Source organism: Paenisporosarcina sp., from assembly GCF_057785155.1.
The window spans coordinates 1-55,350 of the sequence record NZ_JBYNRN010000036.1 but is presented as its reverse complement, the minus strand read 5'-3'; the positions used below and the strand labels follow the sequence as shown (position 1 = coordinate 55,350).

Below are 55,350 nucleotides of genomic sequence, written 5' to 3'. Positions count from 1 at the left end.
TAGCTTAATTAACGGTTTTAATTAAAAAAGAGAAAACCTTCCAAAAAGGTTTTTGGAGGGCTGTTTGGCATGCTCAAAATAGTATAACATAGGGTTAATTAGAATTTTAGTGAAAAATATTGACATCCTATTAGCTGGTTTTAATGAAGAACAGAAGATCGTCCGAGACGGTCTTTTTTATTTGCCTAAAACCCAAGATAGATTGGATATTTATTCGGTGTCTCTGGTTTATGGAAAGCTCTTTTTAGAAAAAAATGACCTATTACAAACAGTCCTACCAAAAGGGCGTCAAATGGTGACGTTCCCAAATCTGATTGTATCGTGAAAGAAATTCCGAGGGTTAACAGTAAAATTCCTAATACATAAAAAGTATACTTCACATTAATCAACCTCTATATCGTTATTTTTATTGCAAATGCAACAAATATGTTTTAAATTGAATATAGACATTTATTATTGCATTTGCAACAAAGTTATTTACGGAGGAGTTATATATGAAGGAAATTTTGCGTGAAATCGGCATGATTGCTAGGGCATTGGATTCGATTAGCAATATAGAATTCAAAGAGTTTGAACTAACAAAAGGCCAGTACTTGTACCTGGTGCGAATATTTGAAAACCCGGGAATCATCCAGGAACAGTTAGTGGAGATGATTAAAGTAGACCGGTCCACAGCAACTCGTGCTATCCAAAAGCTAGAGTTGAACGGCTTTATTGAGAAGAAAGATGATCCGAACAACAAAAAGATCAAAAAACTCTATCCAACGGAGAAAGGGAATACGGTCTACCCTTTCATAAAAAGAGAAAATGAATACTCCAATATTGTTGCATTAGAAGGATTTTCTGAAAAAGAAGCGGAAACCACGTTCGATCATCTGCAGCGTATCAGAAAAAATATCGAAAAAGACTGGGAGTTTGTAAAAAAAGGAAACAAGAGAAACTACTGATCACCTAAAGGAGCTGCCTAATTTAATGACGATGACGATAACGATAAAAAAATGTATCCTTGAAGATTCACTTGACCTCCAAGCAATCAGTATGGAAACATTTACCGATACTTTTAAGGACCAGAATTCCCCTGAACACCTAAATGCCTATTTGGAAAGGGCATACAACGTGAACCAACTAGAACAAGAATTGGCAAATCAGTCTTCGCAATTCTTTTTTGTTTATTTTAATCAGGAAGTCGCTGGATACATGAAAATCAATACCGGTGATGCCCAATCGGAAGCAATGGGAAATGACTCACTTGAAGTCGAGCGGATTTATGTAAAGAAGAAGTTCCAGAAACACGGTCTTGGAAAACACCTGATGAACAAAGCGATGGAAATTGCGTTGCAGGAGAAGAAAAAGAAAATTTGGCTAGGCGTTTGGGAAGATAATGAAAACGCCATCGCATTTTATCAGAAAAAGGGATTTGTCCAAACAGATTCTCACTCCTTTTTTATGGGCGATGATGAACAAGTGGACCTGATCATGACCAAAACACTCCAATAATTTTTTAATGAAAGGAGGATTATCATGTATACACCAAAGTATTTCAAGGTCACCGATTTTGAAGAAATCCGGGAGTTTGTTCAAATGAACTCCTTTGGGACGCTTGTTACCACTAAAAAAGGAAAACCTATTGCGACCCACCTCCCCCTGCAATTAGTGAAAGAAGAAGATACCTACTATATAACTGGGCATATGGCTTACGGCAATCCGCAGTGGCGGACATTCGATACCTGTGAAGATGTACTCGTTATGTTTCAAGGACCGCACGCTTATATCTCTTCTTCCTGGTATGAACAGGAAAATGTCCCGACTTGGAACTACCAGGTTGTTCATGTATATGGAACTGCCACCATTTTAAACGAAGAAGCATTGAAACAGGATCTGACAAAGCTGTTGGAAAAATACGAGAAGCATCGTGAGAACCCTGTTCTATGGGATAAGCTTTCCCCTTCTTTATTGGAAAAAGAAATAAAGGGGATTGTTGGTTTCAAAATTATAGTACAGGAAATTCAGGCTGCCTATAAACTGAGTCAGAATCGTAATGAAAAGGACTATCAGAACATTATTGACGAACTTACTAAGGAGAAAGATTTAAATGCAAAGGCATTAGCCGAAATAATGAAAAACAGAGAATAATAAAGTTTACAAAGATAAATAGGAAAGAGTATTTCGACTATAAAAATTTTAAAGAGGGATTACTAAGGTAGTTTTCAATTTCTTATTGAACTAACGGCTGCTTTAGTTGAAGAAGACTTATGAATATTTGGTGCGAAAACTCAGTCTTTTGGGCTGGTTTTTTTTGAAGTTCAATATTTAATTTATAAGCTATCTAATATTTCAATTCGAGTAATTAGAGCCACCTGATACATAGCACTTTTAAAGATCACAATTCATGTTCGAAATGGGATCTTTTTTGTATGATTAACTTTTATTGTGTACCAGATAACTGGACGGGTATATAAGGGATGGTGAAGATAAGAGGGCTCTTCAGTTAAAAGTTGAAAGACAGTACAGAGGACTAGTTCACTTGATCAGCTGTTTGGTAGTAAGAAGGGGAAATCTAAATGAAGAAGATTCGAAGTGATGAGACAAGAAAAGAAATATTCAAGTTTTTCATGAGAACCTCGGCACCTCGATTAGCAGCAAAAGGGAAGTTGAAGCAATTGAAGAAAGAGGAAGGAGCAAAATGATCTCAACTGAAACGATGAAATCCTAATTACTTTATGAAGTAATGCTATCTCCTTCGTTAGTGGCCACCCTTGATTGGGTGGTCTTTTTTTGTACAAATCCGACAAATAGGCAAACCCCACTAAAAAGGCTATTTGCTGAAGGTGCTTTTTAGGGTGTGTGCAGGCAAATAACCTCTAACCTATATGTACCTTAGCTTCAAAGCAGGTTTAGAAGTGCAACTGCTGTATAAAGTGCGAATGTGCAAGTTAGTGTTATTTCGCTGTTTAATTTATAGGTAGTCAATCCCACATGTTTTACAGGTTCTAAATGGAGGTTTTTTTATATAAGGAGGGAAAGGATTTATTAACATTGTGTAGAATTATATGATATAAATGTAATTACAATTAGTTTATTGAAAGAGTGGTATGATTAATGAGATTAAAAGAAAATGATTTGATTTCTCTGGTTGATCTCATATTAAATATTAATACGATTCATCATGATTACTCAAATCAATGGTTAGGGAAATTAGAACAATCAATCAACTTGAAAAAAACTCAGGTTCGGAATGTTTGTGTTAGAAACACTATCGAAGAAATTGATAGTTTAGAAATAAATATGAATTTTATTAAATACACATTTGAAATTACAAAAAATGATCTTTTTTGTCTATGAAGAATTTCTGAAAATTACTGGGGTTAGATTATTTAATGATGAAATATATGCTTGGAAACACGGTCCAGTTGTCGAAAGTGTATATGATGTATTTAAAGTTCATAGATCGTCTCTAATTGATTATGAAGAAGATGACAATGTATTAATTTACTCTTCAGATTTAGCCATTTCTCCATCTTTTATGCGAATTATTTCAACAGAGCATGGTAAAGTAGCATTAGATACTATTCATGAAATAATAAAAAAATATATACACCTAGACGCTTGGGACCTTGTTGATATGACTCATCAAGAAGGAAAACCGTGGATAAAAGTATATAAATCTGGAATGAACAAATTAATAACTGATGAAATAATTTTATCTTATTCGTAAAAAAGCACCTCTAACCAGGTGTTTTTTTATTTGCCCAAATGTGGTTAAATGTCGAACGTTTAATAAAGGTTTATATCTTGTCTTGTCGAATATGTGTTGTAAGGATAAGGAAAGGATGATTAGAATATGCATTCACACAGGAAGTTGCAGAACTAATAGAAAAAGTTAAATGGAGTCATGAACTTAGTGTAAGAAGTAGTGTAATGGCAGAGGTTAAAAAATACTTTGGTGAAGAGAATGACTATTTAATTTATCCTATTGATCTTTATTTTGCTCATTCCGAAAATGGAGTATACCGATTCTACATATTCGCTGAAGACACTTTTACTGTGGTTACTCGTGATAACGGACATTTTATATTCCAAACTAATCTATATGACGTAATGGAAATGAATTACGATAAAGGAAACAACAGATTATTTAACCGTACTCTGAAGCTAACTTTCTCTATTGGAGAAAGTGTTACACTAGATAGTGTTGTCGATACAAGAGACCGCAACGTAGAGTTTTATGGAAATTTGATTGATGAAATTTATAAAACTTGTTAGCAAATCATTAATTGATGTATGTCTCGCAATGTTTATTGCATACTCGTTTGAGTGTGCTTTTTTTATTTCAAAATAATCTCAACCCATATTTTAACCCATATTATGAATTCATAAGAAAAAGCATCGCCTCCGAAGAGATGATGCTTTTTAGAGAAACCCTTGTTCCTAAAGGTTTCTTACGGGTTCTAGACCCAATGATCCCGACTGGGCTCGAACCAGCGACCTCCACCCTGTCAAGGTGGCGCTCTCCCAGCTGAGCTACAAGATCGTTTTTACTAGGACAAATTCTATTATATCGCTGTGGACTAAATAGTCAATGCCCTAGGATAGGTGTCATGCTGTCATGCATTACTAGCTTAAGAAGTGAGTCCATTCAGTTTGAGCTCGACCGTTGACGATGGTCCAACATTCGATGGCTACTGCTTTTCCATCCATCGGCTCAAATGCTAAGGCAGCACGTTGGAACAATGGTCCCCACATATTAAGTGCTGTGTTGTTTAATAAAGTAGCATGAGGTACCCATTTTCCTGGCAGGTAAGGGGATATCTCTGTTGTATGTAAATCGGCAATTAAATTATACAAATCTGTATGGAATTCTATTAATTCTTTCGTGATCACAGGAGCGGCAAAAAACGTGCCCTTTTGTTTAAAAAAGCCAAGTGAAGCGAGAGAGATAAGCAATTGTTTTTGCTTTTCACTCCACGGCTTAATGATTTCGCCAAGAATTCCAGGATGAACTTGTTCAAAAGTAAACAAACTCATATGAGGAGGAATTAACGTTTCTTTCCCACGAAGGGCAGCCCCTGCGAGATTACTTTGATCTTGTTCTAATTTAGTGGACAATTTATAGTCAAATCGAAGTACAAGTACTTGCATCTGATTCATTCCCTTCTTCATGATGCGGTTTTTGATATGTAAGGTATATTCTTTCGTTGAAAAGGAGTGAATTTCCTTTTCAAGTTGTTTGGAAATCGTGAATTTTTGAATGAAGCGGGTGAAATCTAGAATAGAGGGGTCGAATCCTAGAATGTGCCTAGCGAATTCTAGAATAGACCTAACGAATCCTAGAATACGCCCAGTCAATCCTAGAATACTCCTCATGAGATCGAGAATAACACCTCGTACGCTATGCTACTCAGCCACATATTTCTTCAAATCACACCATTTATCTGCCAGCTTTTCTAAAGCCAGCACTCATTGCTTCTTTCTCTGAACAGAACCATTCTTCTGGGTTTGTTTGGATATAGTGCTGGCTATCTGGTACGTGATAAATTTTGTCCCCATCACGATTAATATTTCCTTTAATTAAACAGTCACTATTTTGCTCAAATACAGCTTGATCAAAACCTCGATCCGTTGCATAGTTTTCGACTTCCCAAATGCCTTTTTTCGCATCTTTGGCAATTTCTTGAGCTTCCTCAAACTCATCTAAGTAACGAGTATTTGGAGGGAAGACATAGGCTACTCGTCCAAGCCCTTCAGATAACAGAATTTCTTGTACGGATTTTCCATCGATATACACATATGCAAGTAGTCTACCGTAGTCATCCATTCGATCACCGACATCAAATTCAATCGAAACTTGTCCAGTTTTCATAATCTCTTTGTGACGTGCACTCGCTTCTTCGCCACCGGGTTGTTTACCTAGCGTTTGATGTCTGACTTCCGGAGTATCTAAAAGTAAGTAGCGAATCGTTTCGGTCTTTCCGTTATACTTAACTTTAATGGTATCGCCGTCTATTACTTCGACTAATTCTACTGGAATTTGTTCGGTCGTGCCGGTCGTTGTTGTCGTTTTACTTGGTTGTTCTTCACATGCTGTTAATAAAAGAAGGATTGAACAACAGAGTAGCCATTTTTTCATTTTTCATCACCTGTACATATGGTATCATATTCTATTTTTTCATGTAGAAAGGGTTTTATTATGAAACGAATAATCGAATTAGATTTTGCCTACGATTTTGAGCGAGTATTGGATCGTCTTTCAATGGACCCTATTATTTCATTAAATAAAGAAAACAGAAGTGTTCATATTCCACTTAAAGAAGGAAAAATACTGACACTCCGTGCAACCGGAACTACAAATCAACCTGTATTTGAATTGGATAATGTTGAATCTGAAGAACAAATGAACTTCGTAAAAGAGATTTTTCACTTCGACCGTTCGTTAGATCCGATACATGAACATTTTGCGTCTACTAATTTATCGTCTGTTTTTGACGAACATAAGGGTACTCCGATTGTGCGTGAATTTTCACTTTACGCAACGTTAATGAAAAGTATTATTCATCAACAGTTAAACTTATCTTTTGCTCATACATTAACGACTCGATTTGTGCATACATATGGCCATGAAATCGATGGGGTATGGTTTTATCCAACACCAGAAAAGATTGCACAGATTCAAGTGGAGGAACTAAGAGAACTTCAATTTAGTACACGCAAAGCCGAATATGTGATTGGTGTATCTCAAGCGATAGCGAGTGGGGAATTAGATCTTGAAAAATTGGCACTTGAAGAAGATGATACGATTACACAAACTCTCATTAAATATAGAGGAATTGGACCTTGGACCGCACAAAGCTTTTTATTGTTTGGACTAGGGCGACCTAATTTATTCCCATTAGCGGACATCGGACTTCAAAATGCGTTGAAGAAATTGTGGGGAACCACTGAAAAACCGAAAGCTGAAGAAATGGCTTCACATTTCCCACAGTGGTCTCCATTTTTAAGTTATGCATCGCTTTATTTGTGGAGAAGTATTGAATAGGTTCGATTTAAAATGCGTATTTCTATCTCACAGGCTTTATTAGCAAAAAAGAAACTACAGAAAATCAATAGAAGCTATGAATACATGAATTATAAAAAATTAGAGAAACAGTTGTACTGCTTATTATTTCAACTTAACCTGAATAGGATTAGTGTTTTGAGCAAGTCATCTAGGGAGAAACAACATGAAGATTAAAGATTGGGATAAAAGTTTAAAAGCAAGATTAATCGGTGAAGCATTTATGAACATCACGTTTTGGATGTTCTTCCCGTTTCTTGCGATCTATTTTGCAGAGGAATTCGGGAAAACAACGGCTGGGTTTTTGCTTATTTTGTCTCAAGTATTCTCGGTCGCTGCAAATTTAGTTGGTGGATATTGCGCGGATCAATTTGGTCGCCGAACGATGATGGTCATTTCGTCATTTGGACAGGGAGCAGCATTTTTTTTATTTGCTTTCGCTAATTCACCATTCTTGGAATCGCCGGGATTAGGATTTATTGCTTTTACAATTGCTAGTGTTTTTGGTTCTTTATACTGGCCAGCGAGTCAAGCAATGGTCGCTGATGTCGTTCCAGAAGAGCATAGAGGGGAAGTCTTTGCAGTCTTCTATACATCTATCAATATTGCGGTCGTTGTTGGACCAATTTTAGGTGGGATTTTCTTCTTTAGTGCACGTTTTGGTTTAATGGTTGTTGCAGGCTTAGTGTGTTTATTATTAGCATGGATTTTAATTAAGTTCACGAAAGAAACATTACCAACGAATGTTGATAACCTGGCAACGGATACTCCTAAAGGGGCGATGCATGCCATTCGTATGCAGGTAAAGGATTACGGAGTGATTATGCAGGATAAGCTCTTCTTACTATTTATCATTGCAGGAGTTTTAAGTGCACAAACTTTTATGCAACTTGATTTGTTACTTCCTGTATATGTGAAGGAAGTGATTGCAAATCCTCAACTGATGTCTGTTTTTGGGTGGGATTTCAAGTTAACAGGCGAGTTGGCATTTAGTGTACTTATTTCAGAGAATGGTTTATTGGTTGCATTACTCACTGTAGCTGTTACACGTTATGTACTGAAATTCAGTGAAAAGAATGTCTTCTTTATATCTTCCATTTTATATACAATCGCGATGATGGTTTTCGCTTATTATGAATTGTTTTGGATTTTCGTATTAGCGATGGCGATTTTTACATTTGGCGAATTAATGATTGTCGGCTTATCTCAAAGCTTTATTTCCAAGTTGGCACCTGAACATATGAGGGGCCAATATTTTGCAGCAGCTAGTTTACGCTATACGGTCGGGCGAATGATTGCACCATTATCAATTCCAATGACGGTTTGGTTCGGGTTTTTCTGGACGTTCACCATCATTGCCATTCTTTCCTTACTAAGTGCCTTTGTGTATTATTTAATGTTTTATTTATATGAACAAAAAAAGACAGCTTCTCCTTTGAATTAAGGGGAAGCTGTTTATGTATGACATATTTGGTTATTTCTCTTCAAATTTATTGTTCCAATGTTTCGACTTCTTCAGTATCATCAAAGTAAATGAACGCTTCTTCCTCTAACTCGTTTAAGCGATCTTTATTAATCCCTAAGCTTAAGCTTCCTGAAAAGATGGGTTCCCACCAAGTTTCTGTTTTTAACATGTGTATTTCCTCCCTTATTTTTCTTAATTGTTTGACAGTTCTTTACCCGTAAAAGTTACAGTCTGAAACAAAGTTTTTAAAAAATGAAACAAATTTCCTAGAAGGAGTGTTGAATCACTTGAAGAAAACAACGTTTGCTCTAATCGGAACCGGCATTGTAGGAGAACGTATTATTAATCAGATTTTGGCGCATTCTACATGTGAAATCGTGGCAGTGTATGATGAAAATTCGACACGATTACAGGAAATAAAGTCAAAGTATCATTTACATAGTTTGAATTCTTTAGATGAGTTATGGGCTTTAAAACCTGACTGGGTGTATATTGGAACGCCTCCTAATCAACATGCTCCACTGACTGAGCTAGCTGCAAAACACGGCTGTCATATATTATCTGAAAAACCTCTTGCCCATGACGTAAGCGCAGGTGAACGGATGGTCGAAGTGACAAAGGAAATGAATGTCCATTCTGCCATGCATTTTCCGCTTATGTATAGTGATGCAGTCCAATCCATGATGGCTGCAGTAAATGATGGTTCACTCGGAAGCATCCAAAGAATCGAGCTTCAAACTTATTTTCCACATTGGCCGAGACTGTGGCAGCAAAATCCATGGATTGCATCACGCGAGCAAGGTGGCTTTATAAGAGAAGTATTTCCACATTACTTTCAAATCATGTATAGACTATTTAATCATTTTTCCATACAGGCATTTCAAACCAATTATCCTGAAAATATAGAATTGTGTGAAACTAGTACAATTGCATTTGGTAAGACGAATGAAGGAATTCCGATTCTAATAAATGGCCAGTCTGGTATAGCTCAAGAAGAAGTGTTGTCATTTAAAATTTATGGGTCAAAAAAAGTGATGACCTTAAAAAATTGGTCGGAGTTATGGGAAGCGGAAATGGATCAGGAAGCTAGAAGAATAGAGCCTACTGTCAAAGCCTCCACCTTGTTTGAAGAGTGTCATTCCATAATGCAAAATAAAGAAGCTTACCTCGTGACTTTTGAAGAAGGATTAATCGTCCAAAAATGGATTGATCAATTGCTAGTGTAGATTTTGAGCGAACAGTTACAGCCTCTTAATCTTTTGATTATTAACGTACGAAAGACTACTATTAGGCTATAAGAAATGGAGTGAGAAAATGAATTTTACAGCTCAAGATGTAGAACAAATGATCAATGTACAACATGATTTTTACTATAAAGGGATGACAAAGTCCGCTGAATTTCGTAAAGCACAATTAGTGAAATTAAAACAAGCAGTTCAGCATCACGAAGCGGAAATAATAGAAGCTTTGTACAAGGATTTAAGAAAAAGTGAATTCGAAGCATATGCAACAGAGGTTGGATTTGTTTTAGATAGCATTGGATTTATGTTGAAACATCTAGATGAATGGATGAAACCTGAACCAATAAAAACTTCGCTTCATTTAATGCCAGCGAAAAGTTTTATTTTACGTGAGCCTTATGGTTCTGTATTAATCGTTGGACCTTTCAATTATCCATTTCAACTGGTAATGGAACCATTAATCGGGGCCATTATTGGAGGGAATTGTGCAATTGTTAAACCATCTGAATCTGCTTATCACACGGCTCAAATTATACGTAAAATTATTGAAAGCACATTCGCTCCACATTATATTCGTGTAGTTGAAGGTGAGAAAGAAGAGACATCTGCTTTAATACATGCGCCATTTGATTATATCTTCTTTACTGGTAGCGTTGCGGTTGGAAAAGTAGTTATGAAAGCTGCTTCAGAAAGATTAACACCGATTACCTTAGAACTTGGTGGAAAAAGCCCGGCCATCATTGATCACACAGCAAATTTAGAAGTTGCCGCAAAAAGAATCGTTTGGGGTAAATTTGTCAATGCAGGGCAGACATGTGTCGCACCTGACTATTTACTCGTGCACAAAGATGTGAAAGATCGATTCATTCAATTATTATCGAAAACCATTACAGAATTTTTCGGAAAAAATCGTCAAAGCACTCCGGATTACGGCCGAATCATCAATGCTCGTCAATTTGATCGACTGGAACAATTACTCCAAAAGGAATCTTCTCAAATCGTATTCGGAGGAAAAGTGGATGCAAACGATTTATATATCGAACCGACTATTTTAGACGGCATTTCTTGGCAAAGTCCTTCGATGGAAGATGAAATATTTGGTCCGATTTTACCCGTGATGACCTACGATCGATTGGAAACTGCGATTCAACAAGTTCGCAAGTTACCAAAACCTTTAGCTGCTTATTTCTTTAGTGAAAATGAAAAAGCAACTTCTTATTTCTTAGAAGAATTACCATTCGGGGGCGGATGTATAAACGATACCATTTCGCACGTAGGAAGTGCCCATATGCCTTTCGGTGGTGTTGGACCTTCAGGTATGAATGCGTATCATGGGAAAGCAAGTTTTGAAGCATTTACACACGCTAAATCAATTTTAAAGAAAAGTACGAAGCTGCCAATCAATATCGTATTTCCGCCATATAAAAACAAAGTGAAGCTTGTGAAGTCGTTACTCCGTTAAGGAGAGCAGTGTTTCTTAGTATTGTTAGACTAAAAATTTGTAGGATAGTGGTCGGCTATTTCGTTCGCGGAAAGCGAAAGAACTACCCGACCACCTAATTTATCATTCAAGTTCAACACATCAGAAATCAAATTTTTATAATGTTATATAAAACCATTACTCTTTTATCTACAGTATGAAAAAATCAGCTCTTCCATTAGGAAGAACTGATTTTTTTTCGGTCTCGATAGGGAAGGGAAATGGACACCTCCGTACCGATTCCAACTTTACTACTAATTCGGATGGAACCTCCATGTTCTTTAATGATCTTTTCAGAAATCATCATGCCAAGACCAGTTCCAGATTGTTTCGTTGTAAAGAAAGGTTCGAAAATTTGCTGAACAACGTCTGGAGACATACCAGGCCCATTGTCCTTAAAGCTAATGGTAATTTCTCGATCATTCTTTACCTGAACCTCTGTAGATATATGCAATTGCCCATTTTCTCCTAATGCTTCAATGGCATTTTTAACGATGTTAATAAATACTTGTTTAATTTGATTGGGTTCCCCTAAAACAAAAGTCTTCGATGAATTGATTTGCTCTTTTAATTCGATTGCACGCAAATTTAATTCTGGTTTAAATAACATCACAACATCATTTAAAATATCTTCAACCATAAATTCCTTTGATGTAGTGACATGAGGTTTTGCTAATACCAAAAACTCACTAATGATTAAATTAATTCGCCCGAGTTCAGACTGAATGAGCTGTGTGTAAGAGTGATAAGGACTTTTAGTATCTTGATTCATCATTTGAATAAATCCAGAAATAACGGTCATTGGATTACGTATTTCATGAGCTACACCTGCAGCGATTTCACCCGCTAGTTTTAACTTTTCCGATTGCACCAGCATCCGCTCAGCTTCTTTTTTATAAGAAATATCACGAGAAATCACGGACATCGCTACTAATTCATTATCTCGATTATAAATGGGCGAGAGAGTAAGTTGTGCATCGAAATAGGTTCCATCTTTCCTCATGTCTTTTGTTTCAAGGAAATGAAATGTTTCACCTGATAATACTTTTTGAACTCTTTCAAGGGATGCCTCCATGTTTTCGGGAGGAATCAATGGGATTTGATTGCCAATGCATTCATCTCTAGTCCATCCGTACATTCGTTCAAATGCAGGGTTTACTTCGATTACTCGAGCTTCTAGGTCAAAAACAGCAATGCTGTCTTTTGCATTTTCAAAAAACAGGTGAAGATAGCCTTCTTTGGATTCCAGTGCACGTTCCATCGATGACTGGTTTTCTTCCATCCTTTTCCAAGCTTTTCGAATGAAAACTGAGTGAAAGATTGCAGTTAAACCTAATAAGAAAAATAGAAAAAGTAGTTCAAATAAATCCGCGTAATCGATTGTTTGTTTAAACGTGCTAAAAGATCGATTAAAAAAGTAGATGATTTCCATCAAAGTAATTGCTAAAAGAATGATATTAGGGATGACAGAATGGTATAATGAAGCGACAAATAGTGGATATATGAATAATAAAACATGGATATAATAAGGAGTATCGATATTAATTAACACGATGTATCCATTTAATCCAAACAGTAATAAAAATTGTATCCATTTTTCATTTACATCCATCTTTTGCAGCATGGATAAAAGAATCCAATAGACAATAGCTAGCAAAGGAATATGTATGGATAATTCAAAATGAACGAAAATGGATGAAAATGTATGTATGAATAATGCAACCGCAAATATGTTTAGAAATAATCGATTACGTTTTCGTAAGATAAATGTATTTTCCATGGTTCACCTCAATTAATAGGTAGTACCATTATCATACATGATTTGCCGGTGTCGTAAAATGCTGAATTTTGTTAAGATGTATATATATAGGGGGTTTTTTGAATGTATGGTTCATTTAACGAAAGAGAGACAATTGACATTCTTAAAAAATTAGTAGAAACACCAAGTCCTTCGGGCTACACAAGCGAAGTGATGAAGGTCATTTCTTCTTATCTAGATGAGTTAAACGTAGATTATGTAAAAACAAATAAAGGAGCCATTGTAGCAACTATATTAGGCGATAACAATTCTAGTCATAGATTATTAACAGCTCATACGGATACTTTAGGTGCAATGGTAAAAGAAGTTAAAAGTAACGGGAGAGTCAAACTTTCATTAATCGGCGGGTTTAGTTGGAATGCGATGGAAGGCGAATCATGTTTTATACATACTTCTTCAGGGAAAAAGGTTCGTGGAACAATTTTACTTCATCAATCGTCTGTTCACGTTTATAAAAACTCAGGCTCCATTGAACGAAATGCCGAGAATATGGAAATACGTATTGATGAAAAAGTATTTTCGAAAGAAGATACAAGTAAACTTGGGATAGATGTGGGAGATTTTGTTTCATTCGATCCACGATTTGAAGAAACTGAATCTGGTTTTATCAAATCAAGACATCTAGATGACAAAGCTAGTACTGCACTTTTATTACAATTAATGAAAAATATCAAATCATCGAATATCCAATTACCTTACACGACACATTTTTACATATCTAATAACGAAGAAATTGGATATGGTGGTAACTCAAACATACCAAGTGAAGTAGTAGAGTATATTGCAGTTGATATGGGAGCACTTGGAGATGGTCAAACTTCTGATGAGTATACTGTATCCATTTGTGCGAAAGATTCATCTGGTCCTTATCATTACGAGTTAACTCGTCACTTAGTCAACTTAGCTAAAGAGCATAATATCGGATATAAGTTAGACATTTACCCTTATTACGGCTCTGATGCATCTGCTGCAATTCGAGCTGGATATGATGTTAAACACGCACTGTTTGGCCCAGGAATCGAATCATCACATGCTTTTGAGCGAACTCATATTGATTCATTAAAACATTCTGCTTCACTCTTAGAAGCATATGTAAAATCTCCGATGGTTTTGGAATAGGAGGAACAAGTATGCGCGCAGCTGACTTAATCAGTTGTTTGCCAGTTAAACAAATTAAAGGAACTTTACCTAATGAAATAATGGATATTGCTGTAGACTCTAGAAGTGTTCAGCCAGACTGTGTGTTTATTTGTATAAAAGGATATACAGTGGATGGACATGACTTTGTGGAACAAGCAATAGCAAATGGTGCTCGAATCATTATCTCGGAAAAAGATCTTGAGATTGATTTTGAGCGTGTTGCACTTGTGATTGTCGATGATACGACACGTGCTGTTGGACTACTTGCTTCAAAGTTTTATCAATACCCTTCTAAATCTTTATCGATGATTGGGATTACAGGGACGAATGGTAAGACGAGTGTAAGTGGTATTCTACAAAGCATGCTACAAGGTTTACAGGTAAAGTCAGCATTAACTGGCACAATTGGATTTAATTTAAATGGAGTATTATATGATTCAGCCAATACAACAAGTGATGCGTTGAGCACGCAACAAATGATTCATCGTGCTAAAGTTGAAGGCTGCGAAACCATGATTATGGAAGTATCTTCACATGGTCTTGTTTTAGGTCGACTAGCTGGCGTGGAGTTCGATATCGCTATTTTTACTAACTTAACACATGATCATTTAGATTTTCATGGGACGATGGAACAATACGGTCAAGCTAAATCGTTATTGTTCTCACAACTTGGACAGGATTTAGAGCAGTCTAAACATGCCATTTTAAACATTGATGACCCTTGGTCTAATCGATTAAAAGAATTAACAAGTTTTCCTGTTTGGACGTATTCAATTAAACAACCTGCTCATTTTGAAGGATTGGATATTCAATTACATGCAGATTGCACACAATTTAATTTGAAATCTCCAGAAGGTACCTTCCCAGTTCGAATGAATTTATTAGGCGAATTCAATGTCTATAATGCATTAGCTGCGGTTGCTGCTCTGTATACTAAAGGCATTCCTTTAGACGCTATCCTAAAAGAACTTGAAAAAATTCCACCTGTAAAAGGAAGAATGGAAAAACTCGAGAGTGAGTTGCCTATTTCTATCTTTATTGATTATGCACATACACCTGATGCAATTGAAAAAGCCATTTCATCTGTTTTAGCATTTAAAAAGAAACGTTTAATATTCTTGGTTGGAACTGGTGGAAATCGAGACCGTTCTAAGCGTCCAATTATGGCAGAGAAGGCATCTATTGCTGATTATGTGATTTTAACGACAGACGACCCACGAAATGAGCCATACGATTCAATTTTATCGGACCTCGAAAAAGGCATGAAGCATGACCAATATGCATGTATTGGAGATCGTGAAGAAGCAGTTAAACATGCCATTTCAATTGCCGAACCAGGAGATATGATTATCTTTGCGGGTAAAGGCCACGAAGATTATCAAATTATCGGAAGTACGAAGTATCCTCATAGTGACGGGGATATTGCACTCGCTGCAGGAAAGCTCAAATTCCAAGATTCTACATCACGAACTTAAAGAAAGAACCGATCAGTTTCATGGTCGGTTCTTTCGATGTTCCTGCACTTGTATTTTTATGAATTTTTCCATATGATGAATAAGGTAAAAGAAGGAGAATCATTATATATGAATAACCAAATTCAAGACCAAATAGAATCCAGAAGAACCTTTGCAATTATTTCCCATCCCGATGCTGGGAAAACAACGATGACCGAAAAATTGTTGTTTTTTGGCGGCGCTATTCGTGATGCAGGAACTGTAAAAGCAAAGAAAACGGGTAAATTTGCTACGTCCGATTGGATGGAAATTGAAAAACAACGTGGGATCTCTGTAACCTCGTCTGTTATGCAATTCGACTACGATGATTGCCGAATCAATATTTTAGATACACCTGGTCACCAAGATTTCAGTGAAGATACGTACCGAACATTAATGGCTGTTGATAGTGCCGTGATGATCGTCGATGTTGCAAAAGGGATTGAAGCGCAAACGATTAAACTATTTAAAGTTTGTCGACTTCGTGGAATTCCAATCTTTACTTTTATTAATAAAATGGACCGACAAGGTAAAGAACCTTTGGAGTTAATGGAAGAGTTAGAAGAGGTTTTAGGTATCCAATCGTATGCGATGAATTGGCCAATCGGTATGGGGAAAGAATTTTTAGGGATATATGACCGCTACAACAACCGCATAGAGCAATTTAGAACAGAAGAAAAAGATCGCTTCTTACCTGTAAGCGAATCTGGAGAGCTTGCAGTTGATCATCCGATGAAGGAATCGACTTATTACAAACAAGCAATGGACGACATTATGTTGTTAAATGAAGCGGGTAACGATTTCGATGTTGAGAAAATTAAAAATGGTGAAATGACACCTGTATTCTTTGGTAGTGCGTTAACTAATTTTGGTGTCCAAACATTTTTAGAGACCTACTTACAATTTGCGCCAACTCCACAACCAAGAAAAACAGATAATGATGTAACAATCAATCCAGTATCTGATGAGTTTTCAGGTTTTATTTTCAAAATACAAGCAAACATGAATCCAGCCCATCGTGACCGCATTGCTTTTGTAAGAATTGTTTCTGGTAAATTTGAACGCGGCATGACGGTTACCTTGGCTCGAACTGGTAAAACATTTAAACTAACTCAATCGACTCAGTTTTTAGCAGATGATCGTGAAACGGTGAATGAAGCGGTCGCTGGCGACATTATTGGTCTTCACGATACAGGAAGTTATCAAATTGGGGATACAATCACTGGTGGCAAAAAATCATTCATGTATGAAAAGCTACCTCAATTTACACCTGAACTTTTTGTGCGTGTAACAGCTAAAAACGTTATGAAATCAAAGCATTTCCACAAAGGGATTATGCAACTCGTACAAGAAGGCGCTATACAATACTACAAAACATTGCACACAGAAGATGTTATTCTAGGTGCAGTTGGTCAACTTCAATTTGAAGTTTTTGAACACCGTATGAGAGCCGAATACAACGTCGAAGTTCGCATGGAGCCAATAGGTAACAAAATTGCTCGATGGATTATGAATGAAGAGATGGTTACTGAATCGATGTCTAGCCCAAGAAGTATGTTGGTGAAAGATCGATTCGAACGTTACGTTTTCTTATTCGAAAACGATTTCGCGATGAGATGGTTCCAAGATAAGAATGAAAGCATCGAACTGTACAGTTTACTTTAATAATATTGTTCCTAATTTAAAATGAATTCTTAGATGAGACGAAGTGTATTTGCTTCGTCTCGTTTTTTGTGTTTTTAAAGAAGCTTAGATTATCTATTTGTAAAAGAATCTTCTTTGAAATCAATTATCAGCTTAGACAATTACAACTGAGATGGTGATTATTCTAACTAAGAATGAGATTTTTCGAACTGAGAACGGCAAAATTCTAACTGAGATTGATAAACCTCTAACTGAGAGACCATTGGTCAAATTAAATTGTGGTAAAAAAGGCCTGTGATATAGAGGGCTTTTTGTATAAATAGTTTTCTTTTGTCTACTAATACGATAAAATTAGGATATATAAATAGATAGAATTGAGGAGAATTAGATGAATAGTTGCATCCACTGTGGTATTTCATTTGATTTTTATGAGAAAGGTTTTTTCTTTATAGAATCAAATACACCAAAACCAAATTTGCCTCAAAAGTATGAAATGATCAATGATTATTTAGGATACTTCATATATGATTCTTTACTTGAAATTGAGCAAGAATTGAATGAGTTAGATAATCAGGACGGCATTCGAATTGGATTATCGAGATCTAAGAGAGTCGAACGCTTAATAGATGTGAAAACTTTCAAATTGAGATATGAAGAAAAAGAAACCGTCAATTTCATTCAACATGGTGAAATGATGAGTCATTTACAACCAATTATTGATATTCAATCGAATGAGATTTTCGGATATGAATCTCTTTTGAGAGCATCAAGTCCTGACGTGTTTATGTCACCAGGGAAGTTATTTCAAGTGGCGTCACAAACAGGATTACATTCTCTTTTAGATCAACGTGCCCGAGAAGAAGCAATTAAAGCACGTAATGGGAAAATCTCTCCAGGTGTCAAAAGTTTTATTAACTTTTTACCTTCGACTATTTATAATCCTGATTTCTGTTTGCAACATACATTCCGTATTGTCGAAAAGTATAAAATTGATCCAGCTGATTTAATCTTTGAGGTAGTAGAGACCGAAAAAATTGAAGATGTGGACCATTTAAGATCTGTGTTAGATCGGTATAAAAAAGAAGGAATGAAAGTTGCGCTTGATGACGTCGGTGCAGGTTTCTCAACGGTTGATATGTTGGAATTGCTTCAACCAGATTATGTGAAAATTGATCGATCGTATATCAGTTTTTGTGATCAAGATATGGAGAAACAAAAGTTTTTAAAAGAAACAAACGAAAGAGCCCAAGCTTTAGGAATTAAAACTTTAGCTGAAGGAATAGAACGAATTGAAGAGTTTGAGTTATGTAAATCGCTAGGATACAACTTAGCACAGGGTTATCTTGTTGGAAAACCAGCCGCTCAACCCACACTAGATGCTAATTGGCTTGCTAGATCTTCATCAAGATAAATCATTGAAATCCCTTAAGTTCTTTATGAACAATTAAGGGGTTTTTATATTTTTCTTTATGCGAAGTCGAATAAAATAAGTAGTTGTTCATGATTCCTACACAACTGTTAAACATTTCTAATATTCATATTTGAACAAAGATACTGTAGAGCATATGATAGACATAGAAGCTTTTGTAGGAGAGGATTTACACACAATGAAAATTAGCGATTTTTCTATTAACCGCCCCGTATTTACGACTGTCATTATGTTTTTAGTATTAATTTTAGGAGCGGTTTCTTTCTTTAGAATTCCAGTTACCTTAATTCCAGAATTGAACCCTCCGATTGGCGTTGTCGTAACTAGTTATCCAGGTGCTAGTCCGACTGAAGTTAGCGAAAAGGTGACTAAGCCTCTTGAAACAAGTTTGTCGACACTGCCTGGAATAAAATCTTTGCAATCCTCTTCGCAAGAAGGCGCGAACTTTATTCTCATGCAATTCGATTGGACAACCAATATCGATGATGTCCAAAGTGATATTATGCAACGAATTGACCAAACTCCTGTACCGGATGAAGCACAAAAACCAAGGTTTTTAAAATTCGATCCAGCACAATTCCCAATTATTCAATTATCACTCCGTGCTCCAGAGAGTGGCGGAGATGTTAGAGTTATAGCGGAACAACTCGAAAAAGAACTTCGTCGAACGGACGGAGTTGCGAGTGTAAATGTATCCGGTGCATTAGTGGAAGAAGTTCAAATTTTACTTGACCCTAAAAAGTTAGAAGAAAAGGGACTTGCTCAATCTGATATTGTTCAACTAATACAGTCAAACAACATTTCATTCCCTGGAGATCCGATTGATACAGAGGATGGAAAAAAATTAACGACACGTATTATTAGTACATTGACTACAGTTGAGGACATTGAACAACTTGTCGTGACGGTAAATCCTTTAGATGGTTCATCAATTACGATCGCAGATGTCGCTTCAGTCTCACTTGGCGAACAAGAAGCATCTACTGAAACAACGGCTAATCAGGAACAAGCTGTTTTAATGTCTGTCCTTCAAGAGTCAGGTGCCAATACAGCTGATGTTTCAACAGCATTTAAAGAATCTTTGTCAGAATTATTAGCAGACAAGGATTACGAAGGTGTTGAAGCTGATATCCTATTTGACCAAGGGGATTATGTAAAATTAGCAATCGGCAATATCGGTTCGTCATTAGGCTATGGTGCTATATTTGCCATGCTAGTTCTATTTGTTTTCCTTAGAGGAATAAAAAGTCCGATTATTATCGGTATCGCTATCCCATATTCCGTGATTGTAACGTTTGTTCTTATGTATTTTGCGGACTTTGCTTTAAATATTATGACACTTGGTGCTCTGGCATTGGGAATTGGGATGTTAGTCGATAATGCCATCGTAGTTATTGAAAATATTGAACGTCATTTAGCAATGGGCAAAGATTCGAAAAGGGCAGCCATTGATGGAACGAAAGAAGTTTCTGGTGCTATTACCGCATCAACCTTAACGACGGTAGCCGTTTTCGTACCGGTTATCTTCATTACCGGATTGATCGGACAAATCTTTACTGAATTTGCCCTTACGATTTCCTTTAGTTTAATTGCCTCATTAGTCGTTGCTTTGACGGTAATTCCAATGCTAGGTAGTCGTATGTTAAAGAAACCCAAAGGAAATTCGGAAGCAAAAAGAAGACGTTCGAAGGCTTATAATAATTTTGAAAGATCTATAAAATGGGCTCTAGGTCACCGTACTGTGGTCATCATCGTAACTACGGTAATGCTTGGACTAAGTGCGCTAGGTTTATTCCAAGTAGGGACGGAATTTTTACCTGCTACTGATGAAGGATTTGTCAGTGTGAATGTGGATCTTGAAAATGGTTCTTCATTAGAGGCAACAAAAGAAGTAGTAAGCGAAATTGAATCCATTTTCAAAGAACAAGCTGAAGTGGATGTATATGTGAGTTTAATTGGCGGAACACAACAAGGGCAAGCTCAAGGATCATCTCAGGCAAACCGTGCTGAAATCTATGTGAAATTAGTTCCTTTAGATGATCGAGATCGCTCAATCTTTGAGTTTGTAGATGACGTTCAACCACTCGTACTAAAAGAAGTAGGAGAAGAAGTTGACGTACGTTTCAATTTACAAACGGCTGCAGGTTCTACTCCAAATTCACTATCGTTTACAGTTACTGATTCTGATAATCAACGATTACAAAGTGCGGTCAGTGACATACAAGATTCATTATCAAAATTAGATTCAGTTACAGAAATAACAAATGATCTTGAAGATACAGTTGATGAAATACAAATGACGATAAATAAAGAAGCTGCAACTGAGTTCGGTATGCCTCCAGCTCAAATTGCGCAAATCGTTAACAATGTTACTCGTGGTGTATTCGCCACACAAATTATTTCAGAAAACGATGATGTTTATGGCGTGTTTGTTCAATTCGATGAACAATATCGAAGTAGTATTGAACAATTAAAGTTATTGAAGTTAAGAACACCTTCTGGTCAATTTGTAGAATTGCAGGAACTTGCAACGATTGAAATTGCAGAAGGTCCAGTATCGATTAGACGTGTAAATCAAGCAAATTCTGTAGATTTTACAATTAAATATGCATCATCCCTTTCACTAGGAGAAATGTCTGATCAGGTGGATGAAGCAATTGCTGAATCGAACATACCTGAGGAAGTTGACATAACCTTTGGAGGAGATCGAGAGCTATTTGAAAGTGCAATCAATGATATGATGCTCGCTGTATTACTTGCAGTAGCCTTAGTTTATATCGTGATGGCAGCTCAGTTTGAATCCTTTAAATACCCATTTGTTATTATGTTCTCAGTTCCACTTATGATTATTGGGGTTGCTCTTGGATTGTTTGTTACTCAAACGCCAATTAGTATTACCGCAGTTATTGGTATTCTTGTTTTGGTAGGGATTGTTGTGAACAATGGGATTATGTTGGTTGATTTTATTAACCAACGTAAAGGGGAAGGTTTGAGTTCTTACGAAGCAATCGTTTCTTCGGCTCGAGATCGCGTGCGTCCAATTTTAATGACGGCTTTAACAACGATTCTAGGGCTAATGCCTTTAGCTATCGGAATAGGTGAAGGAACGGAAATTAATCAACCAATGGGAATTGTCGTGATTGGTGGTTTAATCAGCTCGACATTACTAACGTTATATTTAATCCCTGTACTTTATAGTTTGCTCGATAAAGAAACACGAAAAAGAGCAAAAGAACCAAAAGCATAAACAGATAAGAGACTGTCTTCTAAGTCAATTTGTGACTAGGAGATGGTCTCTTTTTTCATGCAATAATATCATTTTAAACGCTATTACATCTTTCGTGGCTAGCGTATTGATGCACTATAAATAGGTACAGGTAGTTTCCACCGATTTACTTCAATTCAGCACCATGATTGTGTTTTTATTGTATGTTTTTCTAACAAAACTTCTTAGTTGCAGTCTTGGATATAGTAATCGTCGGAAGTTTTATTATTGCAAGTAAAACTGGTTATTCATGTGCTTTTGTTGATTGGAATGGCGGCGGCGACTCCAGCGGAATCAGCAAGAACTGAAGACCCTGGACTGAGCTACGCGAGGGAAGCGGCTGAGGTCTTGCTCGCGGAAAGCGTCCGCCACAATGGAAATCAACATTATATATATTTTTATATGCTATAAAACGTCTCGTCATTTTAAAATATTACATTGTTATTTAGCTAGTATTTTTGTAAAATTCAATTAATACATATTTTGGAGGAATGAAGATGCAGGTTCCATTGTTCACAGGTTTTCCAGGTTTTATTGCCCAGCAAATAATGAATGAACTGATTGAACAAAGGAAAGTAAAAGAGATGTATGCTCTTGTTTTACCAAGTCAAATGGAACACGCTCAAACCCTAGCTAATTCGATGATGAGTCAGGTACAGGAATTGACCATCCATCTTGTTGAAGGTGACATTACGAAACCTCATTTAAATATTGAAGGTAATCTATTAGAAAAAATTCAACAGGACATCAATACTGTTTGGCACTTAGCTGCTATATACGATTTGGCAGTCCCAAAAGAAGCAGCAGTACGTGTAAATGTCCAAGGAACAGCTATGGTGAATGATTTTGTGAAAACTCTGCCCCATTTGCGTAAGTACATCTATTTTAGTACTGCCTACGTTGCTGGAACTAGAGAAGGCTTATTAAGAGAAGATGAATTAATTCGTCCTGAGTCATTTAAGAATTTCTATGAAGAAACTAAATTTGATGCTGAAGTGTTAGTTGAGGAATTAAAAGAAGATTTGCCCGTAACGATTATTCGACCTGGAATCGTACGAGGACATTCAAAAACAGGATCAACCATTAAATTTGATGGACCGTACTTCTTTATTAATATGATTGATCGATTAAAGTTTTTACCGTTCATTCCATTTGTCGGCAAATCAAAGGCTTATATTAATGTCGTACCAATTGATTATGTAGTCAAATCAGTGGTGTATTTAAGCGAGAAAGAAGAGGCGAATGGGAAAACGATTCATTTAACTGATCCGTCATCTCATCCGGTTGAAGAAGTTTATCGTCATATGGTTGCTCAAATAACCGGCAAGCAACCAAAAGGAAGAGTACCACTGACATTAGCGAAAGTAGGATTAAATTCAAAATTACTTAGGAAAACATTAGGTGTTGAAAAGGAAACTTTGGATTACTTAACTTGGTCTGCTCAATTTGATACGACCGTCGCGAATTCATTGCTAAAGGATAGTGAGATTCGGTGTGAAGATTTCATTGAAAGTCTTCCCACGATGTTGGCGTTCTATGAACTTCATAAAAAAGATAAACAATATCATGTCGTCATTGAATAGAATTTGTTTACAGTGAATTCGATTGTGGTATAATAACTAATGAAAACTTTATCTACTTTTGACTGTTGTCAAAGGGGAGTAGCTATAGGGAAACCTACTTCATAGTCGTCATTACATGGCTTTTGCCATCGGTTATGATAGCCATTTTATTAATGTGCTTAGCAAGACCTTTGCCTTTTTTAAAGGCAGGGGTCTTTTTGTTTTCAATACATGATTAAAGGAGATAATTATGGAAATTTTATCAGCAGAATTTTTTGTGGCCTTACTTTCAATTATTATGATTGATTTAGTATTAGCAGGAGACAATGCCATTGTTATTGGTATGTCTGCAAAAAACTTACCTCTTCATCACAGACGTAAAGCGATTATGTGGGGTACAGCTGGAGCAGTGGTAATTCGAGTTTTAGCAACATTAGCTATCGTATGGTTATTGAAGATCCCAGGTTTACAGTTAGTTGGGGGTATCATTTTAATTGGTATTGCTTACAAACTGTTAATTGAAGATGGAGATGCTGGTGATCATAAAAGTTCAACCACTCTTATGTCAGCGATTGGTACAATTATTGTAGCCGATACAATTATGGGTCTAGATAATGTTCTTGCTGTGGCAGGAGCTGCTCACGGAGATTTCTTATTAGTTGTGATTGGTTTAATTATTAGTATTCCGATTATGGTATGGGGAAGTACACTATTTGTTAAATTAATTGATCGTTATCCAATCATTATTTATATTGGTTCTGGTGTATTAGCATTTACAGCTGCACGTATGATTACGCATGAACGATTTTTAAAAGATTTCTTTGAATCTAATCCACTTATTACATGGTCAATGATTGCATTCATTACAGTAGCGGTACTTTTAGCAGGTAAGTACAAAAATCGTAAACTGATTGAGATTGCTGATGAAGTTGAAGAAGCTAACGAAATCGAAAACAAAGAAGATGTCGTAATTGAAAACGAAATCGAAAACAAAGAAGAAGTCGTAATTGAAAACGAAATCGAAAACAATGAAGAAGTAGTAATTGAAAACGATCTAGAAAATAAAAACGACAAAATTTAATGTACAAAAACTGGTAGCATCTAAAAGATGTTTCCAGTTTTTTTTTTATTACCCCCCAAAAATAATAGGGACTTAACGTATAGTATGTCGAGCATCAATTTTAAATGAAAGATGCTAATAATTTGACGGGGTGAAGTAAATGAAAAACTTAAAAACTTGGAAATCGATTAGTGCTACATTACTTGCAGCAACATTAGTAACATCAACATCTGCACAAGTATTGGCAAATGACACAGAAAAAGTTGACACGTCTTTTGAAACAGTAAACTTACAAGAAGCATTAGAAAATGTAAAAGAAGAAAATGTATCATCTGCAGATTTAGAAGTTATTTCATCAGTAGTACCAGTCGGATATTTAGCAAATAACATTTTTGCATTATCAATGAATTTAGAAAAAATTAGTAATCCTAGAGCGAAAGAAGCACTTCAAAAAAATATTGAACGTGCTATTGCAAGATGGGAAGCTAAACAAAAAGCAGAAGAAGTTCCAACAACTCCTGAAGAGGAAACAACTCCAACAGAAGAAGAAACTACAACACCTGAAGAAGAAGTAGTAACTGTGCCTGAGGATGTTGTAACAACACCTGAAACTGAAGAAGAAGAAGTAACAACTTCTGAAACGGAAGTTACAACACCAGTTGTTGAAGAAAAAGAAGAGTTGAAAGATGCTGAAAAGAAAGCTTTGAAAAAAGCTGAAATTGCAGCAAAAAAAGCTGAAAAATTAGCTGAAATTGCAGCTCATAAAGCAGCAGTAAAGGCAAAAGCTGAAGAGAAAAAAGCTGCTGCCCAAGCAAAAGCTGAAGAGAAAAAAGCTGCAGCTCAAGTAAAAACTGAAGAGAAAAAAGCAGCTGCACAAGCTAAAGCTGAAGCAAAAAAAGCTAAGCATGAAGATAAAGGTAAAAAAGACAAAGATTAATTGTTAGGTAACTGACATATAAAACTACTTTTCATTTTAATAAGAACCCGTTACAATCGATAAGAATTAGTCTATCGAGTGAACGGAAGGTGATTGCATATGCTACTAGCGTCAATACAAGGTTTATTTGTACGCAAAAGTAATAACTCAAATATTGAGCCGCTAGTGGCTAAAGCAAAGGATGGGGATGAAGAAGTTCTAAATGACCTTCTTCTTTCCTATGCACCTTATATGAAGAAAACAGCATCATTTGTTTGTAAAAGGTACATTCACGAACAAGACGACGAATACAGTATTGCATTATCAGCATTTCATGAAGCCATTCAACACTATGAAGTTTCTAAAAATGCTTCCTTTTTAACTTTTGCTCATCTGCTGATTCGGCGTAAACTGATCGATCATATTCGCAAAGAAGCTCGACGCAAAGATTCACCTGTTGGGTTAGGACTAGATAGTTCAGAAGATGAATTAGATGCATTTGGGACACTCGAATCCTCTCATTCATTCGAACAGTTTACAGCGGAGCAGCAAGCTGCAGAAAGAAGAGTACAGATTTTTGCATATGAACAGTTGCTAAAACCATACGGATTATCATTTCAAGAATTAGTGAAGGTCTCGCCTTCACATGAAGATACACGTCAAACGGCGTTTCAAATCGCTCAGATTATCGCAGAATCCGACGAATTCTATGAAACATTCTTACAAAAAAAACAACTTCCAATGAAAGAATTAGAAGAGTTAGTGATGGTTTCTCGTAAAACGATTGAGAGACAAAGGAAATATATTGTGGCCATTGTGATCTTATTAAAAAGTGATTTAGATTATTTAAAAGATTATTTAAAAGGACGGATGTAAAAATGAACAAACAAAAGGGAATCGTATTTGAAAATACGTCTTCATATAGTATTTTTTTAACAGATGATGGTCGATTCCTAAAAGGGATTCCTGACTCTGTGTCTGAAGTTGGGGAAGAAGTATTATTTCGTCCTTATGTAGAAATGGTTGCATTTAAAAAGCCAAAGAGAACGGCATACATGGCACCGCTTATTGCTGCAGTGGCAATCGTATTTATGTTTTTCTCTGTATTGTTACCGTCACAATCGAGGGTATCAGCGTATGTACAGATGGATTTCAATCCAAGTATTGAACTTGGAATTGATAGCCAAGGTGATGTACAAGTATTTAGAGGTTTAAATGAAGATGGAGTTGCCTTAAAAAGAGATATTTCCTTTTGGAAAGGTAAGTCGTTAACATGGGTTATGTCTAAAATCGTTAATGAATCCAATGTGTCATTTGAAGACGAGAGTCAATTTGGAATTACAACGATCATTTCAAACAACCAAAATCAAGTGGCACTCGAAAAAATTATTACAACAGCTGTAACGCAAACGACTATAAAAGTTGCTCCAGAAAAAATTAGAATTAACCAAGCCACTACTGAGGAACGTCTTCAAGCAAATGAAAAAGGCGTATCTGTTGAGACTTATAAAGAATCACAAGGAAAAGTGAATAAGAAAGAAAAACCTTTAGAAAATCAACCAGTTACACTTCCAAAAGAAAAGAAAGCTAAAGAAAAAGAGAATTCATCAAATCAAGGTAAGGCTAAACAAAACATAAATAAAGAACAACCAAAAAAAGAAAAGAAAAATAACGGTAAAAATAACGATAAAAACAATCAACGTAAAAATAAAGAACAAAAGATAAACAAAGATAAACAAAAAGAAAAAAATGACCAGAAAAACAACGGAAGACCAAACAATAAAATCAACAAAAACAAAGATAACAAAGTCAACAATGAAAAAGTGTCAAATTCTTCTCAATCAAAAAAGTCGGACCAAACAAGAAATAATGAAAGAAATCAGCACAAATCACATGATTCAAAACAAAAAAAGAATGACTTTAAAAAGCAATCAAATAATAAATCTCATAACAATCAAAAGGGTCAAAAAAACAAAAATGACCATCCATCAAAAAATTCTAACGGTAAAAAGAATGATCGATGAAAACTTTGCAAGCTTTTCATATGAAAAGCTTGTTTTTCTTTTGTTCTATTGATGTATGTGAATAAGTAGAAGGGAATCTGTTTATGAAAAGCATTGTGTGCGCGAATTAGATCGCACCATTTGGTTTTCTATATAAGTAATCCTTTCTTTTTCTAGTTTTTTTTCTTAGAATAGGAATATGACTCTCGTGTCTGTTGAAAGGACTTGACTGATTTATGAATCCATTTGTTCGACGAATACGAAGACTGACACCCGCACAAGCTATCGTTTCCTATTATTTTCTTGCGATTGCTTTTTCTGTCTTGTTATTAAGTTTACCGGGTGTCCATCAAGATGGCGTGAAAGTTCCTTTTTTAGACAGTGTTTTTACTGCTGTTAGTGCTGTTAGTGTTACTGGTCTTACAGTTATAGACGTATCACAAACCTACTCAACTTTTGGTATCTTTATGCTCATGCTTGTTCTTCAATTAGGTGGAATTGGCATTATGTCACTGGGTACTTTTATTTGGTTAATTGTTGGTAAAAAAATTGGTTTACGTGAACGTCAGTTGATTATGATGGATCATAACCAACACTCTCTATCTGGTGTCGTGAGTTTGATAATTGAAATCATAAAAATTTTATTATTAATTGAGGCTATTGGTGCACTAATCTTATCATTTTACTTCACTCAGTTTTATGAATCATTTTCACAAGCATTTATCCATGGACTATTCGCTGCCGTATCTGCAACTACCAATGGTGGTTTTGATATTACTGGACAGTCTTTAATGATGTATCATAACGATTATTTTGTTCAAATCATCAATATGATTCTCATTATTTTAGGCGCAATAGGATTTCCAGTATTAATTGAAGTAAAAGCGTTTTTGTCTAACAAAAATAAAAACTTCAGATTCTCTTTATTCACAAAGATTACAACTGTCACATTTGGTGTATTATTAGCCGTTGGGACTGTTGTGATATTAGCTTTAGAGATGTTTAATTCTTTTAAAGGCATGTCGTGGCACGAGGCATTATTCACAGCGATGTTTCACTCGGTATCATCCCGTTCAGGTGGCCTCGTCACTTTCGACGTTACTCAATTCAGCGAAGGAACAAACATCTTTATGAGCGCTTTGATGTTCATTGGGGCTTCCCCAAGTTCTGTTGGTGGGGGAATTCGTACCACAACGTTTGCGATTGCCATATTATTTTTAATTAACTTCGCTAGAGGTAAAAGTGAAATACAGATATTTAATCGAGAAATAGAATTAATCGACGTTTTTCGTTCTTATGCTGTCATCATTCTAGCCATTTTCATGGTTTTAGTTGCGACAATGGCATTATCGATATCTGAACCGAATTTACCGATAACAGCACTTGTCTTTGAAATAACCTCAGCATTCGGAACTTGTGGAATGTCTTTAGGTATAACGGATGATTTATCTAACTTTGGTAAAGTGTTAATTATGATTCTAATGTTTATCGGGCGAGTTGGATTGATCTCCTTTTTGTTCACAATAGGTGGACGAGCGACAAAAACTAAATATCAATTCCCAAAAGAACGCGTAATTATCGGGTGAAAAAAAGAGCAAATATCCTGTACTCAGGATATTTGCTCTTTTTGAATAAATGAAAATTGTGGAGATTGTCCTGGCTTATAGTAAGTTAATAAATAACCGTCTTTTGCTTGAAGCGTATTTTCGTGCTCAAGTGCAGATAAGTCCAATGAGAATGGGACAAGAGAAGTTTGTTTGTGAACTTCACGTTCATGCAAAGATAACTGTGCAAATTGTTGTCCTGCAATTAAAGGATTCTCGATTATTTTTTTATAAATCATCGATTGCTCTTCTCTTGCCATTTCTTTTTCCCACCAAGGTTTTCTCGGTTGGAACTTTTGATGACTTAGATAATCTAGTTTCATTAAACTACGGACAGTCGACATATGTGCTCGTCCATCAAATAAGAGAAACTCTTCTAAACGCTTGAACAAATCTTCTAATTGATGGCCAATTCTAGACCACCCTTTATTCTCCCAGTACGATCCAAAGTCTTGGAAGAAGTCAAAAGGTGTTTCAAAGGTAGTTGTAACTAGATATTCAACCGTACGGTCTAAACGGTGAGCGTTCCAATATTTCTCTAAAACATCTTCAGCTTGCTTAATACGTAGCATATCGTCAAAACTTAACACGTTATTAGAGAAAATTTCGTAAGGAGCTTGATCAACAAATACATACCCGTATTCTTTTGCTTGTATCCGTAATCCTGTACCACGTAAAAGCTTCAAAAAGCCAAGTTGTAATTCTTCTGGTCTCATTTCAAATACATCGTTAAATGTTTGTTTAAATGAAGCGTAGTCTTCTTCAGGTAAGCCAGCAATTAAATCTAAATGTTGAGCTATTTTGCCGCCTTCTTTAACCATTGTTACAGTTCTCGTTAATTTCGCGAAATTTTGTTTCCGTTTAACGAGTTCGTTTGTTAAGTCATTTGTCGATTGAACACCAATCTCAAAACGGAATAAGCCAACAGGTGCATTGTCATTTAAAAATTGAATGACTTCCGGGCGCATAATGTCAGCAGTTATTTCAAATTGAAATACAACACCAGGTTTGTGTTCGTCGATTAAGAATTGGAACATTTCCATGGCATAGCTTCGGCTAATATTAAACGTGCGATCAACAAATTTAATAATTTTTGCACCATGATCCATCAAATAGCGAATATCATCTTTTACTTTTTCTCGGTTAAAGTAGCGAACGCCTACTTCAATGGAAGATAAACAGAATTGACAGGAAAAAGGACATCCTCGACTCGTTTCTACATAAACAATTCTTTTCGATAAATCGGCAAGATCTTCTGTAAATCGATATGGAGAAGGCATTTCACGTAAATCGATTTTTGGTCCCATTGGATTTAGCATAAACTTGTCTTCTTTTTCATAGCATATTCCAGGGACATCTTTTAATTCCATATCACCTTGTATGGCATGGAGTAGCTGTTTAAAGGAAACTTCACCTTCACCCATGACAATAAAATCAATCTCTTTATTTTCCTTTAACCAATAGTTAGCATCATAAGATACTTCAGGACCGCCAAGAACAATGACAGTTTCAGGACTTACTTTCTTTAACATACGGACAACTTTTAATGTTTCTTCAATATTCCATATATAACAACTAAATCCGACAACATGCGGTTTTTTCAAAAAAATGTCGGATACAATCGAAAAGGCAGGATCTTTTATCGTATATTCCGCAATCTCAGGATTAAAATCTGGTTGAGCTGCTGCTTTTAAACAACGCAAAGCTAAATTTGTATGAATAAACTTTGCATTAAGTGTTGCAATTACTATGTTCATTTAACATTCTCCTTTACTACATTTGTTTATTTTAACAGGGATATAACTTACAAACAATATGCCACTATATACCTATTCAGTTTCATACTTTAGTATGGAATAATCGGAGTTACGTGTTCGTATTTTTTGTTTATTCAGAATATAAAATTAATAATAGTATAAAAGTATTAAATAAAGTGAAAGGTTCGGTGAACAGTTTGATTGGAAGCAAAAGGAATCAAGTCTTCGAATTTTTGTTTCAACAAAGTCAAAGTCCAGTGTTCATATTAAGTCCAGATCAAAATTGGATTGATTTAAACGACGCTGCAAAAGAGCTTTTTTTACTATCCTCTGACATTCCTTTTCACGAAATGTTGGACAAGGAATCCAAAAACATATGGTTCGATTTTCTCGATGAAGTCATAATACATTCAACTGCTTCCTGCCAATTAAACTTCCGTCCTAGATCACAAAAAGAATACTTATCATCGACGATAACAGGATACTTTGATCCAGAAGCAAAAGAATTGTTCTTTTGTATGAAAGAGTGCAAGAGTCTTCCTGAAAATAACATCTCTTATGTTGATTTTTTTAAACACGCAAAACATGGTCTAATCCTATCTGATTTAGCAGGAACAATCGTTGATATTAATCATCAAGCTGAAGACTATTTTTCGATAAAAAAAGAACAAGTATTGGGTTTACCAGTCATGCATATACATTTACTTTTTAAAGAATCGACAAAAGAAATTGAGGCTTTTTATCAACAATTGAAAGCAAATAATTTTGCAGAAATGACATTAAGACGATATGAATCAAATAACACGGAAAAATACTATCATTTTAAAACGAACTTTAATAATGTAAATAACTTGTATGTAACCGTTATTAAAGATGAGTCCGAGGTTGTGTCTCTAAGAAAGAAAGCGGCACATGAGGATTCTCTTTCAACGCTAGGACAACTTGCAGCAAGTATTGCTCATGAAATTCGAAATCCAATGACGTCTTTAAAAGGGTTTACCCAGTTGTTAAGTCAAACGGTGACCGGAGAAGGAACGAGATATATTCAAGTTATAGAAAATGAATTGAACCGCATGGATGAAATTTTAAATGAATTCCTGGTACTTTCAAAACCAACAAATCGTACCAAAGATATAGTGTGTATCAATTCCTTGCTCAACCAAGTCATTGAATTTATGCAGCCGCAAGCGATTATGTATAACACCGTGATTCATGATGATTTGTCTGAAATGGAAGAGACTTGTATCCTAGGTGATTCTTATGAATTGAAGAAAGTGTTTATAAACATACTTAAAAATGCAATTGAAGAAATGACTTCTGAAGGAGTTATTAGAATTTACAAATCAATCACTTTTGACAATAAAGTGAAAATATCTATTAGTGATAAGGGGAGGGGAATGACGAAAGAACAAATAGATCAAGTATTTCTTCCTTTCTTCACAACGAAGCAAAATGGAACTGGTTTAGGACTTTCACACGCCATTCAGACTGTTGAACAGCATGGTGGGTTTATTGAAATTGAAAGTGAACTGAATCGAGGGACAACCTTCCATTTATATTTACCACTAAGTACCGTTGGAAATAAACTTGAGAGTAACCCAATACTATTGAATTCACCTAGTGCAAGGTGATTTTATATTCATAGTACGGAAGAAGGAATGAGACATTTTGACAAAACTCTTTGATTCCCTATATACTTGTGGTAATTCAAGACATTGGGAATAAGGTGATGAAGTTGAAATCCGAAGAAATATCGCAATCATTAAAGTTATTTATAGTTTTATCAAGGTCAAATAAAGCTCTTCATGAATGTACCAATCAATTCTTTCAAGCAAATGGGTTAAATCCAACTGAATTTGCCGTGATGGAACTGTTGTTTCACAAAGGTCGTCAACCACTTCAAAAAATCGGTAATAAAATTTTACTTGCAAGTGGATCAATAACGTATGTGATTGATAAATTAGAAAAGCGCGGATTTATTCACCGTGTGAATTGTCCGTCCGATCGTCGAGTTACTTTCGCTGAGATAACGCCAGAGGGTGAAGCTTTTATGGCTAAATTATTCCCAGAGCATGAGCAGCAACTTCATGAAATTATGAATGCTTTAACATCTGAAGAAAAAGACCAAGCTATCTACCTGCTTAAGAAATTAGGTTTATCAATAAAGAATTTATCTTATTAAAGTTTTTTCGTTAAACATAGCTTGCGCCCAAAATGGTGCAAGCTATGTTTTTTTGTGAAAAAAGAGAGTGGTCGGCTATTTCTTTCACTTTCCGGGGAAGAAACGCCAGCCTCCTCGTCTTGCAAGGTCACTATCTCAATAGCGGTTATTAATGTTTATTTAAGATGCAGCATGTTAACAAGACCTAGGAAAGTCAAGTCGATAAAATAATAAAATTAAATGTACCTGTGAGTAATGAAGTGCAATATTGTATTTATTAATTACTGCAACTTTAATTGATTGGAATGGAGGGGGCGACTCCGAGGGGATCAGCACGAGCTTTAGACCCTGGACTGAGCATCGCGAGGGAAGCGGCTAAAGCCGTGCCCCCCGGAAAGCGTCCACCGCAAGGGAAATCAATAATTTACGCTAGCTGTGATACTTATAACTGTCATAAAAGAAAATCAATGCAAAAAAGGACCGTCTCTCAGTCATTTAATGACTAGGAGACGGTCCACTTTTTAATTACTCTTTCATTCCAATAGTTTCGCCCATTTTTAAGAATGCATCAGTCATGCTTTCATTTTTACGATCGAAAATAGTTAATCGAACAATTAGGTCACCTTGTTCAAATACAATTCCTGAAACAGTTCCAAGATCCGTAACGACTTCCACACCTGATTGATTAGAAATCCCAGCTCCTTGAGGAAGCTTAGCGTCATCTTCAATTGTTACTGGTTCACTCCCGATACTTACTGCAGCCATAGTTTGAAGCATGTTTTCACGAACAAAATCGATGGATGCATCAGCTTTGGAAAGCGTTTCAATACGCATAAAGACCGCATCATTTTCTGTTAGATAAAGTGAATCTTTATTCGGTTCTTCACCTGTTAATTCGAAACCTTCTAATTTATAAATAGAATAGTTTTGATCGTCACTATTCGTAAGAGTAGCTGTCTCTTCTTTTGCCTCACCTTTAACACTGAAGGATAAAGTTTTTTCAGGACCTCTTTCCTCTTCAACTTCTTCTGAATTTGTATCTTCAGTTGATTCGTCTTCTGTCTCTTCAACTGTTTCTTCTGGTGTAGTCGTTTCTTCTTGTTCAACTTCTTCTACTTCTGATGATGTATTTCCTTGACCTGAGTTTGTATCTTCCGAAGTATTACAAGCTGCTAGCATTGAAATTGATAGAGTAATTGATGCCATTAATAACCAATATTTCTGCATGTTAAAATCCCCCTTTAAGTAAGTAGACGTGATGTCGTGTGATTTGTTTCAAGAAGTTAGTGGTAAGACCAAAAACAGGAGTATGGTCATTGTGATATGAGCAATTATAATGAGGGGCATACTACGTTTCCACTCGTACAAAAGTCCCCAAATGAATCCTGAGAAACAAGCTGCAATAACACCTAACCAAAAACCACTAAATGATAGCGAGAAGCCGAATAATAAGGCAGCTGTTACAACTGCAAAGAATGGACTCATATAGGCTTTGAGTTTTTGTTGAATAAATCCTCGCCAAAATAATTCTTCACCTGGTGCGATAATTAACATTAATAAAAGATAATGCCAAACAGTGGTAGGTCCATAACTTTCAAGAAAATTCTCTACAGAGAGAATGGTTTGATTTGAAAAAATGGAGAATAAATGAAATCCGGCTGCTATTAAACCGTATGTCAAAGTACCATATCCTACACCGAAAACGAGGAATTCCCAAGTTTGAACTTCGTCTTCCATTTTTCCATGGACAAATGAGGCGGCTATAAATAACAATGTTGTAAAGGTGTACATATACCAAAAAATGTTGCTATTTGAAAATGTGAAATATAATAACAAATAGGCAGCTGGAATATAAAGAACCCAACGTTGGGCAGATGCAATCCAATTCATTTATACACCTCCTAAATAATAATTCATTCGATAATAATCGAATAAGATTGAGCGTGATGAGTTGAATAATATATTGTATACTTTCGTATAACAAGTGTATGCATACCTTATAGTTTGCATCAAAAAGGTAAGAAGGTAAAGGTTTTTTAGTAAAAATGACAATAAGAAGCTAGGGGAGAATAGAGTGGGGAATTTTGAAAAAGCAATACAAGATCTTAAGGAAGGAAAAATCGATTCTTTAAGTATTTCAAAAGAAGATTTTCTTGAATTTAGAGAAATATTAATTCAACAAATAGATTTTAAACACTTTCGTGGAATTGCACATCAAGGTGGATCTGTCATCTATACGTATGAAAGGGTTGCAAGAAGTTAAGTTGATGTCGGAATTTGTCGGAATATATCTCTGTAGAAAATTTACTTTTCGTGTATAATAATGGATAATATGAAGTTTTTTTAAAGGAGCCGTTATCGTGACTGAATCACTTTTAAAGCAAGTAGAAATCACACGAGAAGCTATGATACAATCGGCTATTGAAAATGGGTTTGGTAATTCGAAAACCATTCAACTAAGTAAAAAACTAGATCAGTTATTAAATATCTACCAATTACCTAAAACGTTAAAGCATTCAAAAGGAAAATCAGTTGTTCTAAAAAACTAAACTCTAAGCAGTTTAGTTTTTTATTTGAATTTTTGAATTGTCGTTTAATTGAAAAAATTAGGCCAATAAAGCTCAAGATTTCAAGATGATTTTTTAACATTTTAATTTTATTAGAAAGAACATTGTTAAGAAAATGCTACTTATATAGGGGGATGTATATGAACAAGCTTAGACAGATAAAAGAAACATTAAACAACGCAATAATAGGAAGAGAGAAAGAAATTGATTTTATGTTGATTGCTTTGATTCAAGGTGGACATATTCTTCTTGAGAGTGTCCCAGGATCGGGGAAGACAATGATGGCTAAAACCTTTGCGCATGCATTTGAAGGCGACTTTAAACGATTGCAATTTACACCGGATGTCTTACCTTCTGATGTAACAGGAATCAGTTACTTCGATCCGAAATCACAAGATTTTATCGTTAGACCTGGACCAGTCATGACTAACATTTTACTGGCTGATGAAATAAACCGCGCGACTCCGAGGACTCAGTCGAGTTTGTTAGAGTCAATGGAAGAAAAGCAAGTAACAATTGATGGGGAAACTTTGAAGTTACCAAATCCATTTATGGTCATCGCTACACAAAATCCAGTTGAATCACAGCAAGGAACATTTTCTTTACCTGCTGCCCAACTAGATCGTTTTCTATTTAAAATTAGTATTGGATATCCAACCTTTGAAGAAGAAAGACAGATCTTACGCGATTTTAATGAAAATCCTGGAGAGGTTCGCTCATCTACTGTTCTGACCATCACAGACGTCTTGGAATGGAAGAAAGAAATTAAATCCATAATTGTCCATGAAGATGTTGAAACTTACATACTTCAACTTGTACAAGCTACGAGACAACATCCATACATTGAATTAGGTCTAAGTTCTCGAGCTACACTTGCTCTTGTACATGCATCTCAAGGGATTGCATTTTTACAAAACCGTTCATTTGTTACGCCTGACGATGTAAAATATGTCTTTTCGCCACTTGCTTCCCATCGTCTTATGCTGACAGCTGAAGGGATGCTTATTCATGACCCTATAGATTTGCTTAACCAAATCATCGAATCAGTTCAAACGCCTGTAGAGGCCGCTATCAAATGATTTGGAAACGAGATTATTATGGTGCTGTACAAACAAAGTGGGCTTTAGTGGTTTTGGGGTTTTTATTTGTGTTTTCATTGCTGCTAATGAACTATGTAGTTGCTGGTGTTTTTGCTTTTTTAGGGACAATTGCTAGTTTGCAATTTTGGTATTTTAGGCAAGTTGGAAAAAGACTGGTTATGCAAAATGAGAAACACAGAAGTCGATTATTAGTACATGGTCCATCTTCGTGGACATTAGAATTTGAGAATCCTGGTCTGCCCATTTGGAATGGTCAACTAAGACTTCATTTTCAAAATGCCGTCAATCCCATCTATCCTCAATCAAACGCTCATGGTCAATTAAACGAAGTCTTAGTTCCATTTACAATTGGCTACAAAGAAAAAATAGTTTTGAACATACCGGTTCAAGGCGCTAAGAGGGGAATATCAAAACTGAAAGATGTAGAATTGACAATTCCACATTTATTTGGCGAAGGTTCAATTGTAATGACCTATCAACCAATCATCTTAATGGACCAAATGGTATTCCCAAATATTTTCACTGTTAAGGAATTTAGACACCCATCACCACTAAAGCCTGGTTCTTTTGAAATGAAACACTCCATATTTAATGATGTATTTTCTCCAATAGGTACGAGAGATTATGTCCCGTCTGATCAATTTCATCATATTCACTGGAAAGCTAGTGCAAGACTACAAAAACTTCAAACGAAAGTATTTACGCCGATTGCAAATGAGTCTGTCATGCTCATTGTCAATATTGCACAAGGTTATTCGATCATTTCTGATTTAGAGGAAAAGATTGAAGTAATCGCATCCTTTATTGATTTTTATTATCGTGAAGGAATTCCTTATTCAATTGTTATTAATGTTCGAGCATTTGGACAATCTCCTTACCTTTTTATTCCTACAGGTGATGGACAAAAGCAACGACAAAAATCAATGGAACTTTTATCGATTCTTTCTAAAAATGATTTAACTATGCCTTTTAATCGGATGTTAAGCCATTTGGAAATTCATGAAGAGTTTCCAATGTCCGTTATCATTTTCACTCATGATGAAAAAGAAGCTGCCCCTTATATAGCAAAGTGGAAACAAAAAACGAAAGTATTGGTTTATGGTGATGATCGGAAAGGAGGAGAGATCCAATGGAAAAAGGATTTGATTCCAACTCGTTAATCACTAGTCAATCAATAGGGAAATATGTGCAGGATATTTGGTTAATCGCTTTTTTCTTCGTATTGATTCCTGACGGTGCCAGCATTTCACTAACGATGATCTGGTTAGTCATGCATACACTCATTTTAATAAGTGTATTATTCATTTTCCGAAAAACAGGCTACCAGATAGCGGTACCATTACTAATTTCATTATTAATAACCTTATTAGTATTTCTATTTGGAGCTCCATTTTGGTTTTATATTGCAGTTGTATTTGTAAGTGTATGGAGAATACAGGAGAGATTTGCAACCGAACAAGATGATTTAACTCATGATGGATTGTTCTTTATGTTGCTTATTCTTTTCTTTTCGATCAGCATTTTTGTTTCTACAGTTATGCAAAATAACGAAGCGATTAGCGATAGTTATTTTCTAGTTGTTTCAGGTGTCATTGTTTACATCATTCACCGGTTGATTGTGCACTGGCTAATGACCAAAACAATTAATCAGATTCCTTTTTATTATATTGTGATTTTTTTTGGTGGGATATTGGGAATAGCTAGTAGCGTATATTTCATTGTTTCATTATTCGCTGAAAAAACGAGAATTTTATTTGTTGCACTCTTTGGTGATTTATTGATGCTCCTTTTTGTTCCTTTTGGAACAGTGTTAAATTGGTTCAAAGAAAAATTCCAATCGATTGCTCCACCTGAAAAAGAACAAAAAGAAGCTGTTCAGCAAATAAGTGAAGCCTTAGATGAACTAAAGCCTCTTCAAGACCAGAGTACACAATCAATCGATTTCCCATGGATGATGATTTTTATAGTTGTTGCAACAATACTTGTTATTTATTTGCTATGGAAATTATCTAAAAAGAGATTAGAAAAAAACACTCCGAAAAATAACATGGAAATTTCCATTAGTCGAGAACCCATTTTGACATCGACTGTTTCTAAAAGTAAAGAAGTTCCGTGGGCATATTCGATGGAGACCAATATCGTTCGTGAAGCTTACCGTTCCTTTGAAAAGCAAGCACGGGAATTTGGTTTAGGCAGACTTCAAGATGAAACTGTTCGTGAATGGTTTAGTAGACAAAACTGGCAAGGGGACAAACGATTTTTTTCGATTTATGACACAGTTCGCTATGGTCAAACTCAAATGAGTAGTGCAGATGGCGAATGGTTTATTACCCAATTAGAATTATTTTCTGAAAAATATTTTTCAAATGAGGTTTAAAGTTTTGAAAAAAGGGGGAAATTAATCTTGAACACAGCAACATTCTCATTTCCCCCTTTTTATAGGACATCTTCCATAATGGAAAGTGTCCTACTTTTTTTTGTCTAAATTTCCCCTCAGAAAATTATTTGTTCATTTTTGCGTACACATGAATAACAAGCGTCTTCATTTAACGACCTTCCTAGCTAAAACATTCCTATGAAATAAAATATGACATTATCGGAATCTTTCGATGTTTATGTTAATGAACTTTGATAAACTAATATCACAGAGATTAATACAGTACTTGGAGGTTTTAACATGGAAAAGAAATTGAAAGTTGGATTTGTAGGTACAGGAGTAATGGGTAAAAGCATTGTAAAGCATTTATTAACAGCAGGACATGAAGTGTCTATTTATACACGTACGAAAGCGAAAGCACTTGAATTAATCGAAATGGGTGCTGTTTGGAAGGACACGCCTGGAGAAGTAGCAGCATGCTCAAGTGTTGTATTCACTATGGTAGGGTATCCCCAAGATGTAAAAGAGGTTTATTACGGGGAGCAAGGGATTTATCAACATGGAGATCAGAATTTAATCGTAGTTGATTTAACGACTTCAACTCCGACACTTGCGATTGAACTATATGAAAAAGCGAAGGAGTATCAAATGAATTCGTTGGATGCGCCGGTTTCAGGCGGAGATATTGGTGCTCAAACAGGTAAACTTTCCATCATGGTTGGTGGAGACGAAGACGTTTTCAACTCAATTTTGCCGTTGTTTGAGTTATTTGGTGAGCATATTGTTTACCAAGGAGAAGCGGGTGCTGGACAACATACGAAAATGTGTAATCAAATCGCCATTGCTTCTTCCATGATAGCTGCATGTGAAGCTTTAAGTTATGCAAAAGGGGCAAATTTAAATCCTGAAAATGTTTTGAAATCAATTACGAAAGGGGCAGCTGGATCTTGGTCATTAACTAATCTAGCTCCGCGTATGTTAAAAGAGGATTTTGAGGCAGGATTTTATATGAAGCATTTCATTAAAGATATGGGTATCGCACTTGATGAAGCTAAGCGAATGAATTTATCATTACCTGGGTTAGAACTTGCGTATGAAACGTATCAAGAATTAGCGAAACAAGGTCTAGAAAATGAAGGAACACAAGCTTTATATAAAGCTTATGTAAAATAGAGACTTCACTATGGGGGAAATGAGATGAACGGTCAAAATGAGGCACCACGGAGTCCTTTAGCACTGTATTTAACAATTCCAATTCTATCATGGGCTTTTTACGATTTTGCTAATACGATATTTTCTTCGAATATCAATACCGTGTTTTTCCCGTTTTATACTGATGAAGTCATCGGAACGAATGAGGCTCGTCAGCAAGTAGCGAGCACATTCGTTTCGTATGCAAATGCAGTTGCGAGTTTTTTACTGGTTATTTTTTCACCATTGTTCGGTGTGTGGATTGATCGCACAGGTTACAAAAAGCGATTTATTGTCTGGTTTGCATCGATTTCGATTGCTGCTACTTTCATGATGGGTATTTTTGGAGGTATTCAAAGCGAATCATTATTATGGGGCGTCCCACTTTCATACGCACTCGTCGTCATAAGCTTTGTCATTGCCAAATTCTTCTTTAACTCCAGTCTTGTCTTTTATGATTCGATGATGAGTGATTTAGGAACGAAGCAGGAAATGCCTTTGATTTCAGGATTTGGAGTAGCCGTTGGGTACTTAGGAACAATTGTAGGTTTACTTGTGTACTTAATAGTATCCGAGGGAGATTATTATAAAGCGTTTATACCTACAGCCATTTTATATTTATTATTTTCACTGCCCTTATTTTTTATTAATAAAGACAAACCGATACCAAAAGAACTTCGTGAAAAAGGAAGTTTCTTTAAAGGATATCATGATATCATTCAAACATTTAAAGAAATGAAATCGTATAAATCAGTGTTTACTTTTATGATTGCTTATTTCTTTATTAATGATGCGATTGCTACCACGATTGCGATGATGGCGATTTATGCAACTGTAATTGTTGGATTTTCATCAGGACAATTCATTATTTTATATTTAGTTTCAACTATTTCAGCCGTAATTGGTTCCTTTATTTTTGGCTATATCATTAAGCGAATTGGAGCAAAACACGGTGTTACCATTGTGGCGATTTTAATGATCGTTTCACTTATTATTTCCGTCTTTGCTGTTGACCAGTGGATGTTCTGGATTTCTGGTAGTATGTTCGGGGTTTCCTTAGGGTCGATGTGGGTAACTTCTAGAACTCTCATTATTGAATTAACACCTGATCATAAGCGTGGACAATTCTTTGGGCTATTTGCCTTTTCTGGTAAAGTATCATCCATTATTGGTCCAGCAGTATATGGTACGATCACGTATCAGCTTCAAGACTATGGTCCGCTTGCAAGTCGCATTGCGTTATCGACCTTAATCGTGATGACTATTATTGGTTTAATTATTCATCTAAAAGTTAAACATGAGTCACCAAAAGTGAATATAGGTTAAAGGCGACCGCTATGATACAATCGTAGTACATGTAGTCAATCAGTAAGGGGTGCTTTATATGGATAGTCAAAAAGGTATTTTATTGGAAAGCGGAACAAATGAACTAGAAATCGTTGAATTTGAAGTAGGGTCAAATAAATTCGGTATTAATGTAATTAAAGTGAAAGAAATTTTACAACCACTACCTGTTACGATCATTCCGCTTTCACATCCTCATATTGAAGGGATTGTTCAATTAAGAGGAGAAGTTTTACCGGTGGTTAACATGGCCAAAGTGCTAGGAACGGAATTAAAAGGCAGTGCTCATGAACAAAAATTCATTGTTGCAGAATTTAATAAGCAACGAGTTGTATTCCATGTAGACCATGTTTCCTTAATTCATCGAATTTCTTGGAATCAAATTGAGAAGCCTTCAGAAATGTATCAAGGTGGCAATTCTCAAATTATTGGCGTGGTGAAAAAAGGGGAAGATATGATTCTCTTATTAGACTTTGAGCGAATCATGGTGGACATCAATCCTGAATCAGGAATTCAAGTGGATGCAGTCAAAAAATTAGGTAAGCGTGAACGCTCAGACAAAAAAATTGTCATAGCAGAGGATTCTCCGTTATTACGAAAATTATTGCATGAAACCATGAGTGAAGCTGGGTATATGAATCTTGAGTTTTTTGAGAATGGATACGATGCATTGCAATACTTAGAAAATATTGCGAAATCTACAAAAAATATCGAAGAGCATGTACAACTTGTGATAACTGATATTGAGATGCCACAAATGGACGGGCATCATTTAACGAAACAAATCAAGTCGAATTCAGTATTAGCCAAGCTTCCAGTTATTATTTTCTCTAGTTTGATCACAGATGATTTAAGACACAAAGGTGATCAAGTTGGCGCACAAGTTCAAATAAGTAAACCTGAAATAGCTGAGTTAGTATTAAAAGCTGATCAGTATATTTTATAGTATTCATTAGAAAAGCCGGAACCTTTGAAGGGTTCCGGCTTTTTATAAAAGTTATTAGTCTAAATAAGAACTGCCAAACGTAAATGATCGTTTGGATGAGACATTCCGCTTGTTCGCAGAAGGGGAGTTAGAAGTGGGTTTCTTAGAAATGATTGTATGATGAAGTCCTGTATAGGAGCTCAATAATTGTTTCGCGGAATTCAAACTCATTCGTCTTTGTGGATTTCTATATGTGTCATCTAAATCACCTAAATGGGGAAGGCTTTTAAAATCCTCTTTTTTGGGTAATAAATGAAAAAAGTAATCTGCACATTGAACCAACACAGAAGATTGTTGTTGACTGAGTCTAGGATTTTTAACGAAATGCAAACCTAGTTTTTTAGCTTTACCAGTATCAATCATTTTTTCAATGGCTAATCTTTTTAACTCATACAAGTATTTATTATCTGTAGCTGTTTTCGCATGTTTATTCACAACGAAAATGGCCGTTGCTAATTGTTCATCATTCAAATTGTTTTTCATTTTATCCCACCCATCTTGTGACTCAGCTTTTATACCTAGAAATAAGGAAAATTCAGAGCATTCAATTAACTATTATAATACCAATATTTACTCAACATGTATAGAGAAATCCAAATTAATAGGAAAAAGGTGAATTTTATGAAGTCAACTAAAACTGCTATTTTGGACATAGGGTCTAATACAATTCGATTAGTTATTTATTCATTTGATGACCGTAGGGGTTTAAGGGAATTTGAAAATATAAAAACAGTAGCGCGACTTCGTACATATTTGTCTAAAGATGGTTCAATGAGTACAGAGGGAATTCAGCTCTTAGAGGATGTATTAACTTCATTTCAACTTATGCTTGAAGATTATCAAGTAGACGAAGTTCTAGCTACAGCAACAGCTGCCATTCGACAAGCAACTAACAGCGATGAAATCTTAAGAAGAATGAAAAAAAACACTGGATTTGATATTGATTTATTATCTGAGGAAGAAGAAGCTTATTTTGGCTTTTTAGCTGTGGTTCATTCCGTTCCAACTGAAAATGCTGTGACCATTGATATTGGCGGAGGAAGTACAGAAGTTACTTATTATATAAATAAACAATTACAAAAAACACATAGTTTTCCGTTTGGTGTCGTTTCTTTAAAACAACAATTCATGAAAGAAGATCGTATGACCAATGTAGAAAAAGAACAATTAGCTCTTTTTGCCGAAGCTCAATTTAGATCTCTTTCATGGTTGCAGGGAGTTCAAGAAACCGTTATTGGAATTGGGGGAAGTGCTCGTAATATTGCTCAAATTGATCAACAACGTAAACAATACCCCCTTTCGAGTGTTCATCAGTACACAATGAAAGTAAATGATATTGATTCATTAAGTGACACACTTTCTGATTTAACAATTGACGAACTTAAAAAAATTGATGGATTGTCGAGTGATCGATCAGACATTATTATTCCGGCTTTAGAAGTCTTTAAAGCTCTAATGAAGGTTGTTCAATCGAAGGAGTTTATGTTTAGTCGTAAAGGTTTAAGAGAAGGAATCATGCTTAATCGAGTTTTACAAAGTCACCCAAATTCTCTGAATAAACACCAAGTTTTTGAACATAGTAAATTGGCATTATCAGAGGAGTATGAAATAGACCAAAATAATGCGCATCATTTAGAATTTCTAGCTGTGCAATTGTATGAGGAGTGTATCCAGCACAACGTTGTTGACTTCCACGCAGAAGATTTAGAAATTCTGAAACGTGCTTCCGCACTATTTTACTTAGGGGAATATATTGATGCCGATTCCGTTAGTCAGCACACATTTTACATTTTAGCTAATCGTTCAATCGATGGAATTGCTCATCTAGATCGCCTGAAGCTTGCGTTAGTAGCTTCTTACAAAAACAAAGACACCTTTAAACATTTTGCTGAACCTTTTGAGTCTTGGCTATCGAAAGATGAATTAAAGCGATTACGTAATCTTGGCGCAATCTTAAAATTCTCTTACGGTTTAAATGGTTCAAAGAGGCATGTAGTTGAAAAGGTTGACATGTCTAAAAAAACATCTGGCTATCATATTGATTTGTACGTAAATGGCAATGCAATGGCTGAAAAATATCAAGCTGAAAAACAAAAAAAGCATATAGAACGCTTATGTAAGTGTGATGTGACCTTATCATTCCACTCAAAGGGAGAGTAAGTAGATGACTGACAAAATCGATATTTTAAAAGAACTTGAAAAGCCCAAGTATTATAATAATCGAGAGTTAAGTTGGTTAGCTTTTAATGAGCGCGTTTTACAAGAAGCCGAAGATGAACGAAATCCGTTATTAGAAAGATTAAAGTTTTTAGCCATTTTTAGTTCGAATTTAGATGAATTCTTTATGGTACGTGTGGCAGGTCTACAAGATCAGGTGAGAGCTAATTTTCAAAAGCCTGAAAACAAAGCAGGACTTACACCAAAAGAACAATTAAAACATGTTTCAGAAGAAACTCAAATGTTAGTTGCAAGGCAAACGGTGATTTACAAAAAGTTAGTTGAAAAACAACTATTAAAAGAAGATGTTTTCGTACAATCGTTCAAGGATTTGACGACGACAGAAAAGGAATTTGCGCAAGCTTATTTCGAAGAACAAGTTTTCCCTGTGCTTACGCCAGTGGCAGTGGATGCATATCGGCCGTTTCCAACATTATTAAATAAAACCATGAACATTATGGTTTTGTTAGAAAAAACGCAAGAGAATGAGTTAGTTGAAAAAGTAGCGATTGTTCAAGTACCTTCTGTATTACCAAGGTTCGTCACTATTTCTACTAGTGATGAGAAAAAAATACTTATCTATTTAGAGGATTTAATCATTCATGAAATTGATCAATTGTTTTATGGATATGAAGTGAAATCAGTTAGTACATTTAGAATGACGCGGAATGCTGATTTAACAATCCATGAAGAAGGTGCACGGGATTTATTAGTCGAAATTGAGAAAGAACTTAAAAAGAGAAAATGGGGCGCAGCTAGTAGATTAGAAGTCCGCAAGAATGAGATTGACCCTCATGTACTCCAGTATTTATTGAAAGAATTAGAAGTTCATGAGGATGATGTCTATGAAATTGATTGTCCAATCGATTTAACTTGCTTATTCTCTTTCGTGAAAGAAATAAATACTGGGAGAGAGCATCTTGAATTTCAGAGTTATATTGCTCAGCCACCTTTTGACCTTGCTTCAGAAGAGAATTTATTCGAAAAGGCGATTCAGCAAGATTTGTTCTTCCACCATCCGTATGAATCATTTGCGCCAATTATAGACTTTGTGTCTGAAGCAGCAGATGACCCAACGGTTTTAGCCATTAAACAAACACTTTACCGCGTGAGTGGGAATTCACCTGTGATTCATGCCCTGAAAAGAGCAGCTGAAAATGGTAAACAAGTTACCGTGTTGGTTGAGTTAAAAGCAAGGTTTGATGAGGAGAATAATGTGCATTGGGCGAAGGAGTTAGAGCAAGCTGGATGTCTCGTCATTTATGGCATGAATAATTTAAAGACACACTCGAAAATTACGTTAGTCGTTCGCAGTAGAAATGGTGTAATTGAACGATTTGTACATCTTGGAACTGGAAATTATAATGATCAAACCGCAAAAGTTTATACGGACATGAGCATTATTACGACGAAGAAAAAATTTGGAATAGATGCAACGAACTTTTTTAATTACTTAAGCGGATATACCGAGAAACCAAAATTCCATCACTTAGTCATGGCCCCATATACAATTCGCGATGAATTTATCAGATTAATAAATGAAGAAATTCAATTTCACGAAAAGTATGGGGATGGATATATTCAATTAAAAATGAACTCATTAACGGATAAAGAATTGATTATCAAAATGTATGAAGCCTCTATAGCTGGTGTGAAAATTGATTTAATTGTTAGGGGAATTTGTTGCCTTCGCCCACAAATAAAAGGGGTTAGTGAAAATATTCGAGTGATAAGCATTGTGGGGAGATTTCTTGAACATTCCCGCATTTATTATTTTCATCATCACGGCAAGAAGTTACTCTATTTATCATCGGCAGACATGATGACCCGCAATATGATCAAACGCGTGGAGCTTTTATTTCCCATAAATGATGACGGTATTAAAACACGAATTTTAGACGTTTTAAACTTGCAAATGAAAGATACAATGAAAGCGCGAATTCAAAATGAACATGGTAAATATACGTATATAAAGCCTAAGAAACATGAAAAAGCATTTAACAGTCAAGAAGAATTATTGAAATTAACTTATCGTGTAACACATGATGGTGAATAAATTGATGAATATTTCCTTCAAATCCACAATATCGTGACGATATAACTAGGAAGTTGTCGTATATCATAAAAAAATGATGTTCAAACTAGTTAAAACCAACTACAATAGAACTTGTATAGAAGTATATGTGCAATTATTGGAGGAAATCATGAATTACTCATCTGCGGATGCGTCTGAAACACGCGATTATATGCATTTGTTTGCAACAATTAATCCTTTCGACATGACGTTTATCTTACACAAAACAATTAATTCGGATTATCGCGTAACATATGCAAATCAGCAGGGAGCGACATATTTCCGTCGAGAAGGAAAGAACTCTGAGCTTGCTTCAGATTTTTTCACCGAGGATATATGGATGACTTTAAAAAACTTTATGAATCAGTTGTCGACTCATAAAGATGGTTATAAAACCAAAATCTTTTTACCTGTTTACGAAGAACTTGAGGTCTTTGATCTTAGCTTGCTACTTGTGGAGATAAACACGGAAGAACCAATTATTCGAATGACTTTAACGAATCGAACGGTTGAAGAAGCAGAGCGGACAAAGTTATTAGAAACGAAAGAGAAATACGAATCGATTTTAGATCATAATTTAGACCCCTTAGTGGCTGTTAACAATAATGGGGAAATTGAGTATGCAAATCCAGCTTTATCAAATTCATTTGGATTTCATTCACACGAGGTTATTGGCAAAGAGTTAATCGGTTTTGTCGATGAGATGAGTCGAAAAAGCTTTTCACAATTAATGGAGAGAGCCTTTTTAGGGCAATCGATTGACCTAGAAGAATGCTCATTTTCACATCGATCTGGCCACTTTGTACCGGTTTACATGAAGACCATTCCGATCGTTGTTCATAATGAAGTAACGGGTGTCCATTTTCTAATAAGGGATACATCTCCTCATATTGAGAATAAGGAAAAATTATTTTATTTATCCTACCATGATCATTTAACAGGATTATGGAATCGACGTGCTTTAAAAGAGCATTTAAGAGAAGACACTCGCTTTGCTGAACTTCATAATGAAGAAATCACCATCATTTACATCGATTTAGATCGTTTTAAATTAATCAATGACTCTCTTGGTTATAATTCTGGTGATGAACTGTTAAAACGTATTTCGGACCGTTTAAACATGCTTTCCGACCGGACGAGTAAATTGTATCGACACAGTGGTGATGAATTTGTTTATGTACTTAGACATTCTTCAAAAGAAACATCGGAAGAATTCGCAAATATTGTACTTAAAGAATTAAACAAACCATTTTATGTCGATCATCAAGAGTATTTTGTTTCAGCATCAATGGGGATTTCTGTCTATCCAGCTGATGGGAAAGAAATGGATGTCCTCTTGAAAAAAGCCGATCAAGCGTTGTTCTACGTAAAAGATCGTGGAAGAGCACATTATCGTTTTTATCAGGAAGACATGAATCATTCATTTCCTAATGAAGCTTTAATGGAATCGCATTTAAGACGAGCAATTGAAATGGAAGAGTTATCTATTCATTATCAGCCGCAGGTGGATTTGAATACAGGAACAATCAATAGTTTTGAAGCACTACTTAGATGGAATAATCGCAAATTTGGATTTGTGACACCAGCGCAGTTTATACCGATTGCGGAAGAGTCGGGTTTAATCATTCAAATTGGCGAGTGGGTACTTCATCAAGTTTGTTTGCAATTAAGTGAATGGCAACAAAAAGGATTCCGTCCAATGCGAGTAGCAGTTAATATTTCACCTAAACAATTCAAGCAAGAGACATTTGCTCATCAAATCAAACAAATTTTAGACAAATATGGTGTGCAACCAAATGCGCTAGAGGTTGAAATTACCGAAAGTGCGATGACCAATATGCGTGAAACCTTATCTGTTTTAAATGATTTGAAAGAAATTGGTGTGGTTATATCAATTGACGATTTTGGAACGGGATACTCATCACTTAGCTATTTGAAACGATATCCAATTGACATTATTAAAATTGATCAGTCTTTCATTCGAGACATTGAAACCGATACGAAAAACGCAGCGATTGCAAGAACAATTATTCACTTAGCACATAACTTAGGAATGGAAGTTATTGCTGAAGGTGTTGAGAAACTTAAGCAAGTAGACTTCTTAAAAGAGGCAAAATGTCAAAAAGCGCAAGGCTTCTATTTTAGTCGTCCTGTTCCGATTGACGAAATTACCGCTAAATATATGAGTTAATTTGAGCAAAACCGATGTGAGCTTACACAAGTCACATCGGTTTTTTTTATGGCGTTTTTCTTGTATTCTCCATTTGGTGGGTGTCATTCGAGGATTCGATCGGTGTATTTAAGAATTCATTGTGCCTATTCAAGCATTCGAGGGGGCTATTCAAGGATTCGGCTACCACTTTCTAAAATTCATCTTTTTCACACAATTTCAGAAAGAATTTGTTCCAATAATCTTCTCATTTTGAAAGACAGAATTATAAAGACATGATACGATAATGAGTGAATATTCATTCAATAAAAGGGGCTGAATCATATGTTATTAAAAGACCAAACAATTATCGTCACGGGTGGATCAAGTGGAATGGGTTTTTATATGGCAAAACGGTTTGTCGAAGAGGGTGCAAACGTAGTCATTACAGGACGAAATTTGGAAAGACTAGAGACGGCTCAAAAAGCAATTTCGCATGATGATAGCCGTGTTGGGATTTTTCAAATGGACGTTCGTGAACCAGAACATGTGAAGGCAATGGTTGCCTATACGGATGAAAGATTTGGCCGAATTGATGGATTAGTTAATAATGCAGCTGGAAACTTTATTGTACACGCAGAGAAATTAACACCAAATGGCTGGAAGTCAGTAATAGATATCGTATTAAATGGAACGTTCTTCTGTTCTCACGCAGTAGGGAACTATTGGATTGAAAAGGAACAAAAAGGCTCAATTCTAAATATTATTGCAACGTATGCTTGGAATGCTGGAGCGGGAATTGCTCATTCAGCAGCAGCAAAAGCAGGTGTAATGTCTCTTACACGCACTTTAGCTGTTGAGTGGGGAACGAAATATGGTATTCGAGTAAACGGGATTGCACCTGGTCCAATCGAACGTACTGGTGGAGCAGAAAAACTTTGGGAATCCGAAGAAGCTGCTAGAAGAACGTTAAACTCAGTGCCGTTAGGTCGACTTGGAAGACCAGAAGAAATTGCAGACCTAGCATCATTCATGATGTCTGAAAAAGCAGCTTATATGAATGGCGAAATTGTCACATTAGATGGTGGCCAATGGTTGAATAAATTTCCATTTTGATGAATGATTCTATAGAAGATGCCCATACTACTTCATACAATCTTGAAAGGATGAAGTTGACATGGGTATGTGGACATGGCCGTTAGTCGGCATGATTATTATCGTAGGCGGAATCAGTTTGTATGCTACATTAAAAGTGATGAGGTTTGAAAGACAAAGACAAAGTGTGAATGATGCACCAATTTCAGGTGAAATCAAAGAACATCCTGCGCTTTTTAATCCAGTTATTTGGTCATATCTTTTAGCTATGATTTTCATGTTTGTTATTATCTTTTATTATGTTGCTTCTTCGCGATAATTCGTGGAGAAGTATTTTTTTTACATATTGATGAAGCTTTATTGAGTTGTCTTTCTCTTTTTTTGAGAGACTTTGTGATATGATAAAGAAGTAGTTTGTTGTTCTTTTAAAGAACATAAGAAGGAGTAGAAGTGTATGATTTCGGTTACAAGCAGAGATTTTTTGGATATGCAAATCGAAGAATTCATCATCTCATCTGAAAAAGTTGCTCATGTTCAATTAGGAAATAGTGCAGAACATGCATTATTAGTGTTAACTAAAACCGGTTATTCATCCATTCCAGTTTTAGATACTAAATATCGCCTTAAAGGGCTCGTAAGTACTCAAATGATAACTGATGCGATTTTAGGACTTGATCATATTGAATATGAACGTTTACATGACATTAAAGTAGATGAAGTGATGTTACAACCTGTTCCCTCCATTCATGTTTCAGAGAAATTTAAACGTGGACTAGATTTATTAATTAATAATCCTTTTTTATGTGTTATTGATGATGAGGAAACATTTGTAGGGATTTTAACCCGAAGAGTTGTATTAAAACAATTAAAAAAACATATCTATCAAAATAATCAGTAATATGAAAGAATAATAGAAGATCTCCTTGTGAGGTCTTCTTTTTTTCGAAATGTTCATGATATTAGCAAGTTCATTGGAGTGAAAAGAATGACGTCAAATGAATCTCAAATTATAAAAATATTAGCTGAAGAACGCAATATGAGAAAGGCAGCAGAAAGGCTTTTTTTATCGCAACCAGCACTTTCGCAAAGGTTGCAATCGATTGAAAAAGAATGGGGTACTCAGCTGTTTATTCGTTCCCAAAAAGGTTTAACCGCCACTTCAGCGGGAGAACTTGTGATTCAATATTCGATAGATCAATTGGCTAAGCAGGAAGAAGTATTTGAGACGATTCAGTCATTAATCTCTAAAGTGCATGGCACTCTAAAAATTGCTTGTGCATCAATTGTTGGTCAAAACTGGTTGCCAATGGTATTAAAGGATTTCGTCACTCAATATCCAGAAGCAAAGATTTCACTGATCACTGGTTGGAGTTCTGAAATTGTTAAGGCATTATATGATGGAGATGCCCATATTGGAATCGTTCGTGGACATACAGAATGGAAGGGAACAAAGATCCATTTATTCCGAGATACTTTATATTTAGTTGACCAAGAACTTACGTCGGTTCAAGATGTTTTGTCTACAGATCGACCGTTTATTCAATTTAAAAGTGATTCAAATTATTATCAAGAGATACAAGCTTGGTGGCAGCGACATTTTTCTTCAAGTCCAAAGCGCCAAATTACAGTAGATCAAATTGAGACATGTAAACAAATGGCCTTGAATGGGATTGGCTATGCGATTTTACCGTCAATCACTTTAACTGGACTTGAACCAATCAATAAAATTCCTTTAACAAATCAAGCTGAGGAATTTGAATTAACACGAGATACCTGGTTAATCGGTTATGATTCGGCTTTTGAATTAAGACAAGTTGAGGCGTTTGTCAAAGTCGTGAAAGAACATGCATCAATTTTGCATGATTATTCAAATTAATTCGTGTATTATTGTTCGTTTTCCTGTACAATTAGTCCATATTTTGCAAGATTGAAAGGGGTTCAACTAGAATGAAACAAATGGATGCTTATGAAATTATCTCGTATATACAACATGCGAAAAAATCAACACCAGTAAAAGTTTATGTAAATGGTGAAAACTTAAAAGACTTATCTTTTGGTGAAAATACTAAGATATTTGGTGAAGACAATTCACTTGTTTTATTTGGTGAATGGACTGAAATCGAAAAAGCTTTAGAAGATTATAAAAATCAAATTACAGATGTAGTAGTCGAAAATGATCGTCGTAATTCAGCAATACCTTTAGTGGATTTAAAAGGAATCAATTCACGAATCGAGCCAGGTGCGTTTATCCGTGACCAAGTTGAAATTGGAAATAATTGTATCATCATGATGGGTGCTGTTATTAATATCGGTGCTGTAATTGGTGATGGTACCATGATCGATATGGGTGCAATTCTTGGAGGACGTGCGACAGTAGGAAAGAACTGTCACATTGGCGCAGGAGCTGTATTAGCTGGCGTAATTGAGCCACCATCCGCTATGCCTGTTATTGTTGAGGATGACGTATTAGTAGGCGCAAATGCAGTAGTGCTAGAAGGTGTGAAAATTGGAAAGGGAGCAGTAGTTGCTGCAGGAGCTATTGTGACAAAAGATGTTCCTCCTTATACCGTAGTTGCAGGGACTCCAGCAAAAGTGATTAAAGAAATAGATGATCAAACAAAATCGAAAACAGAAATTATGCAAGAACTTCGCCAATTGTAGGAGTCGGTATGAAAACTCTTCAACAAATCAGACGAGATTTGCATCAGATTCCAGAAATCGGTTTTCATGAATTTAAAACACAAGCTTATTTATTGGAGATTATCTCTTCGTTTAATCAAGACCGTTTAAAAATTGTTACGTGGAAAACGGGTATCGTTGTACATGTAACTGGATTAAATCCGCAAAAGACAATTGGTTGGCGAACAGATATTGATGGTTTGCCGATAAACGAACAAACATCTCTTCCATTTCAATCGATTCACTTAGGTTTTATGCATGCATGTGGACATGATATTCACATGACCGTAGCTTTAGGTATTTTACAAAGAATCATCGAATCTCCTATTCATGATTCCATGGTATTTCTATTTCAGCCTGCTGAAGAGGGTCCTGGTGGCGCACTGCCGATGCGAGAATGGTTAAAAGAGGAACATCCAGAACTAGTTCCGGATATGATATTTGCGTTTCATATTGCACCTGAATATCCGATTGGGACAATTGCCACACGACCAGGTCTGTTATTCGCGAATACATCCGAATTGTTTATAAATCTACGTGGGATTGAAGGACATGCGGCATTCCCGCATAGAACAAGAGATATGACCGTTGCGGCAGCTAATTTACTGATGCAATTACAAACGATAGTGAGTCGATCGATTAATCCACTCGACTCTGCTGTTGTGACTATCGGAAAAATGACATCAGGAACTGTGCAAAATATTATCTCAGGTCATGCAAGATTAGAAGGTACGATTCGAACGATGGATGCAAACACAATGACCCTTGTTAAAGAAAAAATAGAGGCATTTTGTCAAGCCACTGAATTAGCGTTCGACTGTAAAGTGCTAATTGACTATGGCTCATCTTATTATCAAGTTTATAATACAGAAGAGATTACTCAGAATTTCTTATCATTTGCAAGTCAAGACGATTCCACTATTGCCATAGAATGTGAAGCGGCAATGACGGGTGAAGACTTTGGATATTTCCTACAAGAAATTCCTGGTTTGTTATTTTGGGCAGGTGTCGACTCAACATACGGTCTGCACCATGCGAAGCTTAATCCTGATGAAAGAGTCATCGATACGCTCGTTCCTTTCATTGAATCGTATTTAAGATCATTATAAACTTCTAATAGGAAAAAGCCGTTCTGAATTCAGAACGGCTTTTCATGTTGTGTGCCCGGCATGGGCGATAACTCGGTGGTGAAAGTCCACTACAGGCTTGGCAGTAGGAACTGTTAGCGAAAGACAAGGGTGTCCTCCGTGAGGAGGAATCTGAAGGAAGTCGGACGCAAACTCTCGAACTGACGAACAGAAACTATATATAAGGCTGAATCAGGGCGGACGAGTTAGCAATTCATAACGAAGTCCAATACTGCCCAAATCCTGTACAGTAAATATAGCAGTTACATGAGAGGAAGGTTATCGCTCTTACCCGGGGAGGTCTCACAAGGGCTCGTTTAATGGGCAATCCTTCTAGTGATGGACGGATGAATTGTGAGAAGTCAGCAGACGTCATAGTAGTTCCCTTACGGGAATGAAGGACCGAACAATCTAAAATCTTGGAAAACAAGGAGGTGGAGACATCCGCCAAAGAGCAGAAAACATCGTGGTATAGACCGAAAGATGGCTGTCTATAGAAAGCTAGGTTGGAAACCGAAGGATATATAGAAGTGCTCAGGATGTCGACATGGATATGAGAGAACAAGATGGTATCAAAATCATTGATAGAATCATCGCAGAAAACAATATATGGTCAGCCTATGAAAAGGTTCGCAAGAACAAAGGCGTACCGGGAATTGATGGGATGACAGTATATGAACTTCACATGCATCTTGAAGAGCATATACAAGAAATCAGAAAATCCATTCTAGATGGCTCCTATAAGCCACAACCCGTGAAACGAGTGGCGATTCCCAAACCGGACGGCTCAAAAAGGAACCTAGGAATCCCAACGGTTTTAGACCGTACGGTCCAACAGGCAATCCTTCAAATCATCGAACCGATCATAGATCCTCACTTTTCAACTCACAGCTACGGTTATAGGAAGGGAAGAAACGCCCACCAAGCCATAGCACAAGCCCAACAGTATTATGAAGAGGGTTTCAAAGTAGCAGTCGAATGTGACCTAAAAAGTTACTTCGATACTATCCATCATCAAAGGCTACAAGCCTTCCTCGAGGAATACATCCCAGAACAAGAGGTATTAAAATTGATTTGGAAGTTCCTACGCTCTGGCATCTTGGACAAGGATATCTACATCGAGACGACGGAGGGTGCTCCGCAAGGAGGCCCACTCTCTCCGCTCCTGGCAAATGTTTATCTTAACAGATTAGACCGGGAACTCGAACAGATACGACATCGTTTCATCCGTTACGCAGATGACTTCGTCATCTTTGTGAAGAGTATACGTGCTGGACAGAGAGTGTTTGAGACAACCACAAAATTCGTCGAGGGCAAGCTCGGTTTGACTATAAACCGTAAGAAGAGCAAAGTGG

At 36.0% G+C, this 55,350-nt stretch carries 49 protein-coding genes, 1 tRNA gene and 2 pseudogenes; 42 read left to right on the top strand and 10 right to left on the bottom strand.

What is annotated here, in order from left to right; genetic code table 11:
* Nucleotides 1-269 precede the first annotated feature (269 nt).
* Nucleotides 270-380, bottom strand: a pseudogene (locus tag AC3EA5_RS13800) (DUF6198 family protein); the annotation flags it as partial.
* A 114-nt stretch (nt 381-494) separates the two neighbouring features.
* Here AC3EA5_RS13800 and AC3EA5_RS13795 point away from each other — a divergent pair.
* The 7 genes from AC3EA5_RS13795 to AC3EA5_RS13765 all read left to right on the top strand — a co-directional run bounded on the left by AC3EA5_RS13795 (nt 495) and on the right by AC3EA5_RS13765 (nt 4,263).
* Entirely contained in the window at nt 495-947 is a 453-nt protein-coding gene (locus tag AC3EA5_RS13795) for a MarR family winged helix-turn-helix transcriptional regulator (RefSeq protein ID WP_488608864.1), read from the top strand.
* A gap of 31 nt (nt 948-978) precedes the next feature.
* Nucleotides 979-1,497, top strand: coding sequence for a spermidine/spermine N(1)-acetyltransferase (gene paiA, locus AC3EA5_RS13790; protein ID WP_488608866.1), 519 nt, complete (start codon nt 979-981; stop codon nt 1,495-1,497).
* 24 nt (nt 1,498-1,521) lie between these two features.
* The gene (locus AC3EA5_RS13785) at nt 1,522-2,133 is read left to right on the top strand and encodes an FMN-binding negative transcriptional regulator (RefSeq protein WP_488608863.1); all 612 of its coding nucleotides are present in this window, start codon (nt 1,522-1,524) and stop codon (nt 2,131-2,133) included.
* Nucleotides 2,134-2,561: 428 nt separating this feature from the next.
* Nucleotides 2,562-2,687 (top strand): hypothetical protein, encoded by a 126-nt coding sequence (locus AC3EA5_RS13780; protein ID WP_488608862.1) that lies wholly within the window; start codon nt 2,562-2,564, stop codon nt 2,685-2,687.
* Between the two features lie 412 nt (nt 2,688-3,099).
* A complete protein-coding gene (locus AC3EA5_RS13775) occupies nt 3,100-3,342 on the top strand; it encodes a hypothetical protein (RefSeq protein ID WP_488608861.1) in 243 nt (80 codons plus the stop codon).
* Nucleotides 3,323-3,715 carry a Panacea domain-containing protein gene (locus AC3EA5_RS13770; RefSeq protein WP_488608860.1) on the top strand — a complete coding sequence of 131 codons (393 nt, stop codon included), beginning with the start codon at nt 3,323-3,325 and terminating at the stop codon, nt 3,713-3,715. The genes AC3EA5_RS13775 and AC3EA5_RS13770 overlap by 20 nt, the downstream gene beginning before the upstream one ends.
* A gap of 203 nt (nt 3,716-3,918) precedes the next feature.
* Entirely contained in the window at nt 3,919-4,263 is a 345-nt protein-coding gene (locus AC3EA5_RS13765; protein WP_488608859.1) for a hypothetical protein, read from the top strand.
* Between the two features lie 195 nt (nt 4,264-4,458).
* On the opposite strand, the gene AC3EA5_RS13760 is transcribed toward AC3EA5_RS13765, so the two are convergent.
* The 3 genes from AC3EA5_RS13760 to AC3EA5_RS13750 all read right to left on the bottom strand — a co-directional run bounded on the left by AC3EA5_RS13760 (nt 4,459) and on the right by AC3EA5_RS13750 (nt 6,127).
* Nucleotides 4,459-4,531, bottom strand: a tRNA-Val gene (locus AC3EA5_RS13760).
* 83 nt (nt 4,532-4,614) lie between these two features.
* The gene (locus AC3EA5_RS13755) at nt 4,615-5,148 is read right to left on the bottom strand and encodes a 2'-5' RNA ligase family protein (RefSeq protein WP_488608858.1); all 534 of its coding nucleotides are present in this window, start codon (nt 5,146-5,148) and stop codon (nt 4,615-4,617) included.
* A gap of 280 nt (nt 5,149-5,428) precedes the next feature.
* Complete coding sequence (locus AC3EA5_RS13750) at nt 5,429-6,127, bottom strand: thermonuclease family protein (protein WP_488608857.1); 699 nt, start codon at nt 6,125-6,127, stop codon at nt 5,429-5,431.
* A 60-nt stretch (nt 6,128-6,187) separates the two neighbouring features.
* Between AC3EA5_RS13750 and AC3EA5_RS13745 the strand changes: the two genes are divergently transcribed.
* Both AC3EA5_RS13745 and AC3EA5_RS13740 read left to right on the top strand, forming a co-directional pair.
* Nucleotides 6,188-7,033 carry a DNA-3-methyladenine glycosylase family protein gene (locus AC3EA5_RS13745; protein WP_488608856.1) on the top strand — a complete coding sequence of 282 codons (846 nt, stop codon included), beginning with the start codon at nt 6,188-6,190 and terminating at the stop codon, nt 7,031-7,033.
* 184 nt (nt 7,034-7,217) lie between these two features.
* The gene (locus tag AC3EA5_RS13740) at nt 7,218-8,495 is read left to right on the top strand and encodes an MDR family MFS transporter (RefSeq protein ID WP_488608855.1); all 1,278 of its coding nucleotides are present in this window, start codon (nt 7,218-7,220) and stop codon (nt 8,493-8,495) included.
* Between the two features lie 46 nt (nt 8,496-8,541).
* Here the strand turns inward: AC3EA5_RS13740 and AC3EA5_RS13735 are convergent, their stop codons facing one another.
* Entirely contained in the window at nt 8,542-8,685 is a 144-nt protein-coding gene (locus AC3EA5_RS13735; RefSeq protein ID WP_394188646.1) for a hypothetical protein, read from the bottom strand.
* A gap of 118 nt (nt 8,686-8,803) precedes the next feature.
* Here AC3EA5_RS13735 and AC3EA5_RS13730 point away from each other — a divergent pair, with 118 nt between their 5' ends.
* Nucleotides 8,804-9,742, top strand: coding sequence for a Gfo/Idh/MocA family protein (locus tag AC3EA5_RS13730; RefSeq protein WP_488608854.1), 939 nt, complete (start codon nt 8,804-8,806; stop codon nt 9,740-9,742).
* 88 nt (nt 9,743-9,830) lie between these two features.
* The gene (locus AC3EA5_RS13725) at nt 9,831-11,219 is read left to right on the top strand and encodes an aldehyde dehydrogenase (protein ID WP_488608853.1); all 1,389 of its coding nucleotides are present in this window, start codon (nt 9,831-9,833) and stop codon (nt 11,217-11,219) included.
* Nucleotides 11,220-11,415: 196 nt separating this feature from the next.
* Here AC3EA5_RS13725 and AC3EA5_RS13720 read toward each other — a convergent pair whose 3' ends face one another.
* Nucleotides 11,416-13,017, bottom strand: a complete 1,602-nt coding sequence (locus AC3EA5_RS13720) for a two-component system sensor histidine kinase NtrB (protein WP_488608852.1) — start codon at nt 13,015-13,017, stop codon at nt 11,416-11,418.
* A gap of 102 nt (nt 13,018-13,119) precedes the next feature.
* Between AC3EA5_RS13720 and AC3EA5_RS13715 the strand changes: the two genes are divergently transcribed.
* The 11 genes and pseudogenes from AC3EA5_RS13715 (at nt 13,120) to AC3EA5_RS13665 (ending at nt 29,154) form a co-directional block, all read left to right on the top strand.
* A complete protein-coding gene (locus tag AC3EA5_RS13715; protein WP_488608851.1) occupies nt 13,120-14,175 on the top strand; it encodes a M42 family metallopeptidase in 1,056 nt (351 codons plus the stop codon).
* Nucleotides 14,176-14,186: 11 nt separating this feature from the next.
* The gene (locus tag AC3EA5_RS13710) at nt 14,187-15,671 is read left to right on the top strand and encodes a UDP-N-acetylmuramoyl-L-alanyl-D-glutamate--2,6-diaminopimelate ligase (protein ID WP_488608850.1); all 1,485 of its coding nucleotides are present in this window, start codon (nt 14,187-14,189) and stop codon (nt 15,669-15,671) included.
* A gap of 108 nt (nt 15,672-15,779) precedes the next feature.
* Entirely contained in the window at nt 15,780-17,354 is a 1,575-nt protein-coding gene (locus AC3EA5_RS13705; protein WP_488608849.1) for a peptide chain release factor 3, read from the top strand.
* Nucleotides 17,355-17,721: 367 nt separating this feature from the next.
* Nucleotides 17,722-18,744: an EAL domain-containing protein gene (locus tag AC3EA5_RS13700; protein WP_488608848.1), complete on the top strand. Its 1,023-nt coding sequence runs from the start codon at nt 17,722-17,724 to the stop codon at nt 18,742-18,744.
* Between the two features lie 196 nt (nt 18,745-18,940).
* Nucleotides 18,941-22,009 (top strand): efflux RND transporter permease subunit, encoded by a 3,069-nt coding sequence (locus AC3EA5_RS13695; RefSeq protein WP_488608847.1) that lies wholly within the window; start codon nt 18,941-18,943, stop codon nt 22,007-22,009.
* A 515-nt stretch (nt 22,010-22,524) separates the two neighbouring features.
* On the top strand, nt 22,525-23,610 hold the full coding sequence (locus AC3EA5_RS13690; RefSeq protein ID WP_488608846.1) for an SDR family oxidoreductase: 1,086 nt from the start codon (nt 22,525-22,527) through the stop codon (nt 23,608-23,610).
* Between the two features lie 229 nt (nt 23,611-23,839).
* Nucleotides 23,840-24,517 (top strand): annotated as a pseudogene (locus AC3EA5_RS13685) (TerC family protein); the annotation flags it as partial.
* Nucleotides 24,518-24,809: 292 nt separating this feature from the next.
* Nucleotides 24,810-25,586, top strand: a complete 777-nt coding sequence (locus tag AC3EA5_RS13680; protein WP_488608845.1) for a hypothetical protein — start codon at nt 24,810-24,812, stop codon at nt 25,584-25,586.
* A gap of 99 nt (nt 25,587-25,685) precedes the next feature.
* Nucleotides 25,686-26,441 (top strand): RNA polymerase sigma-I factor, encoded by a 756-nt coding sequence (gene sigI / locus AC3EA5_RS13675; RefSeq protein ID WP_394188636.1) that lies wholly within the window; start codon nt 25,686-25,688, stop codon nt 26,439-26,441.
* Between the two features lie 2 nt (nt 26,442-26,443).
* Nucleotides 26,444-27,589: an anti-sigma-I factor RsgI family protein gene (locus AC3EA5_RS13670; RefSeq protein WP_488608844.1), complete on the top strand. Its 1,146-nt coding sequence runs from the start codon at nt 26,444-26,446 to the stop codon at nt 27,587-27,589.
* A 215-nt stretch (nt 27,590-27,804) separates the two neighbouring features.
* On the top strand, nt 27,805-29,154 hold the full coding sequence (locus AC3EA5_RS13665) for a TrkH family potassium uptake protein (protein WP_488608843.1): 1,350 nt from the start codon (nt 27,805-27,807) through the stop codon (nt 29,152-29,154).
* 23 nt (nt 29,155-29,177) lie between these two features.
* Here AC3EA5_RS13665 and AC3EA5_RS13660 read toward each other — a convergent pair whose 3' ends face one another.
* Nucleotides 29,178-30,929, bottom strand: coding sequence for a B12-binding domain-containing radical SAM protein (locus AC3EA5_RS13660; RefSeq protein WP_488608842.1), 1,752 nt, complete (start codon nt 30,927-30,929; stop codon nt 29,178-29,180).
* Between the two features lie 188 nt (nt 30,930-31,117).
* Between AC3EA5_RS13660 and AC3EA5_RS13655 the strand changes: the two genes are divergently transcribed.
* The gene (locus AC3EA5_RS13655; RefSeq protein ID WP_488608841.1) at nt 31,118-32,560 is read left to right on the top strand and encodes an ATP-binding protein; all 1,443 of its coding nucleotides are present in this window, start codon (nt 31,118-31,120) and stop codon (nt 32,558-32,560) included.
* A 104-nt stretch (nt 32,561-32,664) separates the two neighbouring features.
* Complete coding sequence (locus AC3EA5_RS13650) at nt 32,665-33,111, top strand: MarR family winged helix-turn-helix transcriptional regulator (RefSeq protein WP_488608865.1); 447 nt, start codon at nt 32,665-32,667, stop codon at nt 33,109-33,111.
* 504 nt (nt 33,112-33,615) lie between these two features.
* Here the strand turns inward: AC3EA5_RS13650 and AC3EA5_RS13645 are convergent.
* Complete coding sequence (locus tag AC3EA5_RS13645) at nt 33,616-34,317, bottom strand: hypothetical protein (protein WP_488608840.1); 702 nt, start codon at nt 34,315-34,317, stop codon at nt 33,616-33,618.
* A 48-nt stretch (nt 34,318-34,365) separates the two neighbouring features.
* Entirely contained in the window at nt 34,366-34,980 is a 615-nt protein-coding gene (locus tag AC3EA5_RS13640) for a CPBP family intramembrane glutamic endopeptidase (protein WP_488608839.1), read from the bottom strand.
* 184 nt (nt 34,981-35,164) lie between these two features.
* On the opposite strand from AC3EA5_RS13640, the gene AC3EA5_RS13635 reads away from it, so the two are divergent.
* From AC3EA5_RS13635 to AC3EA5_RS13600, 8 genes are all read left to right on the top strand, one after another.
* Nucleotides 35,165-35,353, top strand: a complete 189-nt coding sequence (locus AC3EA5_RS13635; RefSeq protein ID WP_488608838.1) for a hypothetical protein — start codon at nt 35,165-35,167, stop codon at nt 35,351-35,353.
* Nucleotides 35,354-35,450: 97 nt separating this feature from the next.
* The gene (locus AC3EA5_RS13630; RefSeq protein WP_488608837.1) at nt 35,451-35,639 is read left to right on the top strand and encodes an aspartyl-phosphate phosphatase Spo0E family protein; all 189 of its coding nucleotides are present in this window, start codon (nt 35,451-35,453) and stop codon (nt 35,637-35,639) included.
* 158 nt (nt 35,640-35,797) lie between these two features.
* Nucleotides 35,798-36,736: an AAA family ATPase gene (locus tag AC3EA5_RS13625; RefSeq protein ID WP_488608836.1), complete on the top strand. Its 939-nt coding sequence runs from the start codon at nt 35,798-35,800 to the stop codon at nt 36,734-36,736.
* Nucleotides 36,733-37,917, top strand: coding sequence for a DUF58 domain-containing protein (locus AC3EA5_RS13620; protein WP_488608835.1), 1,185 nt, complete (start codon nt 36,733-36,735; stop codon nt 37,915-37,917). The genes AC3EA5_RS13625 and AC3EA5_RS13620 overlap by 4 nt, the downstream gene beginning before the upstream one ends.
* A complete protein-coding gene (locus tag AC3EA5_RS13615; RefSeq protein WP_488608834.1) occupies nt 37,887-39,134 on the top strand; it encodes a hypothetical protein in 1,248 nt (415 codons plus the stop codon). The genes AC3EA5_RS13620 and AC3EA5_RS13615 overlap by 31 nt, the downstream gene beginning before the upstream one ends.
* 300 nt (nt 39,135-39,434) lie before the next feature.
* A complete protein-coding gene (locus AC3EA5_RS13610) occupies nt 39,435-40,307 on the top strand; it encodes an NAD(P)-dependent oxidoreductase (RefSeq protein WP_488608833.1) in 873 nt (290 codons plus the stop codon).
* Between the two features lie 24 nt (nt 40,308-40,331).
* Nucleotides 40,332-41,651, top strand: a complete 1,320-nt coding sequence (locus AC3EA5_RS13605) for an MFS transporter (RefSeq protein WP_488608832.1) — start codon at nt 40,332-40,334, stop codon at nt 41,649-41,651.
* Between the two features lie 58 nt (nt 41,652-41,709).
* A complete protein-coding gene (locus AC3EA5_RS13600; RefSeq protein ID WP_394188621.1) occupies nt 41,710-42,615 on the top strand; it encodes a chemotaxis protein in 906 nt (301 codons plus the stop codon).
* A gap of 54 nt (nt 42,616-42,669) precedes the next feature.
* On the opposite strand, the gene AC3EA5_RS13595 is transcribed toward AC3EA5_RS13600, so the two are convergent.
* Nucleotides 42,670-43,137 (bottom strand): YkyB family protein, encoded by a 468-nt coding sequence (locus tag AC3EA5_RS13595; RefSeq protein WP_488608831.1) that lies wholly within the window; start codon nt 43,135-43,137, stop codon nt 42,670-42,672.
* A 138-nt stretch (nt 43,138-43,275) separates the two neighbouring features.
* Here AC3EA5_RS13595 and ppx point away from each other — a divergent pair, with 138 nt between their 5' ends.
* From ppx to ltrA, 10 genes are all read left to right on the top strand, one after another.
* The gene (ppx, locus tag AC3EA5_RS13590; protein ID WP_488608830.1) at nt 43,276-44,814 is read left to right on the top strand and encodes an exopolyphosphatase; all 1,539 of its coding nucleotides are present in this window, start codon (nt 43,276-43,278) and stop codon (nt 44,812-44,814) included.
* A 4-nt stretch (nt 44,815-44,818) separates the two neighbouring features.
* The gene (locus AC3EA5_RS13585; protein WP_488608829.1) at nt 44,819-46,927 is read left to right on the top strand and encodes an RNA degradosome polyphosphate kinase; all 2,109 of its coding nucleotides are present in this window, start codon (nt 44,819-44,821) and stop codon (nt 46,925-46,927) included.
* Between the two features lie 148 nt (nt 46,928-47,075).
* On the top strand, nt 47,076-49,136 hold the full coding sequence (locus AC3EA5_RS13580; RefSeq protein WP_488608828.1) for a putative bifunctional diguanylate cyclase/phosphodiesterase: 2,061 nt from the start codon (nt 47,076-47,078) through the stop codon (nt 49,134-49,136).
* Nucleotides 49,137-49,439: 303 nt separating this feature from the next.
* A complete protein-coding gene (gene fadH / locus AC3EA5_RS13575; protein WP_488608827.1) occupies nt 49,440-50,210 on the top strand; it encodes a 2,4-dienoyl-CoA reductase in 771 nt (256 codons plus the stop codon).
* A gap of 61 nt (nt 50,211-50,271) precedes the next feature.
* Nucleotides 50,272-50,508, top strand: a complete 237-nt coding sequence (locus tag AC3EA5_RS13570; protein ID WP_488608826.1) for a hypothetical protein — start codon at nt 50,272-50,274, stop codon at nt 50,506-50,508.
* Nucleotides 50,509-50,643: 135 nt separating this feature from the next.
* Nucleotides 50,644-51,087: a cyclic-di-AMP-binding protein CbpB gene (cbpB, locus tag AC3EA5_RS13565; protein WP_394188614.1), complete on the top strand. Its 444-nt coding sequence runs from the start codon at nt 50,644-50,646 to the stop codon at nt 51,085-51,087.
* A gap of 87 nt (nt 51,088-51,174) precedes the next feature.
* Nucleotides 51,175-52,065: a transcriptional regulator CcpC gene (ccpC, locus tag AC3EA5_RS13560; RefSeq protein WP_488608825.1), complete on the top strand. Its 891-nt coding sequence runs from the start codon at nt 51,175-51,177 to the stop codon at nt 52,063-52,065.
* A 71-nt stretch (nt 52,066-52,136) separates the two neighbouring features.
* Nucleotides 52,137-52,850: a 2,3,4,5-tetrahydropyridine-2,6-dicarboxylate N-acetyltransferase gene (dapD, locus tag AC3EA5_RS13555; protein WP_488608824.1), complete on the top strand. Its 714-nt coding sequence runs from the start codon at nt 52,137-52,139 to the stop codon at nt 52,848-52,850.
* 8 nt (nt 52,851-52,858) lie between these two features.
* Nucleotides 52,859-53,977, top strand: a complete 1,119-nt coding sequence (locus tag AC3EA5_RS13550; RefSeq protein WP_488608823.1) for an N-acetyldiaminopimelate deacetylase — start codon at nt 52,859-52,861, stop codon at nt 53,975-53,977.
* A gap of 565 nt (nt 53,978-54,542) precedes the next feature.
* Nucleotides 54,543-55,350, top strand: an 808-nt coding sequence (ltrA, locus tag AC3EA5_RS13545; protein ID WP_488608822.1) for a group II intron reverse transcriptase/maturase, incomplete at its 3' end; no start/stop codon positions are given.

Coding starts and splice junctions, on each gene's coding strand:
- AC3EA5_RS13720 (WP_488608852.1), bottom strand. CDS start 13,017: ATGGAAAATACATTTATCTTACGAAAACGTAATCGATTATTTCTAAAC.
- ppx (WP_488608830.1), top strand. CDS start 43,276: ATGAAGTCAACTAAAACTGCTATTTTGGACATAGGGTCTAATACAATT.
- AC3EA5_RS13585 (WP_488608829.1), top strand. CDS start 44,819: ATGACTGACAAAATCGATATTTTAAAAGAACTTGAAAAGCCCAAGTAT.
- AC3EA5_RS13670 (WP_488608844.1), top strand. CDS start 26,444: ATGAACAAACAAAAGGGAATCGTATTTGAAAATACGTCTTCATATAGT.
- AC3EA5_RS13725 (WP_488608853.1), top strand. CDS start 9,831: ATGAATTTTACAGCTCAAGATGTAGAACAAATGATCAATGTACAACAT.
- AC3EA5_RS13595 (WP_488608831.1), bottom strand. CDS start 43,137: ATGAAAAACAATTTGAATGATGAACAATTAGCAACGGCCATTTTCGTT.
- AC3EA5_RS13640 (WP_488608839.1), bottom strand. CDS start 34,980: ATGAATTGGATTGCATCTGCCCAACGTTGGGTTCTTTATATTCCAGCT.
- AC3EA5_RS13735 (WP_394188646.1), bottom strand. CDS start 8,685: ATGTTAAAAACAGAAACTTGGTGGGAACCCATCTTTTCAGGAAGCTTA.
- AC3EA5_RS13695 (WP_488608847.1), top strand. CDS start 18,941: ATGAAAATTAGCGATTTTTCTATTAACCGCCCCGTATTTACGACTGTC.
- AC3EA5_RS13780 (WP_488608862.1), top strand. CDS start 2,562: ATGAAGAAGATTCGAAGTGATGAGACAAGAAAAGAAATATTCAAGTTT.
- AC3EA5_RS13740 (WP_488608855.1), top strand. CDS start 7,218: ATGAAGATTAAAGATTGGGATAAAAGTTTAAAAGCAAGATTAATCGGT.
- AC3EA5_RS13570 (WP_488608826.1), top strand. CDS start 50,272: ATGGGTATGTGGACATGGCCGTTAGTCGGCATGATTATTATCGTAGGC.
- dapD (WP_488608824.1), top strand. CDS start 52,137: ATGAAACAAATGGATGCTTATGAAATTATCTCGTATATACAACATGCG.
- AC3EA5_RS13600 (WP_394188621.1), top strand. CDS start 41,710: ATGGATAGTCAAAAAGGTATTTTATTGGAAAGCGGAACAAATGAACTA.
- AC3EA5_RS13690 (WP_488608846.1), top strand. CDS start 22,525: ATGCAGGTTCCATTGTTCACAGGTTTTCCAGGTTTTATTGCCCAGCAA.
- AC3EA5_RS13700 (WP_488608848.1), top strand. CDS start 17,722: ATGAATAGTTGCATCCACTGTGGTATTTCATTTGATTTTTATGAGAAA.
- AC3EA5_RS13605 (WP_488608832.1), top strand. CDS start 40,332: ATGAACGGTCAAAATGAGGCACCACGGAGTCCTTTAGCACTGTATTTA.
- AC3EA5_RS13665 (WP_488608843.1), top strand. CDS start 27,805: ATGAATCCATTTGTTCGACGAATACGAAGACTGACACCCGCACAAGCT.
- ccpC (WP_488608825.1), top strand. CDS start 51,175: ATGACGTCAAATGAATCTCAAATTATAAAAATATTAGCTGAAGAACGC.
- AC3EA5_RS13715 (WP_488608851.1), top strand. CDS start 13,120: ATGTATGGTTCATTTAACGAAAGAGAGACAATTGACATTCTTAAAAAA.
- AC3EA5_RS13645 (WP_488608840.1), bottom strand. CDS start 34,317: ATGCAGAAATATTGGTTATTAATGGCATCAATTACTCTATCAATTTCA.
- cbpB (WP_394188614.1), top strand. CDS start 50,644: ATGATTTCGGTTACAAGCAGAGATTTTTTGGATATGCAAATCGAAGAA.
- AC3EA5_RS13660 (WP_488608842.1), bottom strand. CDS start 30,929: ATGAACATAGTAATTGCAACACTTAATGCAAAGTTTATTCATACAAAT.
- AC3EA5_RS13745 (WP_488608856.1), top strand. CDS start 6,188: ATGAAACGAATAATCGAATTAGATTTTGCCTACGATTTTGAGCGAGTA.
- AC3EA5_RS13615 (WP_488608834.1), top strand. CDS start 37,887: ATGGAAAAAGGATTTGATTCCAACTCGTTAATCACTAGTCAATCAATA.
- fadH (WP_488608827.1), top strand. CDS start 49,440: ATGTTATTAAAAGACCAAACAATTATCGTCACGGGTGGATCAAGTGGA.
- AC3EA5_RS13610 (WP_488608833.1), top strand. CDS start 39,435: ATGGAAAAGAAATTGAAAGTTGGATTTGTAGGTACAGGAGTAATGGGT.
- AC3EA5_RS13775 (WP_488608861.1), top strand. CDS start 3,100: ATGAGATTAAAAGAAAATGATTTGATTTCTCTGGTTGATCTCATATTA.
- AC3EA5_RS13750 (WP_488608857.1), bottom strand. CDS start 6,127: ATGAAAAAATGGCTACTCTGTTGTTCAATCCTTCTTTTATTAACAGCA.
- AC3EA5_RS13755 (WP_488608858.1), bottom strand. CDS start 5,148: ATGAATCAGATGCAAGTACTTGTACTTCGATTTGACTATAAATTGTCC.
- AC3EA5_RS13710 (WP_488608850.1), top strand. CDS start 14,187: ATGCGCGCAGCTGACTTAATCAGTTGTTTGCCAGTTAAACAAATTAAA.
- AC3EA5_RS13680 (WP_488608845.1), top strand. CDS start 24,810: ATGAAAAACTTAAAAACTTGGAAATCGATTAGTGCTACATTACTTGCA.
- AC3EA5_RS13785 (WP_488608863.1), top strand. CDS start 1,522: ATGTATACACCAAAGTATTTCAAGGTCACCGATTTTGAAGAAATCCGG.
- AC3EA5_RS13770 (WP_488608860.1), top strand. CDS start 3,323: ATGATCTTTTTTGTCTATGAAGAATTTCTGAAAATTACTGGGGTTAGA.
- AC3EA5_RS13620 (WP_488608835.1), top strand. CDS start 36,733: ATGATTTGGAAACGAGATTATTATGGTGCTGTACAAACAAAGTGGGCT.
- AC3EA5_RS13550 (WP_488608823.1), top strand. CDS start 52,859: ATGAAAACTCTTCAACAAATCAGACGAGATTTGCATCAGATTCCAGAA.
- AC3EA5_RS13765 (WP_488608859.1), top strand. CDS start 3,919: ATGGCAGAGGTTAAAAAATACTTTGGTGAAGAGAATGACTATTTAATT.
- AC3EA5_RS13705 (WP_488608849.1), top strand. CDS start 15,780: ATGAATAACCAAATTCAAGACCAAATAGAATCCAGAAGAACCTTTGCA.
- paiA (WP_488608866.1), top strand. CDS start 979: ATGACGATAACGATAAAAAAATGTATCCTTGAAGATTCACTTGACCTC.
- AC3EA5_RS13625 (WP_488608836.1), top strand. CDS start 35,798: ATGAACAAGCTTAGACAGATAAAAGAAACATTAAACAACGCAATAATA.
- AC3EA5_RS13580 (WP_488608828.1), top strand. CDS start 47,076: ATGAATTACTCATCTGCGGATGCGTCTGAAACACGCGATTATATGCAT.
- sigI (WP_394188636.1), top strand. CDS start 25,686: ATGCTACTAGCGTCAATACAAGGTTTATTTGTACGCAAAAGTAATAAC.
- AC3EA5_RS13795 (WP_488608864.1), top strand. CDS start 495: ATGAAGGAAATTTTGCGTGAAATCGGCATGATTGCTAGGGCATTGGAT.